At 67.2% G+C, this 55,320-nt stretch carries 50 protein-coding genes and 3 pseudogenes; 16 read left to right on the forward strand and 37 right to left on the reverse strand.

Features of this window, described 5'->3' with window-relative positions:
• Nucleotides 1-522 precede the first annotated feature (522 nt).
• Nucleotides 523-3,375 carry an AAA family ATPase gene (locus tag ABZ656_RS21845; protein ID WP_360269901.1) on the forward strand — a complete coding sequence of 951 codons (2,853 nt, stop codon included), beginning with the start codon at nucleotides 523-525 and terminating at the stop codon, nucleotides 3,373-3,375.
• 253 nt (nucleotides 3,376-3,628) lie between these two features.
• Here ABZ656_RS21845 and ABZ656_RS21850 read toward each other — a convergent pair whose 3' ends face one another.
• The 4 genes from ABZ656_RS21850 to ABZ656_RS21865 form a co-directional block, all read right to left on the reverse strand.
• On the reverse strand, nucleotides 3,629-4,201 hold the full coding sequence (locus ABZ656_RS21850) for a DUF1003 domain-containing protein (protein ID WP_360269903.1): 573 nt from the start codon (nucleotides 4,199-4,201) through the stop codon (nucleotides 3,629-3,631).
• 224 nt (nucleotides 4,202-4,425) lie between these two features.
• The gene (locus ABZ656_RS21855) at nucleotides 4,426-5,631 is read right to left on the reverse strand and encodes an acyl-CoA dehydrogenase family protein (protein WP_101401098.1); all 1,206 of its coding nucleotides are present in this window, start codon (nucleotides 5,629-5,631) and stop codon (nucleotides 4,426-4,428) included.
• Between the two features lie 504 nt (nucleotides 5,632-6,135).
• Nucleotides 6,136-6,759, reverse strand: coding sequence for a DUF5134 domain-containing protein (locus ABZ656_RS21860; protein WP_101401099.1), 624 nt, complete (start codon nucleotides 6,757-6,759; stop codon nucleotides 6,136-6,138).
• 94 nt (nucleotides 6,760-6,853) lie between these two features.
• Nucleotides 6,854-7,225, reverse strand: coding sequence for a cupin domain-containing protein (locus tag ABZ656_RS21865; RefSeq protein WP_360269955.1), 372 nt, complete (start codon nucleotides 7,223-7,225; stop codon nucleotides 6,854-6,856).
• A gap of 365 nt (nucleotides 7,226-7,590) precedes the next feature.
• On the opposite strand from ABZ656_RS21865, the gene ABZ656_RS21870 reads away from it, so the two are divergent.
• Nucleotides 7,591-8,373, forward strand: coding sequence for an NAD(P)H-binding protein (locus ABZ656_RS21870; protein ID WP_360269905.1), 783 nt, complete (start codon nucleotides 7,591-7,593; stop codon nucleotides 8,371-8,373).
• A 234-nt stretch (nucleotides 8,374-8,607) separates the two neighbouring features.
• Here the strand turns inward: ABZ656_RS21870 and ABZ656_RS21875 are convergent, their stop codons facing one another.
• From ABZ656_RS21875 to ABZ656_RS21900, 6 genes are all read right to left on the reverse strand, one after another.
• The gene (locus tag ABZ656_RS21875) at nucleotides 8,608-9,234 is read right to left on the reverse strand and encodes an HAD family phosphatase (RefSeq protein ID WP_360269907.1); all 627 of its coding nucleotides are present in this window, start codon (nucleotides 9,232-9,234) and stop codon (nucleotides 8,608-8,610) included.
• Nucleotides 9,235-10,086: 852 nt separating this feature from the next.
• Nucleotides 10,087-11,712, reverse strand: coding sequence for a cytochrome b N-terminal domain-containing protein (locus ABZ656_RS21880; RefSeq protein ID WP_360269909.1), 1,626 nt, complete (start codon nucleotides 11,710-11,712; stop codon nucleotides 10,087-10,089).
• Between the two features lie 396 nt (nucleotides 11,713-12,108).
• A complete protein-coding gene (locus tag ABZ656_RS21885; RefSeq protein ID WP_101401104.1) occupies nucleotides 12,109-12,387 on the reverse strand; it encodes a WhiB family transcriptional regulator in 279 nt (92 codons plus the stop codon).
• A gap of 489 nt (nucleotides 12,388-12,876) precedes the next feature.
• The gene (locus ABZ656_RS21890) at nucleotides 12,877-14,577 is read right to left on the reverse strand and encodes an FAD-binding oxidoreductase (protein ID WP_360269911.1); all 1,701 of its coding nucleotides are present in this window, start codon (nucleotides 14,575-14,577) and stop codon (nucleotides 12,877-12,879) included.
• Complete coding sequence (locus tag ABZ656_RS21895; RefSeq protein WP_360269913.1) at nucleotides 14,574-15,191, reverse strand: lysophospholipid acyltransferase family protein; 618 nt, start codon at nucleotides 15,189-15,191, stop codon at nucleotides 14,574-14,576. Before ABZ656_RS21895 ends, ABZ656_RS21890 begins: the two co-directional genes overlap by 4 nt.
• Nucleotides 15,192-15,335: 144 nt before the next feature.
• A complete protein-coding gene (locus tag ABZ656_RS21900) occupies nucleotides 15,336-16,142 on the reverse strand; it encodes an SDR family oxidoreductase (RefSeq protein WP_180362095.1) in 807 nt (268 codons plus the stop codon).
• A 583-nt stretch (nucleotides 16,143-16,725) separates the two neighbouring features.
• On the opposite strand from ABZ656_RS21900, the gene ABZ656_RS21905 reads away from it, so the two are divergent.
• The 3 genes from ABZ656_RS21905 to ABZ656_RS21915 are packed head-to-tail and all read left to right on the forward strand — an operon-like array spanning nucleotide 16,726 to nucleotide 20,659.
• Complete coding sequence (locus tag ABZ656_RS21905; RefSeq protein WP_101401107.1) at nucleotides 16,726-17,553, forward strand: hypothetical protein; 828 nt, start codon at nucleotides 16,726-16,728, stop codon at nucleotides 17,551-17,553.
• Nucleotides 17,550-19,865 carry an HAD-IB family phosphatase gene (locus tag ABZ656_RS21910; RefSeq protein WP_360269915.1) on the forward strand — a complete coding sequence of 772 codons (2,316 nt, stop codon included), beginning with the start codon at nucleotides 17,550-17,552 and terminating at the stop codon, nucleotides 19,863-19,865. The genes ABZ656_RS21905 and ABZ656_RS21910 overlap by 4 nt, the downstream gene beginning before the upstream one ends.
• Nucleotides 19,865-20,659, forward strand: coding sequence for a hypothetical protein (locus tag ABZ656_RS21915; RefSeq protein WP_101401109.1), 795 nt, complete (start codon nucleotides 19,865-19,867; stop codon nucleotides 20,657-20,659). Before ABZ656_RS21910 ends, ABZ656_RS21915 begins: the two co-directional genes overlap by 1 nt.
• A 93-nt stretch (nucleotides 20,660-20,752) precedes the next feature.
• Here the strand turns inward: ABZ656_RS21915 and ABZ656_RS21920 are convergent, their stop codons facing one another.
• From ABZ656_RS21920 to ABZ656_RS21960, 9 genes and pseudogenes are all read right to left on the reverse strand, one after another.
• Complete coding sequence (locus tag ABZ656_RS21920) at nucleotides 20,753-21,283, reverse strand: alpha/beta hydrolase (protein ID WP_360269917.1); 531 nt, start codon at nucleotides 21,281-21,283, stop codon at nucleotides 20,753-20,755.
• 143 nt (nucleotides 21,284-21,426) lie between these two features.
• The gene (locus tag ABZ656_RS21925) at nucleotides 21,427-21,639 is read right to left on the reverse strand and encodes a hypothetical protein (RefSeq protein ID WP_180362096.1); all 213 of its coding nucleotides are present in this window, start codon (nucleotides 21,637-21,639) and stop codon (nucleotides 21,427-21,429) included.
• 282 nt (nucleotides 21,640-21,921) lie between these two features.
• Nucleotides 21,922-22,227 (reverse strand): annotated as a pseudogene (locus tag ABZ656_RS21930) (IS5/IS1182 family transposase); the annotation flags it as partial.
• 88 nt (nucleotides 22,228-22,315) lie between these two features.
• Nucleotides 22,316-22,486 carry a hypothetical protein gene (locus tag ABZ656_RS21935; protein WP_180362097.1) on the reverse strand — a complete coding sequence of 57 codons (171 nt, stop codon included), beginning with the start codon at nucleotides 22,484-22,486 and terminating at the stop codon, nucleotides 22,316-22,318.
• 42 nt (nucleotides 22,487-22,528) lie between these two features.
• Entirely contained in the window at nucleotides 22,529-23,125 is a 597-nt protein-coding gene (locus ABZ656_RS21940; protein ID WP_360269920.1) for a YceI family protein, read from the reverse strand.
• Between the two features lie 126 nt (nucleotides 23,126-23,251).
• On the reverse strand, nucleotides 23,252-23,998 hold the full coding sequence (locus ABZ656_RS21945) for an SDR family oxidoreductase (RefSeq protein ID WP_101401112.1): 747 nt from the start codon (nucleotides 23,996-23,998) through the stop codon (nucleotides 23,252-23,254).
• A gap of 288 nt (nucleotides 23,999-24,286) precedes the next feature.
• Complete coding sequence (locus tag ABZ656_RS21950) at nucleotides 24,287-25,987, reverse strand: FAD-binding protein (RefSeq protein WP_180362367.1); 1,701 nt, start codon at nucleotides 25,985-25,987, stop codon at nucleotides 24,287-24,289.
• 824 nt (nucleotides 25,988-26,811) lie between these two features.
• Nucleotides 26,812-27,309: an Ohr family peroxiredoxin gene (locus tag ABZ656_RS21955; RefSeq protein WP_101401114.1), complete on the reverse strand. Its 498-nt coding sequence runs from the start codon at nucleotides 27,307-27,309 to the stop codon at nucleotides 26,812-26,814.
• On the reverse strand, nucleotides 27,306-27,485 hold the full coding sequence (locus ABZ656_RS21960) for a hypothetical protein (protein ID WP_360269922.1): 180 nt from the start codon (nucleotides 27,483-27,485) through the stop codon (nucleotides 27,306-27,308). Before ABZ656_RS21960 ends, ABZ656_RS21955 begins: the two co-directional genes overlap by 4 nt.
• 728 nt (nucleotides 27,486-28,213) lie before the next feature.
• Here ABZ656_RS21960 and ABZ656_RS21965 point away from each other — a divergent pair.
• Nucleotides 28,214-28,942 (forward strand): NAD(P)H-binding protein, encoded by a 729-nt coding sequence (locus ABZ656_RS21965; RefSeq protein WP_101401115.1) that lies wholly within the window; start codon nucleotides 28,214-28,216, stop codon nucleotides 28,940-28,942.
• Nucleotides 28,943-29,236: 294 nt separating this feature from the next.
• Here ABZ656_RS21965 and ABZ656_RS21970 read toward each other — a convergent pair whose 3' ends face one another.
• From ABZ656_RS21970 to ABZ656_RS21990, 5 genes are all read right to left on the reverse strand, one after another.
• Nucleotides 29,237-29,833, reverse strand: coding sequence for a DUF5134 domain-containing protein (locus ABZ656_RS21970; protein WP_360269924.1), 597 nt, complete (start codon nucleotides 29,831-29,833; stop codon nucleotides 29,237-29,239).
• A 93-nt stretch (nucleotides 29,834-29,926) separates the two neighbouring features.
• Nucleotides 29,927-30,328 (reverse strand): cupin domain-containing protein, encoded by a 402-nt coding sequence (locus ABZ656_RS21975; protein WP_360269926.1) that lies wholly within the window; start codon nucleotides 30,326-30,328, stop codon nucleotides 29,927-29,929.
• A gap of 606 nt (nucleotides 30,329-30,934) precedes the next feature.
• Entirely contained in the window at nucleotides 30,935-31,408 is a 474-nt protein-coding gene (locus tag ABZ656_RS21980; RefSeq protein WP_101401118.1) for a carboxymuconolactone decarboxylase family protein, read from the reverse strand.
• Between the two features lie 97 nt (nucleotides 31,409-31,505).
• On the reverse strand, nucleotides 31,506-31,874 hold the full coding sequence (locus ABZ656_RS21985; protein WP_360269928.1) for a hypothetical protein: 369 nt from the start codon (nucleotides 31,872-31,874) through the stop codon (nucleotides 31,506-31,508).
• 45 nt (nucleotides 31,875-31,919) lie between these two features.
• Nucleotides 31,920-32,207, reverse strand: a complete 288-nt coding sequence (locus ABZ656_RS21990) for a cupin domain-containing protein (protein ID WP_360269930.1) — start codon at nucleotides 32,205-32,207, stop codon at nucleotides 31,920-31,922.
• A gap of 326 nt (nucleotides 32,208-32,533) precedes the next feature.
• On the opposite strand from ABZ656_RS21990, the pseudogene ABZ656_RS21995 reads away from it, so the two are divergent.
• Nucleotides 32,534-32,770 (forward strand): annotated as a pseudogene (locus ABZ656_RS21995) (hypothetical protein); the annotation flags it as partial.
• A 528-nt stretch (nucleotides 32,771-33,298) separates the two neighbouring features.
• Here the strand turns inward: ABZ656_RS21995 and ABZ656_RS22000 are convergent.
• From ABZ656_RS22000 to ABZ656_RS22010, 3 genes are all read right to left on the reverse strand, one after another.
• Complete coding sequence (locus ABZ656_RS22000; RefSeq protein ID WP_101403804.1) at nucleotides 33,299-33,964, reverse strand: nitroreductase; 666 nt, start codon at nucleotides 33,962-33,964, stop codon at nucleotides 33,299-33,301.
• Between the two features lie 475 nt (nucleotides 33,965-34,439).
• On the reverse strand, nucleotides 34,440-34,838 hold the full coding sequence (locus ABZ656_RS22005) for a helix-turn-helix domain-containing protein (RefSeq protein ID WP_180362098.1): 399 nt from the start codon (nucleotides 34,836-34,838) through the stop codon (nucleotides 34,440-34,442).
• A gap of 366 nt (nucleotides 34,839-35,204) precedes the next feature.
• On the reverse strand, nucleotides 35,205-36,386 hold the full coding sequence (locus ABZ656_RS22010; protein ID WP_360269933.1) for an ABC transporter permease: 1,182 nt from the start codon (nucleotides 36,384-36,386) through the stop codon (nucleotides 35,205-35,207).
• Between the two features lie 185 nt (nucleotides 36,387-36,571).
• Between ABZ656_RS22010 and ABZ656_RS22015 the strand changes: the two genes are divergently transcribed.
• Complete coding sequence (locus ABZ656_RS22015; protein WP_360269935.1) at nucleotides 36,572-37,153, forward strand: TetR/AcrR family transcriptional regulator; 582 nt, start codon at nucleotides 36,572-36,574, stop codon at nucleotides 37,151-37,153.
• Nucleotides 37,154-37,271: 118 nt separating this feature from the next.
• Here ABZ656_RS22015 and ABZ656_RS22020 read toward each other — a convergent pair whose 3' ends face one another.
• The 4 genes from ABZ656_RS22020 to ABZ656_RS22035 form a co-directional block, all read right to left on the reverse strand.
• Nucleotides 37,272-37,649 (reverse strand): hypothetical protein, encoded by a 378-nt coding sequence (locus ABZ656_RS22020; protein ID WP_360269937.1) that lies wholly within the window; start codon nucleotides 37,647-37,649, stop codon nucleotides 37,272-37,274.
• Nucleotides 37,628-37,921 (reverse strand): hypothetical protein, encoded by a 294-nt coding sequence (locus ABZ656_RS22025; protein WP_360269958.1) that lies wholly within the window; start codon nucleotides 37,919-37,921, stop codon nucleotides 37,628-37,630. Before ABZ656_RS22025 ends, ABZ656_RS22020 begins: the two co-directional genes overlap by 22 nt.
• Complete coding sequence (locus tag ABZ656_RS22030; protein ID WP_360269939.1) at nucleotides 37,825-38,136, reverse strand: patatin-like phospholipase family protein; 312 nt, start codon at nucleotides 38,134-38,136, stop codon at nucleotides 37,825-37,827. The genes ABZ656_RS22025 and ABZ656_RS22030 overlap by 97 nt, the downstream gene beginning before the upstream one ends.
• Before the next feature lie 203 nt (nucleotides 38,137-38,339).
• Nucleotides 38,340-40,772: a SpoIIE family protein phosphatase gene (locus ABZ656_RS22035; protein WP_101403805.1), complete on the reverse strand. Its 2,433-nt coding sequence runs from the start codon at nucleotides 40,770-40,772 to the stop codon at nucleotides 38,340-38,342.
• A 218-nt stretch (nucleotides 40,773-40,990) separates the two neighbouring features.
• Here ABZ656_RS22035 and ABZ656_RS22040 point away from each other — a divergent pair, with 218 nt between their 5' ends.
• The gene (locus tag ABZ656_RS22040) at nucleotides 40,991-41,476 is read left to right on the forward strand and encodes a MarR family winged helix-turn-helix transcriptional regulator (protein WP_101401124.1); all 486 of its coding nucleotides are present in this window, start codon (nucleotides 40,991-40,993) and stop codon (nucleotides 41,474-41,476) included.
• Nucleotides 41,477-41,748: 272 nt separating this feature from the next.
• Here the strand turns inward: ABZ656_RS22040 and ABZ656_RS22045 are convergent, their stop codons facing one another.
• Both ABZ656_RS22045 and ABZ656_RS22050 read right to left on the reverse strand, forming a co-directional pair.
• A complete protein-coding gene (locus ABZ656_RS22045) occupies nucleotides 41,749-42,399 on the reverse strand; it encodes an NAD(P)H-dependent oxidoreductase (protein WP_101401125.1) in 651 nt (216 codons plus the stop codon).
• 225 nt (nucleotides 42,400-42,624) lie between these two features.
• Nucleotides 42,625-42,882: a DUF5133 domain-containing protein gene (locus ABZ656_RS22050; protein WP_360269942.1), complete on the reverse strand. Its 258-nt coding sequence runs from the start codon at nucleotides 42,880-42,882 to the stop codon at nucleotides 42,625-42,627.
• A 235-nt stretch (nucleotides 42,883-43,117) separates the two neighbouring features.
• Between ABZ656_RS22050 and ABZ656_RS22055 the strand changes: the two genes are divergently transcribed.
• The 4 genes from ABZ656_RS22055 (at nucleotide 43,118) to ABZ656_RS22070 (ending at nucleotide 46,834) form a co-directional block, all read left to right on the forward strand.
• Nucleotides 43,118-44,473: an FAD-dependent oxidoreductase gene (locus ABZ656_RS22055; RefSeq protein WP_360269944.1), complete on the forward strand. Its 1,356-nt coding sequence runs from the start codon at nucleotides 43,118-43,120 to the stop codon at nucleotides 44,471-44,473.
• Nucleotides 44,474-44,581: 108 nt separating this feature from the next.
• Nucleotides 44,582-45,496: an NAD(P)H-binding protein gene (locus ABZ656_RS22060; RefSeq protein WP_360269946.1), complete on the forward strand. Its 915-nt coding sequence runs from the start codon at nucleotides 44,582-44,584 to the stop codon at nucleotides 45,494-45,496.
• Nucleotides 45,483-45,821, forward strand: a complete 339-nt coding sequence (locus ABZ656_RS22065) for a hypothetical protein (RefSeq protein ID WP_101401129.1) — start codon at nucleotides 45,483-45,485, stop codon at nucleotides 45,819-45,821. The genes ABZ656_RS22060 and ABZ656_RS22065 overlap by 14 nt, the downstream gene beginning before the upstream one ends.
• Before the next feature lie 269 nt (nucleotides 45,822-46,090).
• A complete protein-coding gene (locus ABZ656_RS22070; protein WP_360269948.1) occupies nucleotides 46,091-46,834 on the forward strand; it encodes a tetratricopeptide repeat protein in 744 nt (247 codons plus the stop codon).
• 258 nt (nucleotides 46,835-47,092) lie between these two features.
• Here the strand turns inward: ABZ656_RS22070 and ABZ656_RS22075 are convergent, their stop codons facing one another.
• Entirely contained in the window at nucleotides 47,093-47,743 is a 651-nt protein-coding gene (locus ABZ656_RS22075; RefSeq protein WP_101401131.1) for a response regulator transcription factor, read from the reverse strand.
• Nucleotides 47,731-48,969: a sensor histidine kinase gene (locus tag ABZ656_RS22080; RefSeq protein ID WP_360269950.1), complete on the reverse strand. Its 1,239-nt coding sequence runs from the start codon at nucleotides 48,967-48,969 to the stop codon at nucleotides 47,731-47,733. The genes ABZ656_RS22075 and ABZ656_RS22080 overlap by 13 nt, the downstream gene beginning before the upstream one ends.
• Nucleotides 48,970-49,103: 134 nt before the next feature.
• On the opposite strand from ABZ656_RS22080, the gene ABZ656_RS22085 reads away from it, so the two are divergent.
• On the forward strand, nucleotides 49,104-49,592 hold the full coding sequence (locus tag ABZ656_RS22085; protein ID WP_360269952.1) for a hypothetical protein: 489 nt from the start codon (nucleotides 49,104-49,106) through the stop codon (nucleotides 49,590-49,592).
• A 56-nt stretch (nucleotides 49,593-49,648) separates the two neighbouring features.
• Nucleotides 49,649-50,311 carry a class I SAM-dependent methyltransferase gene (locus ABZ656_RS22090; RefSeq protein WP_101401134.1) on the forward strand — a complete coding sequence of 221 codons (663 nt, stop codon included), beginning with the start codon at nucleotides 49,649-49,651 and terminating at the stop codon, nucleotides 50,309-50,311.
• Here the strand turns inward: ABZ656_RS22090 and ABZ656_RS22095 are convergent.
• Together ABZ656_RS22095 and ABZ656_RS22100 are read right to left on the reverse strand one after the other, a co-directional pair.
• Complete coding sequence (locus ABZ656_RS22095; RefSeq protein WP_218977863.1) at nucleotides 50,263-51,339, reverse strand: site-specific integrase; 1,077 nt, start codon at nucleotides 51,337-51,339, stop codon at nucleotides 50,263-50,265. The genes ABZ656_RS22090 and ABZ656_RS22095 overlap by 49 nt on opposite strands.
• 550 nt (nucleotides 51,340-51,889) lie before the next feature.
• Nucleotides 51,890-52,684, reverse strand: a pseudogene (locus ABZ656_RS22100) (PP2C family protein-serine/threonine phosphatase); the annotation flags it as partial.
• 1,025 nt (nucleotides 52,685-53,709) lie between these two features.
• Here ABZ656_RS22100 and ABZ656_RS22105 point away from each other — a divergent pair.
• Entirely contained in the window at nucleotides 53,710-54,645 is a 936-nt protein-coding gene (locus ABZ656_RS22105) for an RNA polymerase subunit sigma (RefSeq protein ID WP_101401136.1), read from the forward strand.
• The last annotated feature ends 675 nt before the right edge of the window (nucleotides 54,646-55,320 follow it).

The raw sequence follows: 55,320 nt of genomic DNA on the forward strand, positions 1-55,320 counted from the left end.
GCGATCGCCGCCTCGAAGGAAGGCATCCACAAGGTGATGTGGATGTTCAACCCGAGCAAGATCACCGCATTCCTCGACTCCCGCTCCCGCCACGCAACCCGTTCCCGGTCTTAGGTCGGCTGAGGCGTGAGCCACGCGCCCCGGGTTCCTCAACCGGGCCCCGGCCGGATGGTCGTCGATGTGATCGACGACGGTGGCCTGGCTCAGAACCTGGAGGTGAAGGCGCTTGTGCGGCCACCTGATCGGTCTGGCCCTTCTGTGGCCTGCTCGGTCATGGTTCCGGATGGTGCCGAACTGCTGCTGCAGGTCGTGGGCCTCACGGAGATGCGCGAGGGCCGTCGGGACGGCGCCACCGCCTGCACGCCCGTCGTGCTCCTCTCCGGGGCAAGAGATCTGGACGGCTCGCAGTGTGCGTCGCGGCGAGGTGAGAGGACAGCGCGGAACCGATAGTCACCCGGGTGAAGCCGATCGCAGGGGGACCTGCGTTTGGGGGGCGCATGTGGCCTGCGGCATGCTTGCCCCATGCGCAGCACAAACCCCACGGGCGACCTGGATCCCGGGCGCGGGAACCAGGCTGGGACCAGGCTGCGCCTCAGGGGGCGGGACCGCGAGATCGCGGCTGTCCGGGAGACCCTGGATACGGTGCGTGGCGGACGAGGCGCCTGCGTCGTCGTGGAAGGCGTGCCCGGCGTCGGCAAGAGCCGGTTGCTCGCGGAGCTGAACGAGCGGGCGCAGCGGTGCGGGTTCGAGGTGGTCTCCGTACGGGCCGACGAGTTCGACCAGTACGCGGCAGGAGCCGCCTTGCAGTCCGCCCTGCAAGCCTCCGACCGTTCCGTCCGAGCCACCGCAACCGTGGACGACCAGCGGCTCTGGCTGCTGGACAGCATCACGGACGCTCTCGAGGACCGGGCCCAGCGCGCTCCGGTGCTCGTGCTCGTTGACGATGCGCAGTGGGCGGATCCCGCCACACTCTTCGTGCTGCGCACCCTGCCCGGAAGACTGGCTGCCTCGCCGATCCTATGGGTGCTGGCGGTGCGCTCGGAGACGGAGCGGCCGACTGTCGCCAGGGTGCGGGAGGACCTCGAACGCCTCGGAGCCCGATGGCTGACCCTCGGACCTCTGCCACAGCAGGAACTGGAGCACATCGCGGCCGACGTGCTCGGGGCGAAGCCGTCACCAGGCCTGGCCAGGATGCTGCGAGGCGTCGCGGGCAATCCGTTCCTGGCGATCGAACTGGTGCGCACCTTTGTCGACACGGATGCCGTCAAAGCGGAGGCGGGCGTGCCCAGCCGCCCGTACCACCACATCCCCGTCGGTTTCCGTCTGACTGTCGCCACACGTCTGGAGCGGCTCCCGGAGGACGCCAAGCGCCTGCTCCAGGTCGGCTCTGTCCTCGGCCGCGAATTCGACTTCGGCACGGCCGCCCACATGCTCGGCAGACAGGTCGGCAGCCTGCTGTCGGGCGCGGAGGCCGCCCTGAACGCCGGCCTGCTCTCGGCGGACGGCCCGCGATTCGCCTTCCGCCACGACCTCATGCGGCAGGCCGTCCACGAGAACCTGCCGCTGCCCGTACGGAGCGCTCTGCACCGGGAGGCGGCCGAGAGTCTGCGCGCCACCGGGGCACGATCGGCGGAGGTGGCCTGGCATGTCGTCATGGCGGGTGGCCCGGTCGACGATGACGCCGTGACCACGCTGCACACCGCCGTACGGGAACTGTCGTCGACGGCACCCGACGCGGCCGCGGACTTCGCTCAGCGGATCGCCCGCCTGCTGCCCCCGCGCGACCCGCGTCGTGTCAGCCTGCTGACCGACGCCGCCGAGTACCTCGGCCGGACCCGCGAGGTTCACGAGGCGCTCGATCTGGTCGACGTTGCCCTGTCGGACGGCCTTGAGCCGCTGCAGGAGGCACACCTGCGCCTGGTGGCCGCCGAGATCCACCAGGCCGCGGGCGACGACGCCGCCGCAATGACACACCTCCGGCAGGCCCTGGACCTCCCCGCGCTGCCGTCCCACCTGCGTGTCCTGCTGCTGAAGACCCAGGCGACGGGCCACGTGTACCTCGGGGACATCACCGCGGCCGAGCGGACGGACACCGGGCTGGTCGAGGCCTCCTACCGGAGCCACGATCCGGCCGTCGTCGTCAGCGTCATGGTGTTTCAGTCGCAGACGTTCTTCTACCGCGGGCGCCTGACCCGAGCCCTGGAGCTTGCCGAGGCAGCCACCGTACGCTCCTGTACCGAGCCCACCGTGCCCTACCTGCGGCCCCCGAGAATTCCGGCGCTATGGCTGGCCACGGTGCTGACCACCACTGACCGGCTCGCGGACACCGAGCGGATTCTGCGTGAGGGACAGCACCAAGCGGAGACGCTGGGCCTTGGCTGGTCACTTCCCCACTGGCATGCCCGCCGTGCCTGCGCCCTGCTCGAACAGGGCGCGCTGGACGACGCGGCCGTGGAGGCTGAGGCCAGTCTGGCGGTGGCGGACGAACTTGAGATCACCCAGTCGAATCCGCAGGCCCGCTCCGTGCTTGCACTGGTGCAGATCAGGCGCGGCGACCTCGCCAAGGCGAGGGTCCATCTCCGCGCCGCCGAAGCCGGCTCCGGCACGAACACGCCGCGGTACGGCTTGTGGGTATCGCTCGCGCGCGCGTGCCTGGCGGACGCGGAGGGCCGGGACGCGGCAGCAGCAGCGGCACTCATGGGCAGCTTCGAAGACGGCGAGCCGGCACGGTTGCTCGTCCTACCGCCGTCCCACTGGCCCGGAATCGTGCGTATCGCCCTGCGCGGCGAGGAGCCGTCGGTCGCGCAGGCCGTGTCCGGCGCACTGCGCACCCTGACCGCCCGGGACGACAGCCAGGAGATCATCGGGGCCGTCCGCGCCCACGTGGACGGCCTGCTCCACAGCGACCCCCGCGCACTCACGTCCGCCATCAACGGCTACCGGAGCACCGGCAGGCGACTGGTTCTGGCCGCGGCATACGAGGACCTCGGCGAACTCATGGCCACATCAGCCGATACGGCGCCGGCGATCCCGTACCTCGAAGAGGCGGGTCAGCTGGCGTCGGCCTCGGGAGCCCTGCGCGATCACGAACGGATCGAGCGGCGTCTACGGCAACTCGGCGTTCGCGCGGGGTCCCCAAGCCACGACACGATCAGCCCTCCGGGGTGGAGGAGCCTGACCGAATCCGAGCGGAAGCTGATCCCGCTCGTCGTGGACGGTCTCACCAACCGGGCCATCGCCGACCGACTCTACGTGTCCGTGCACACCGTCAACACCCACATGAGGCACATCTTCACCAAGCTCGGTATTAACACCCGCGTCGAACTGACCCGGCTGGCCGTTGAACGCGGCGATTTCGCCGACGGGGCCGAGTGAGCGGTGCCCCCGGCCTGGAAAGTACGGCGGAATGGGGTCTCTTGAACGGGGGATGCCGGCGTCGGCCGTACCCGTGATGCTGAAGGTCTGCAGGAAGAGAGGGAATCTCCGCGTGGCTGGCCTGTAACGCCGAAGGCGAAGCCGATGAGGATGGGCGGACGACGAGCACCGCCGGGTTGGACACCACGGCCGAAGCCGGGCCGGCGAGCGCGGTGAGGGGCAGACGGCATCACGCTTCGTTGCGACGACATGTTCACAGAGCCTCTGGGGCCACCGGTTGGACCCCGGACTCGGGGTCCATCGCGCTCCTGCTCTGCTGGATGATCTCCTGGACGTGCCACTCGACCTCCTCCGGATTCAGGCCGAGCGCCTTGCCCATGTGCACTGCCCAGACCTCCGCGCGAACGTTGGTCTCGAAAACCAGATTGGCCCGAACGTTCTCCCTTGCGGCTTGCCGATTCTGGCTCACCATCACGAACGTGGACAGGAAGATGGCCTCCAGACTCACGATCATGGTGAGAAGCCCGAACGGGTAAGGGTCGAAGACTGCTGCCGGGCCGAACAGACTGAGGTTGAGAGCGATCCATACCGTGAACCAGACGGCATGGACGTAGACGAACCTCATCGTGCCCGCGAACGCGGTGATCGCGTCTGCGAACCGGTCCTGAGACGTGCGCAGCCTGGCGAACACCAACTGCTCGTGGCGCGAGTGGGGGCCGCGGCGCTGGCTGCCGTCAGGAGCGGAACTCCGCCGGAAGCCAGGGGCACCAGGGCCACCAGGGTCTGCGATCATTCCCACTTGCTTCCTCACGCCGCCGCTGCGCACGCCACCAGCCTCAGTCGGCGCGGCATCCGGAGTTTGCCGTGATGCCGGCCTCGGCACTGGCGTTCCGGGGCTTGGTTCACTTGAGTGATCTTGGAACGGCTGCACCTTGTAGGCAGGCCGCCACTTCCTTGGGTCCGGCCGACTTTGTCGGTGCTACGCATCAACCCGACCGGCGGCGTTCGAGCAACACACACAGGGGTTTTCCTCGGATATCGCAGTACGACTCACACGAAGGCGCTCTGCCCGGTGATGGACTTGCCGACGATGAGGGTCTGCATCTGGCGGGTGCCCTCGTAGGAGTAGAGGGCCTCGGCGTCGGCGAAGAACCGTGCGATGTCGTAGTCGAGGACGATGCCGTTTCCGCCGAAGATCTCGCGGCTGAACGCGACGACCTCTCGCATCCGGGACGTGGTGAACCCCTTCGCCAGCGCCGAGTGGTCATCACGAAAGATCCCCTGGTCCTGCAGCCGCGCGAGCTGTACCAGCATGCCCCAGGAGGCTGTGATGTCGCCCAGGCTCTTCACCAGCAGGTCCTGCACCATCTGGAACCTGGCGATCGGACGGCCGAACTGCTGGCGCTCCTTGGCGTAGGCGAGTGCGAGCTCGTAGGCGCCGATCATGACACCCAAGGCTTGCCAGGCGACTCCGCTGCGGGTGAAGCGCAGGATCTCCGCGACGTCTCGGAAGGAGTTGATGTTCTGGAGGCGGTTCGCCTCCGGCACACGTACGTCGGTCAGGGTGATCTCGGCGTTCTGGACGATCCGCAGCGCGATCTTGCCCTCGATCTTCACCGGCACGAAGCCGGGGGTGCCCTTCTCGACGACGAAGCCCTTGACCTGGTTGTCGTCGACGTCCCGCGCCCACACCACGACGTGGTCGGCGAACGTGGCATTGCCTATCCACCTTTTCACGCCGTTGAGGACCCAAGTGCCGCCCTGGAGCTGGGCGGTGGTTCGCATACCACCGGAGACGTCGGAGCCACCCAGCGGCTCGGTCATGGCGAAGGCGCCGATCTTCTCCATCGAGGCCATGGCCGGCAGCCACCTCGCGCGCTGCTCCCGGTCGCCGCCGGTGTAGATGGAGTAGAAGCTGAGCCCGTTGTGGACGCCGAAGAAGGTGGCGACCGAGGCGTCAACGCGACTCATCTCCATCGCGAGCATGCCACCGAGCAGGTGACTGGCGGCAGGCAGGTGCTCACCGTAACCCTCGTAGGACAGAGCGGTCAGCCCGCTCCCGCGGAACTTCTCGATCAGCTCCACGGGGAACTCGTCCTTGTCCCAGTACCCGTTGACCATCGGCCTGACTTCGTCGCGCAGGAACGCGCGGGCCTTGAGAAGTATTTTGCGTTCGTCGTCCGGGAGCAGGGTCTCGTAGAGGTAGAAGTCGGCGCCAAGCAGGTCGTCCGGCGGTACAAGGGGGGTGGCGGTCATTTCAGTTCTCCTTTCGGTGGCGGACATGGCAGAGGTGGTCCATGGCGGACAGGTCGCCGAGGTGTCCGGTCGGCGCGGAGCTGGCCGGCATGATGTTTGTCGGCGTTCCCTGCCAGGCCATCCGCGCGTAAGGGCACAGCGCGTCGGCCTTCTTCAGGAGCGGGCCGGCGACGGCAGGATCGATGGCCGGTCAGTTGACCAGCAGGTCGATGCGCAGGAGGTAGCCGCTGTTTTCCAGGTCCCTGCCGACTTCATATTCTGTGTACCTTCGCGTCTTGGGGGATCTCGATTCCAGACCATCAGCTGACCGGTCAGCCACCCCGTTTGTGACGGCTGCAGACACACGGTTCGTCCGGCCGAGAGGGGCTTCATACGTCATGGCCACGACGGTCGGCATCGCGTCGGAGGCCACTACTGAGCAGCGTGGCTGTTCCCGTTCGGTCGCCCGCTGAAGGAGCCCGTGAAGGCTTTCGCGACGCCCTGCAGTGCCGACTCCGGCGAGGGTCAATGGGGCATCAGGAGCATGACGACTGTTCCCAGGGCCATCGCTCCGTCCCAGAAGCTGTTGCAAGCACCCTTGAGGCTGGTGGAATTGTTGGTCGTATCGGCGGCTCCGCGCAGTATGGGCATGTCACGGGTCAGCGAGCGAACGGAACATGTGAGGAGGTACAGCGCCAACACTCCTGTGACGACGCTGTCGGCCTTCGACTCACCCATGGAGTGGCCGAGATGCGTGGCCTGCTGTGCTGTCGGAACGCCCTCGGCCATGGTCTGGTGCGAATGGCCCGCCGCGCGGTACGACATCCAGGCCATCGTCGCTATGCCGACCGAGTAGGGCAGTCTCCTCACGATTGCCGACAGCTGTCGCTCCTGGCCGCTCTTGACGGCGGTCAGCGGGAACCACAGCGCGGCGCCGACGAAGAACACTGATTGCGGCAGCTGCGGCAGGGCGCTGCCCCAGCTCCACGGCATCACCGCCATGGCCAGGGCCATGGCGGAGTGCAGCAGATGGTCGATGCGGCTGCGGCAACCACGAGTCCGTGCCAGGACGCCCTGCCAGAGCGCGCGGACGGCGGCCGTGGCGAAAAGGGCGGTCAGCATGTAGTGGACGACTTCACCGGCGCTCATGCCGAATCGCACCCTCCCACGGAGCGGTCAGGATCCGTGTCGGAACTGCATCGTGTGAGTGAGTGAGTGAGTGAGTGAGTGAGTGAGTGGTTGGTCAGTCGGTGGGTCGTGGGGCGCGCAGATGGGCCCGTTCGGCCAGTTCCTTCTCACCGACCAGTTCGATCATGGGCTTGCCCGGCGCGCACATCATGGTCACGACGAACCGGGTACGCGCATCTGCCAGCGCGTTGCCGTCCTGGTAATGGATCGCATCGCCACCCGGCTCCCAGAACGTCCCGCCGGCCTTGACCACGCGCTCCGGCTCGCCCTCCAGCTCGAAACGGACCGCGCCCTCGATGACGTACCCGAAGGCCGGTCCTGAGTGGCGGTGCGGCGGCGTTCCCGGGTCTCCGGGCTCCCACTCGACATGAATGGTCATCGCCGACGCGCCCTCGGGAACGGTGAGCGGTGCGGCGTCCTGGAGCATCGTCGCCGCCGTCTTCCACCCTTCCGACGGGGGCTGCTCAGCATTGCCGTGCACTGCGTCCTTGTCCGACATCGTGTTGCACCTCCATAGATCCACCGAGCCTTGAGCCAGACGTACCTCGCGACCGGCATATGTCGTGACAGACAGACAGACCGTTGGTCGGCCGCGTGTTCCCACGCCCTGGGCCCATGCATGTTTCCCAGTGATGACCAAGCGCACAGCGAATCTGTGACATGAGGGGCTGCGTCCGTTCTTCGGGGATCCCGTTCGGAGCAAGCGCGTCGTAGCGCGATGTCACAACATCGGCGCGAAAGCTGTCCTGAGTGTGGTCCGTGGACTGACGTCATCGTCACGCCTACGGAGGCATGACTGGGGCCATAGCTCCCTCCCGACGGGAAGAACACCGGATGAGAGCCGTTGTTGCAGGAGCCACTGGTCTGATCGGTTCCAAGACGGACGCGAGGCTTCGGGACCACGGAGTGGAGGTTGCGCTCGTATCACGCAGCGAGGGCGTCGATGTCACGACGGGGCAGAGGCTTCCCGAGGCCCTGCGCGGCGCGGATGTGGTGGTGGACGTCACCGATGCGCCCTCTCGTGCGGAGACCGTGAGCGGTGAGTTCTTCCGCACCGCCACGAGCAATCTGCTGGAGGCCGCCAGGTCAGCCGGTGCCGAACGCTGTGTGGTTCTGTCCGTCGTGGGGGCAGACCGGCTGCGAGCAGGGTACTTCCGTGCGAAGGCGGAGCAGGAGGAGCGGGTGCGGCGCTCGCCGATCCCCCACTCCATCGTGCGTGCCACACCGTTCTTCGAGTCGGTGGAGGACGTGTCACGCTCGGTGTCGTACAAGGACAGCGTCCACGTCGCACCCGTCCTGACACGGTCCGTAGCGACGGACGATGTCGCCGCCGCGGTCGCCCATGTGTCCGTCGGCGTGCCGCTGTTCGGAGTACTTGAGGTCGCCGGCCCGGACGAGGGCCGCCTCGACGAACTCACCGCGAAGCTGCTTGCCGCACAGGGTGACACGCGTGCGGTGATCGCCGACGCACACGCCCCGTTCTTCGGCGTGGAACTCCAGGAGGGGACTCTGCTGCCCGAGGCGGGCGCCGACCTCGGGCACCGGACTTTCACCGAGTGGCTCGCGCGACGCTGACCGTCGCCATGTGATGCCCATGGTGACCACGTGCACCCTCTTAGGGAGGCTGCCTGGGACACCGGCCAGGCTGAGGAGCCGCGGACCCGAAGCAAGGGCACCTTTCACCGCACGCATCAAGGAGAGCGGAGGCGGCGTCGCCTGTTTCGACGGCTGTGATGGGTGACCCGGCACTGTCTCATGCGGTGAGTGGCCCGCGGCGTCGCCGCGTCCTCCTTGAGGAAGTCTCCAGGCTTACGGACTCGGCCTGAGGGCGACGCCCAGCAGTTCCTCGAGCCGCGTCGTGGAGTGCTCTGCGCTGCGGTGCAGCACAGTGGCCATTCCCAGTGCCTCGGCGGGTGGCAGGTTCTCCGCGTTGTCGTCGACGAAGACGCATTCGTCGCCGGGCACTTCGAGCATCTTGAGGATGAGCTCGTACACAGCCGGCTCCGGTTTGCGCAGTCCGTGTTGCGCGGAAACGAGCGCCGCGTCGAAGGCCGCGTCGATGTCGAGGCCTCGATACATGTTCCACGGCGCCAGGCCCATGCTGTTGGACAACAGGCCGGCCTTCAGTCCGGCGGCGCGAGCCCGAGCCACCACCGACGTCATGGATTCATCGAGGCGGGTATCCGCGAAGATCCGGCCCAGAAGGTTGGTGCCGGCGGTGCCCAGCGCCCGGCCCAAGCGACGGTTCCAATCGGCCTGGCTGGACCTGCCGCGTTCGAGGTCGTGAGTGAGTTCGACCATCGCCGGGTCCCGATACCAGGTCTGCTCCACTGCTCCTTCGGAAAGGCCTTCACGGGCTTCGAAGCCACGCACCGCATCGTCGAGCGATGTCGTGAGCACACCGCCGAAGTCGACTATGAGACATGTTCTCGGCACGGTCTTTCGAACCTCTTTCCTGGACCACCTGGTTGACGCATGTTGTTGGATAGACCGTGAAGAGGCGCAGGGCGTGACACGCTCAGCCGCATGTCTGCCCGACGACCGGTAGCACTGTCACACATGTGTCGCATGGTCTGTCTCGCTGGATATGCGCCCTTCCCTGTCAAATACGCCCGTTGATTCCCTCGAACGAGAGCCGCAGGGCGCCCACCTCGTGACGGTGTCCTGGATGTCGGTGCCGGAATCGGCCGTGTCACGCTGACGAGCGTCGCCGAGTCGCAGGTACCCGTAGATGCTGTCGAGCCGTCAGGTGCCATGCGTCGCCGCTGGTGTCGCGGCTCGCGTCACTGCCCGCCGACCTGAGGGTGCCGGTCACCGTGCATCCTCACCGGCTTGAGGGGACCGGTCTTCGCGAGATGGCCGACTTGGCCGTACGCCACAACACGATCGCCTGCTTTCCGCCCGACCGCCCGGTATGCACCGTGGTTGGCCATCGCCGACGCCCTCGTACCTGGACGCACCCTGCTTCTCCAGCTCCCGCCGACCCGTCCTCCCCTTCGCGACACCACATATGACTTGCCGGCCCAGCGATCGGCGAGCACGAGCACGAGTACGGGGACGCAACCGGTACGGCGAAGGCGGATGTCATGTCGGCCCTGGGCGCGCCGCTTTGACCGTCCTGATGTACAACCAGACCGTGCAGCGACTCCCGTCGCGAACCCTGCCCTCACGGCACGGCAGGCCGCGGCCCCTCGCGTGACTCCGCTGGTCAGCTGATCACCTGCTTCCGCCCGACCGGGACTTGGAACCTGGCCGGGCGGGCCCCATGGGGACGGGGGGCCGCTCTGTTCAGCGCAGGTGCTTGTCGGCGATCTCCCGGTACTCGTGTGCGGTCGGCTTGGGGATCTGCGAGCCTTCGCCGTAGAAGGCGCGGCTGAACCTGACGCGCAGGCGCCGAGCAGGGCCGGTGCCTGAGCCCGGGCCCTCCGCGTCGCCGTTCGAGCCGGGCGCGATCGGCGTGTACTGCTCATGCTGTGCAAGAAGGTGGAGTTCCGCCTGTCCGAGAGGCTCGTGCACCTCGACGAACTCGCCGTGCGGCAACCGCTTGATGACACCGGTCTCGCGGCCGTGCAGCACCTTGTCGCGATCTCTGCGCTGCAGACCGAGGGCCCACCGCTTCGCCACGGTGTAGGCCGCGAGCGGCACGACGAAGAGGCCGATGCGGACCGCCCACGTCACAGATTCGACCGAGACATGGAACCGGGTGGCGATGATGTCGTTCGCGGCGCCGATGAGCGACAGCAGATAGAAGCTGATCCAGGCGACACCGAGTGCCGTTCGCACGGGGCGGTTGCGCGGTCTGTCAAGAAGATGCTGCTCACGACAGTCCCCGGTCACCCAGGACTCGATGAACGGATATGCGCCCATGGCCAGGAAGAGGCCGACGCCTACTGCCAGTGGAATCAGGTTGTCCAGTGCCAGGGTGTGGCCCCAGAAGTCGATTTCCCAGCCGGGCATGACTCGAAGCAGTCCGTCCGCCACACCCATGTACCAGTCAGGCTGCGATCCGGCCGAGACCTGGTCGACACGGTAGGGGCCGTACAGCCAGACGGGATTGATCTGCGCGAGTGCGGCGATGGCGAAGATGGCGCCGGCGACCAGCAAGAAGAGGCCCGCGGACTTCACCGCCCGCACCTTGAGCGGTAGGCCCACGACATTCTTGTTGCTCCGCCCCGGGCCTGGATACTGCGTGTGTTTGTGGTGGAGCAGCAGGAGCAGATGGACCAGGAGCAGTCCCACCATGATGGCGGGGATGATCAGAACATGGATCGTGTTGAAGCGCGCCACCAGTTCGCTGCCCGGGAACTCGCCTCCGAAGAGAAACATCGAGAGGTAGGTTCCGACGATCGGTATGGAAAGGATCGTTCCGTTCACGACGGCGAGCCCGGTTCCGGAGAGAAGGTCATCCGGAAGGTCGTATCCGGTCAGCCCTCCGAACATTCCGAGGACCAGCAGGAGGAATCCGAACAGCCACTGGAATTCACGGGGCTTGCGGAAGGCGCCGGTGAAGAATACGCGCAGCATATGGACGAGCATGGCCCCGATGAACACCAGGGCCGCCCAGTGATGGGCCTGTCGGATCAACAGGCCGCCCCGGACGTCGAAGGAAAGGTGCAGGGTCGAGTCGAACGCCTCCGACACCGTCTGCCCCCGCAACGGCAGGTAGCTGCCGTTGTACTGCATCTCTTTCATCGACGGATGGAAATACAGGCTCAGATAGATCCCTGTCACGATGATCACGATGAAACTGTAGAGGCAGATCTCTCCCAACAAGAAGGACCAGTGGTCCGGGAAAGCCTTACGCGCCTTGGCCCGGATCAGGCTGTACGGGCCCAGGCGCCCGTCTGCCCAGCGGGCAATCCTCTCCCCACTGCCTCCTTCGCCTGCTTCTTTTTTCTGACTCTGATCATCCATGCCCTGCAACCATTCCTCGTCCGGCCCGAAAGGGACACTCTCGGCCTTACGGATTCCATGTCTCCCGGCTTGATGTCATGAACCTGTTTTGACGCCTGGCAGGGAATGGAATATCGTGGGCAGAATTGAGAAAGGCGGGGCATCAAGTCTGTTTCCATCCGTGTTCTGCATGCGTGTGGGTAAAACTGAAACGTCAGCCTTCCTGGCGTACTACGCACCGCCCGGAAGTCCTGCGGATCCGCACCGACCCAGGCCCTGCGCCGACTCCGGGATCAAGGACGGTCTTCATGGTGGCTGCACTCCTTGGGCGAGCAGGCTCATGACTGCTTCCACCCATATGACCGGGCATGACGTATGGGTGTGACACGCATGGCGGCAAGGTGGGGCTCAGCGCTGTCAGGCCGCCCTTGTGACCGCCTCCTCGGCCCCGTGGGTCATCAGGCGGCGTTCGCTCTCCGTCTTTCCACCCCAGATGCCCTCCACCTGCCCGGCCCGCATGGCCCAGTCGAGACACTGCTCCGTGACCGGGCAACGGCGGCAGACGGCTTTGGCGTCGGCAATTTGAACGTGCGTCAGGCTGCCGCTTCCTATGGGGAAGAACAGGTCGGGGTCGACGCGCACACAAGCTCCCTGTTCGCGCCAGTACGTTGAGTGGTCGCCTTTTTCTGCAGCCATGGCAAAGAGAACTCCAGGATTCGTCGCTCGACACGAGGACCTGGAATGCGGTGACGGTCTTACTCGTCGCCGTGAGGGATTCCAGGGACTGTCGAGTGAGACCGGGCACTTGGCAGATGTGTGACACACGACTGGGCTCCGCATCGCTCTCGACATCCGAAGTCGCTCGGCATACAGGAAACCGGTGTCACGAGATCCGCGCGTATCGGGTCTGACGGTTGAGGAGGGGAGCGTCAAGGAGGCGTGCCATGATCATGAACTCTTCCGGCGGCTGCCGCGGTCCCTCTGGCTGACACGGCACCGCCGGCGCTGAGTTCCCCTCCTCGCCGCCCCGGCGCCAGGAGCTCTCGCCGAATGTCCGACGGCAGGGCACCGGGCCGGCTGGCGGAAACGGATCACACGCCGGCGTGCGCGATCCGCCCGGCCGGCGAAGTGGCCGCGCCGATGACCGCGAACCGGCCACGCGCGCGGGCCCATGGACCGCCGCGCTCAGACCACGATCTTGCGCGGGTTGAAGTTGCCGCCCGGGTCGGTGGCGTCGAAGAGGCCCGACATGATCGCGACACCCTGCGTCGAGATGTCCTCCTCCAGCCAGGGGGCGTGCTCCAGGCCCACCCCGTGATGGTGCGAGATCGTGCCGCCGGCGTCGACGAACGCCTGCTGGACTGCGCGCTTGACGGTGTCGTACTCGCCGAGCGGGTCATCACCGAACGCGAAGGCGAAAGTGAAGTAGAGGCACGCTCCAGAGTGGTATGAGTGCGACATGTGCGACATCGTCCAGCCTCTGTGGCCGATCTTCTCGTAGGCGCGGTCGGCCGCCTCGTAGACCGCCGCGTGGATGCCACGAAGCTTCGACCACGGACCGGCGGTCTCGCTCACGTCGCCGGCGGCACCGCGGTCGAGCAGGAAGTCGCGGATGTACGGCGTGTCGAACTTCTTCTGGTCGTAGAGCGCACCGGGCCCCTTGCCGACGCCGATGCCGTGATGCTTGCGCACGATCCGGTCGATGAGTGACTTCTGCCGTTTCGTGTGCGCCTCGCCGCCCTCGAAGCCGATGAAGGAGAGGCACATCTCGTCGAGGTTCCAGCCACGCCTCTTGAGATACGCCATGAGGCCGGCCTGCGCCTTCTTCTGAATCCCCTTCGACTCCTTGCTCGTCGCCAGGGAGAAGGCCGTCTCGTGCGCGTCCGAGATACGGGTGACCGAGGGCGAGACGTCACTCTCGGCGATCTCCTGCACCGCGGCGAGGCCGTGGTCGAGGCTCTTGAAGAAGTAGGCGTGGATAGCACGCTTCTCGGGGAATCGGTGCACCTGCACCGTGACCTCGGTGATGACGCCGAGCCGCCCCTCCGAGCCCACCACCATCTCCCGCACGCTCGGCCCGGTCGACGCGCTCGGAACAGCACGGATCACGAGGACCCCGTCGGCCCGTACGACTCGCAGTCCCTTGACGATGTCCGCGATGTCGCCGTACTTGTCCGACTGCATGCCGGACGAGCGCGTGGCGACCCATCCGCCGAGCGTCGAGTGGGTGAACGAGTCGGGGAAGTGCCCCATCGTCCAGCCGTCCCGATTGAGTTGAGCCTCAAGATCGGGGCCCAGCGCCCCGGCCTGGATGCGCGCCAGGCCGGATTCGGCGTCGATCTCCAGTACCCGGCTGAGGCGACCGAGGTCGAGTGAGACGACCACCCGTGACTCGTCCGGGTGCGGCTCCAGGCTGCCCGCGATATTGCTGCCTCCGCCGAAGGGGATGATCACAGCGTCCGCCTCGACGGCCGCGTCGACGACGCGTTGCACCTCCGCCTCGTCGGCCGGGTAGACGATCACATCGGGACTGCGCGCGATCTCACCGGCTCGGATGCGGACCAGGTCACGCAGGCTCTTGCCGTACGTGTGGACGACCCGGGACAGATCGTCGACGACGGTGTTCCCGGCTCCGACGATGCCGCTCAGAACCGCGACGAACTCCTCCGGAGCCGTCGAGGTCGGCACCTTCAGCTGCGAGAAGTCGGGCCGTTCGGTGTGTTCGCCCGCCCAGAGATCGAGACCGATGGCCTTCTGTACGAACGGTGCGAAACCAGGTTTGTCCTCGTGATGAAAGCCGACACCTTCCACGCCCCAGCCCCACCACTTCATGTGTTTCACATCACCGGTGTGCATCGGGTCGGTGCGGCTGGTGGATTCGGTCACGAACGGTCTCCTTCAAGTGTGCGACGTGAGGTGGTACTCACGCCGAGGACGCGGTCGGAGTTCTCCTCGGCCAGGGCGACGATCGCCGAGCGGATGCGTTCGGTGAACTCGCTCCTCAATTCCCCGGGAAGGGCGGTGAGCGGTTCACCGAAGACAACTCCGACCGGCAGGCGGCCCGGTTTGGGCCAGTTCGATCCGCGAGGATGCGCCGCATGCGCGCCGATGACCGCGACGGGGACCACCGGCACCTCGGTCGACGAGGCGAGCGCCGCCGCCCCCGGCTTGAACGCCCCGAGGGATCCGTCGCGCGAGCGGGTCCCCTCGGGAAAGATCAGGAGCGGCACTCCCCGGTTCAGCAAGGCCTTGGCGCTCACTCCGCGCGCGTGCACTCCGGTGCGGTCGACCGGGAAGGCGTTGAAGAAGAGAGCCGTGAGGCCGCGCCGCTGCCACACGTCGAAGAAGTAGTCGGCGGCGGCTCCCACCGCGAGGTAGCGCGCCAGTCGGCGAGGCAGCGCGCCCATGATGAGTGGCGTGTCGAGGTGCGAGGTGTGATTCGCGACGACAACATACGCGTCCTCGACGTTCGCCAAGCGTTCGCGCCCAAGTACCGTCACACTGGTCACGCTCCATACGACGGGCTTCAGCAGCCCCCGTTGCGCGATGAAACGCGCCGCAGCGTGAGAGCGTGACGTGAAACGGTCGCGTATCGCCGCAGGCATCCGCTTCCTTCCCGTGCGGGCCCGCCCGCACTGATTCTTTCAGTGAATGAGACTGTCATTGCGGCCGGACGAGATCCGTCGCGAGATCCACCGCACCGTGTGGGGTGGAAGATGACGTGTGATCCAGATGAGCAACCGGTACCGGAAGCTCGGTATGGAGATCACCCGTCCGCGGCGCACGTCGCGCAGACTCGTCTCGACGACTCGCTGGGCGTCGAGCCAGAGGAAGTTCGGAATGCTCGACGAACGGATTCCGGCCCGTGTGTGGAATTCCGTGCGGACCCAGCCCGGACAAAGTGCCGTCACGGTGACGCCCGTTCCATGGAGCTCGTTCGCCAGTCCCTCGGTGAGCGAGGTCACGAAGGCCTTGACGGCCGAATAGCTCCCCATGGTGACGAACCCAGCCGTGCTCGAAACATTGACGATCGCACCGTGCCCGCGCTCGCGCATGGCCCGCCCGGCGGCGCCGGCGAGCACCAGCACCGCGCGGCCCATGACCTCGATCGCCCGGTCGTGCGGAGCGGTGTCGGCCGAGGTCATCGGTGCGTGCACGCCGAAACCGGCGTTGTTCACGAGCATGTCCACCGGACGGACGGGGGCCTCCAGTCGGGCGGCGACACGCTCGACGTCGGCACGATCGCACAGGTCGGCGGGCAGCACCTCGACAGCACGGCCCCGGGATTCGAGCTCGACCGCCATCCGACCGAGCCGCTCCCTGCTGCGCGCCACCAGGACAAGGTCCCATCCGCGGTCTGCCAGAGCGCGCGCGAACGCTGCTCCGATACCCGACGTGGCGCCGGTGACAAGTGCGACCCGTGTACCGCTCAGCACAGTTTCATGTGCCATCTACTCGACATCCGAGCTCTCGCTCGTAGTTGTTGCGTGGGGTGGTGAGCGGCGCCGTCGGTCCCGACACCGGCCCTCCGAGCCACCCGACCCAGGTTTATCGCCACGGTCGTGCGGCAGCTGATGCCTGAGTCCTCGCACATGTCACACCTTTCGTTTCTCGGATCGTTCCGTTAGACCGGGCACGCATCCGTCTTGTGACACGAGCTTCCGCACATGCTCATGCGGACTCGGAAATCGAGACGAGGCCGCGCAGCCGGGATGCACGGCAAGGTCCGGCGCACGTCGGCTGCGCCGAGACATCGAGACACCGCACCGATACCGCGGGCTCTGACGGCACCTGGCAGTCGACTGGATCCACCTGCGCTGTATCAGGCAACGCCCGGGTTGCAGGACGGCCGTCATGATCGGTAGGTCTGCTCCGGATCATCCCTTCAACCGCACCGTTGGCCGCTATGCCGAACCAAGTCATGTGTCACACATGCGCCGGTTGCCCGGTCTCACGTGACGGCCCCCGGCGGCTCTTCGCACGCTCCGGGGCCTCTGCAGGATTACCCCCGCTCCCGCCCCAGAAGGTCCGTGCATGAACTCAAACAGCGAGACGACGACCGCGCCGCCCGAGACAGCGGGCTTCGACATGCGTGAGTTCGCCCGTACGGCACACGGCAACCACCGCGGAACCCTCGCCCTCGGGTCGCTCGCCCAACAGCCGCTCGACGCCGAATCCGTCCGGCTCGTTCGCGCGCTGCGCGACATGGAACGTGCGACGCTGCACCGTGTGCGCGACCTCCTCGTCACGGCGACACACAAGGACGCCCGGGTCACCGCGTTCCTCACCACGTGGATGTTCGAGAGGTTCTGGATCGCCGACGCCCTCGACGCCGTCCTGGATGCTTCTCCCGCCGCCCGCGATCTCCCGTCGAGCGCCGGTCCGGCACGGTGGGTACTGGCGGAGCGCCGTGAACGCCGTGGCCCGGTCGCTCGCTCCCTCATCGCCAACATCACCGGTACGCAGATCGTCGCCGAACACGTGACGACAGGCCTCGTGGACGAATGGATCATGCAGGCGGCCTACCGGCGTCTGGCCGGCGTGTCCTCCGCCATGGCGTCGATCATCAATCCCGTGGTGGAGATCAAGCATCGCCACATCCGCTTCCTCGCCGAGGAGGCGGAGCGGCGACTGCGGTGCTCGGCCCGCGCCCAGCGCATCACCCGTCGCGCTCTCCGGCGCACCGCCTGGCCGCTCGGTTCGGTCGATCGCTCCGAGCACGAGCGCACCTTCTTCGAACGCTATGTCTTCGGCGACCGGAGCGGACGAGCCGAGGCACGCCGTATCCGCGCGATGGTCGCCGCGCTCCCCGGCATCCGTCCCGGTGTCGCATCCATCGTGGAATCGAGGCTCCTTCCGTGATAGCGCACAACGCGAGGACTGAACTCGGCAACGCACACGTCCTGCTGACCGGCGCGACCGGCTTCGTCGGGCAGGCCGTGCTGGAGCGGCTTCTCACCGATCACCCCAGCACCCGCATCTGGCTCCTCGTGCGTGGGAAGGGCAGCCAGACCGGGCAGGACCGGCTCCGGCAGCTTCTGCGCAAACCCGTGTTCGCGCGCTGGCGGGACGCTGTGGGCGCCGAAGACGCCGAGCACATCGTCCGTGAGCGGGTCACGGTGCTCGACGGCAGCATGACCAGCATTCCTGAGCTGCCCTCCCACCTTGACGTCGTCATCCACTCGGCGTCGACCGTCTCGTTCGACCCGCCCATCCACGAGGCGTTCGACACCAACGTCAACGGCGCCGTAAGCCTCTACGAGGCACTCCTCGCGTCCGGATCCGACCCGCACGTCGTCCACGTGTCGACCTGCTACGTCGGGGGACTTCGTCGGGGTGTGGTGCCCGAGGCCAAGCTCGAACACGACGTCGACTGGCACACCGAGTGGACCTTGGCGGCGCAGGCCCACGAGCGCACCGAACTCATCTCGCGGGAGCCGGCGATGCTCGAGCCGTTCATGGCCCGCGCCCGCGGCAACCACGGCAAGGAGGGCCCGATCGCGGCGGCCCGCGCGAGCGAGAACGCGCGGCGCGAGTGGGTGCGTTCCCAACTCGTCGCTGCCGGTCGGCGGCGCGCGCAGAGTCTGGGCTGGACCGACGTCTACACGCTGACGAAGGCACTCGCCGAACGCGCCGCGGAAGACCTCTGGGGCGAGGCCGGACACCGGCTTTCGGTGGTCCGGCCCGCGATCATCGAGAGCGCCCTCCAGCATCCGTTCCCCGGATGGATCGACGGCTTCAAGGTCGCCGATCCGCTGATCTTCGCCTACGGCCGTGGCCAGCTACCGGACTTCCCGGGTCTGCCCGACTCGATCCTCGATGTCATCCCCGTCGACTTCGTCGTCAACGCCATCCTGGCCGTGGCGGCCACCCCGACCCCCGTCGACGAGCCGAAGTACTTCCACGTCGCCTCGGGCGCGTCGAATCCGTTGCCTTTCCACCGCATGTACGAGAACGTACGCGACTATTACACGCAGCACCCGATACCCAAGGACGAGGGATTCGTCGAAGTACCGACCTGGAAGTTCTCGGGCGAGCGCAAGTTCAACCGAGGCCTTGTGCTGGCGAAGAGAAAGGCCGACCTGTGGGACGCCGCCCTGCGGCTGATGCCGAACGACGAGCGTAAGCGTGCTCTGGCGACCGAGAACGCCAAGCTGCGCGCCGGCATCGCCACCCTCGGCAACTTCATCGACCTCTACCGCGCGTATGCGCAGACCGAGATCATCTTCGACGACCACAACACCCGCGCACTGAACAACGCCCTTCCGGCCGAGGTGCGCGAGGACCGTGGCTTCGATGTGGAGCGGATCGACTGGGAGGAGTACCTGCAGAAGGTGCACCTGCCCGCCATCAGCGAGCTGACGGCGGCCTACCGTCGCCGGAAGGCCGCGGCCGCCCGGCCGGCGAACCCCCGCCCGAAACCCGAACTGCCGCGGCGTACCGACGTGCTCGCTGTCTTCGACCTCGAACGGACGGTCGTCGACTCCAACATCGTCGAGCAGTACCTCTGGGTGCGCACCGCAGGCTTCCGCAAGGCTGCCTGGCCGAAGGAGGCGGCGGACCTGCTCGCCTCGCTGCCCGGCTACCTCCGCGCCGAGAGGCGTGACCGCGGCGAGTTCATCCGCGCGTTCCTGCGCCGCTACCGCGGCATGCCCATCGCCCGTCTCGAGGAGGTCGTGCGACGCGGCTACGCCGACACGATGCTGCGGCACACGAGCGCGGACGCCCTGGCGCGCATCCGCGAGCACCGTGCGGCAGGTCACCGCACCGTCCTGGTCACCGGCTCCATCGGCCTTCTCGCCGCTCCGCTCTCCGACCTGTTCGACGAGGTCGTCGGGAGCTCCATGCACGTGCGGGACGGTGTGCTAACCGGCTACCTCGGGAAGCCGCCGCTCGTCGACGAGGCGAGGGCCGCATGGCTCCAGCGGTACGCCGAGGAGGGCGGCTACGACCTCGCGGCCTCCTACGGCTACGGCGACAGCCACTCCGACCTGCCGTGGCTGTCGCTGCTGGGCAAGCCCTCGGCGATCAACCCCGACGCCGAACTGGCACGCGAGTCCCACAAGAGGAACTGGAACATCTACCGCTGGAAGAGCGGCGGTTCGGGTGTGCGCCGCGACGTCATCGCGGCACGGGCGACGATTCCGACGCGCACCGACGAGACGAGCGACTGATGGCCTTCGACATAGACAAATACACGAAGAACTCCACCGGCGTGCAGTGGGCCGACCTCGACTTCGACGAGTTCGAGCGCAACCCGCTGCCCGAGGAGACGCTGCGCACGCTGCGCTACATGTGCGACATCGAATACCACACGGTCTGCTACCTGCGTGATCTGCTGACGACCCCGTCTCACGACGAGCCGGCGGTGGGCGCCTTCATGACGATGTGGAACCGCGAGGAGTTCTGGCACGGCGAAGCGCTCGCGGCCGTGCTGGAGCGCCACGGTCTCCGAGTCGACTTCGACGAACTCAAGGCGACCCGCCTGAAGCTCGGTTGGAAGGACCGCTTGGGGACGGTGAAGCAGACGGTGATCGGCCGGCTGGTCGGAAATGACTTCGTCGCCGTGCACATGGCATGGGGCGCGGCGAACGAGTGGTCGGCGACAGCGGCGTACCACCGGCTTGCCGCGCTGGAGAGCCACCCGGTACTGGTACCGCTGCTGAGGCGGATCGCGCAGCAGGAGACGAAGCACGTCGCGTTCTACGCCTCGCAGGCGCGTGACCGGCTCGCGGCAAGCAAGAAGGCCCGCGTCATCGCCCGGCTGGCACTCGAAAACGCCTGGGGCCCGGTCGGCTCGGGCATCATGCCCGAGGTCGAGGTCACGCACGTCATGACTCACCTCTTCGCGGGCTCCGAGGGCCGCAAACTCATCCGCGACATCGACTCGCACATCGCGAAGCTGCCGGGCATGGACGGGCTGCGGATAGTCGAGGACGCCATGGACAAGCGCGGCATCGCTTCCTGACCCTGTTGTCACTGCGGCTTTGGACCGTGTCCTCCTACATGGCCAGGCGGACGATGGCCGAGCGCTGGGAGCGTGCGGTGGGGACGGATCGCGTCAGATGGGCTGTGCGAGATCGGCAGCCCCTTGCCGCCGCCAGCGCGAATACGGCCGTAGGTCGGCGGCGATCTCTCGTGCGGACTGCCCCTTCGCGGGTATGAAGGCGTCAATGCACACGAGCGCCTTGACGTTGGTGTTGCCGAGGGCGGCGTTCGTGATGACCATGCCGCCGTACGAGTGGCCGACCAGTACGATCGGGCCCTTGATCGTCTTGAGGCAGTCGGCCCGATAAGCGGCATCGCCGCTCACACCGCGCAGCGGGTTCGGTGGGGCAACGACGTGGTGGCCCTGGCACCTCAGACGGGTGATGACGCCGTTCCAGCTCGATCCGTCGGCCCAGGCGCCGTGCACGAGTACCACAGTCGACTTGCTCGCAGCGCCGGACTGGCCGGACAAGGTGGCCCAGGTCGGCGAGGCTGATGCGCTCGCCGGATCGACCGCGGTGACGAAGAGAGCCGCTCCGACGCTCGCCGTAGCCAGTACGGCGAGGGGAGTGCGGGTGCGTTGGTAAAGAGAACGACAGTTCATGAAGGGCCCTTTCGGGGCGCAGGTTGAATTTGAGCCTTTTCCGGAAAGCCGGAACGGCATGTGTTGCGACAGCGCGCTGTCGCAACACATGGGAAGGCGGACCGTGGAAGACGAGCCAGCGAAGCCGAGAACGGCTCCAGCTCCTATCGCAGGGCGGACGGAGCGTTGACGAACTGGTTGAACGCCTGGGCGCGGGCTTTGAGCGCGGAGTCCTGCGCCAACCGGAGCACACGCCCCGCTTCCACTTGCCCGTCGTCGCGCTTCGGCAGCGCCCGTGCGATGCCGGACAGCGCGGCCCGGGCGGCAGCCTCGGCGTCGACGGCGTCGGTCCTGCGGTAGGAGCCGGTGCACTCCACCCGAGAAGGTGGCGGTAGCCGGCCGCGGCGGCTGGGAACTCCCTGCGGCCCACGGCCTCGACAGCATGGGCAGCAGGAAAGACAGCAGGCATGCCGAGGGCAGTCAGGGTGCTCCTGCGCGACAACGTACCGATAGTCAGCGTCGGTCGGTGGAGCGGTCAGGGCCGTGACGGTGCCATCGAGGCCAAGGCGCTCCTATCGGGACACGCACAAGGCACAAACGGCCAGTGAGAGTACGAGCCGAACCGTGGCCGGAACGACACGACCACCATCCTCACAGCGGGAGCAGTCGGCCCGTCCGTCACCGATCCGGCCGCACTCGGCGAGGGCGCTGTCCAGCAGGACATGATCCGAATCGGCCTCGTGCAGGGCACGCAGCAGGCTGGGCGCACGGTTGACGAGCAGGTGGATGACCGAGGCCGTACAGGCGCGGGCAGTGCCGACGGAGATCTGGGCGGAGGTGTCGTGCCGGCGCAGGTACGCCGGTGCGACCAGGGCACGCTGGTGTGGTGGGACCTTGCAACGGCGGTCACCCTCACGGGTGACGACGAGTATGGTGACCCACTCGACCAAGGCGTGCGGCAGGATGGGAAACCAACGAGGCTTCCGCGCCGGACAACGACTCGATGCCCGGCTGGGTCGGGCGAGTGCCGATGACTTCGGTCTGCTCGGCCGCTCAACGGGAGGGGAGCCGCTGCGGAGCGGCGGAGATGGCTTTCATCCGCTCGTTGAGCGCCACGAGTTCTTGGCGTAGCACGTTGATACGCGTTTGAAGTTCGGTGGCTTCGGCGGCCAGTGCCACGACTGTGGCCGCCATGTCGATGCCGTTCTCGGTGGCTTGCGTCATCGTCTGTCCTTCTGCCGGACACGCCGGCAGCCGTCTCTCGGCCTATGCGCCTTCCACCTGGTTCAGCCGCACAGCACGGATGTCGAGAATCAGCTTCACCTTGTCGCTGATCAGAACTCCGCCCGCCGCCAGGGCCTTGTTACCGTCAAGCCCCCAGCCGGAACGCTGCAGGGTGGCCGTGCCCGCGAAGCCGACACGGTTCTGAAGGTGAGCGTCACGGCTCGCTCCGCCGAACCCGAGGTCGATGTGAACGGGCTGCTCGACGTCCTTGACCATGAGGTGTCCCGCCAGGCGGAAGTGGCCGTCACCGGCATGGAGGACTCCGCTCGAGCGGAAGCTTATGAGAGGGAACGTCGCTGCATCGAGGAAATCCGCGCCGGTGACATGCACGTCCCGCTCCGGATAACCCGTGTCAAAACTGCCGGTCTGGACACTGAGGTAGGCCTCGGACCGAGTGGGACGTGACCCGTCAAGCTTGAGAATCCCCTCGAAGGCAGTGAATTTTCCGCGTACGTTGGTGACCATGCCGTATCGAACGGAAAAACCGATCGTGCTGTGGACCGGATCGATGGCGTAGATGCCGGTCAGTCCTGCGTAGGGGACGGTACGAAAAATAGTCTTATTCGTGCACTTGAACATGGCGAGCCGGTTCCTTGGTGCGTGGATCTCAGATGGGCGCGCATTCCGGCTGCAGCCGCCTTGCGCGTAGAGGTGAATCCACGGCCGGGGTGGCCCCTGACTGCCGCCAGGGGCCACTCGCAGGGCCTACTGCTGCCGCACAAGCCAGTCCGCGAAACGAGTCTCGGCGATCTGCGCGTCAGGACTCGGCACGAGCGTGGACTCCTTCAGTTCGGCACCGGAGTATGGGGCGCTCGGGTCCGTGACGACCGTGCGGGCGTCGTCCTTGTCGGCGAGCAGCTGACGGATGAGTTCGTCGAGCTGGAACACGTCGGGGCCGGCGACCTCCAGCGTGCCGTTGACCGGGGCGCCGACCGCGGTGCGGCCGAGGGCCGCGGCCACGTCGTCGGAGTAGATGGGCTGGAACTTGACGGGAGCCAGACGCACGGTGTCGCCCTCGGTCGAGATGTCCGCGATCCCGTTCACGAACTCGAAGAACTGAGTGGCGTGGACGATGGAGTACGCGATTTCGGAGGCCTTGATCAGCTCTTCCTGCGCCTGCTTGGCACGGAAGTAACCGCTCTCCTGAAGGCGGTCGGTACCGACCACGGACAGCGCCACGTGGTGCGTCACGCCAGCGTCCGCCTCGGCCTTCAGGAGATTGGTGGTCGAGGTCCGGAAGAAGTTCATGACGTCTTCGTCGACCCACGAGGGGGAATTGGACACGTCGACCACGACCGACGCGCCCTGCAGTGCCTCGGCCAGCCCTTCGCCGGTCAGAGTGTTGACGCCGGTGTTGGGCGAGGCCGCGACCGCCTCGTGCCCGTAGTCGTTGAGCTTGCCGACCAGCTTCGAGCCGATGAGCCCGGTTCCACCGATCACTACGACCTTCATAGTGGTGTCCTTCCGTAAGTTTTCATGGTGTGGTGCGTAGCTGCGACGAGTTCTTCGTCGGCGCCGAAAGAATTTCTGTCTGCACCAGGAGAGACCGGACAGCAGATCTACCTGTGACAGGGTTTCGTAAGGATCGAGACGATTTCCGGATTGGCCCTCGAAGAACTTGGACTGCGCGCGGGAGTGCGGCTGTCCACCGGTCGCGTCACGGCTCCGCAGGCGGTTGGTCGGTGTGCTCGAAGGAGTAGCCGTGTGCCGCCATTGCGTGCTTCGCAGCGTTGTACGAGGCTATTCGGCGAGCTTTCCATCGGTCGAGACCTCTGTCATCAGGGGAGAAATCTCGTCGGGGACGGCCGGAATGCTCTCGCGGGTGATACCAGTCGTGGGCGACCATACGAGGTTGACCTGCTGAGCGGGGTCCAGGTCGGGGTAGTCGCTGCGGTTGTGGCAGCCGCGGGTCTCTCGACGCTCAAGTGCAGCTTCGAGGGTGGCCCGAGCCGACAGGGCCGCGGACTTGAGATCAAAGGCGTGCGCGAGATCCTGGAAGCCGGCGATGTCCGGGTGCACGCCGACGTCCTCCATCCTCTTCTCGATCGCCGCGAGCTCTGTGAGTCCGGCGCGCAGGCCTTGTTCGTCGCGTACGACTCCGGCGTGCTCTGTCATGGTGTTGCGGATGGCGCGCTGCAGGGCGCGGACGTTCTCCGGTCCGTCGGCCTCGAGGAGATCGTCGATCTCCGAGCGGGCCTGTGCGACAGCTGACGCCGACCGCGGCTGGGCGGTCAGAGACTGCGAGTAGGCGGCGGCCGCCTGGCCCGTGATGCGGCCGAAGACCAGCAGTTCGATAAGACTGTTCCCTCCGAGGCGATTGGCGCCGTGCAGGCCGCTCGACGCCTCACCGATGGCGTACAGGCCGCGCACGTCGGTGCTGTGGTCCTCGGGGCGTACCCACACCCCGCCCATCGAATAGTGCGCGGTGGGCGCGATCTCGATCGGATCGCGGGTGATGTCCAGCATCTGCAGATCGAGCAGGGTCTGGTAGACGCGGGGGAGACGCGTCATGATCGTCTGCCGTGGCAGATGGGAGACATCGAGCCACACGCCGCCCTTGGGCGTCCCGCGCCCTTCCTTGATCTCCGTGTAGGAGGCCAAGGCCACGCGGTCACGGGTGGACAACTCCATGCGCGCAGGGTCGTAGCGGTTCATGAACCGCTCGCCGAGCGCGTTGCGCAGGATGCCGCCCTCACCGCGCGCGGCCTCGCTGACGAGGGTGCCGGCCGCGTTCTCGGGCTCGATGATCCCGGAGGGATGGAACTGCACCAGTTCGGGGTCGCGCAGGCGGGCGCCGGCTTCCACGGCCAGACGGAACGAATCGCCGGTGTTCTCGTCGCGCCGAGAGGACGTTCGCCGCCAGATGCGGGTGTGGCCACCAGCGGCGAGAATGACGGCGTCGGCGTGGATCAAGTACCGCTTTCCGTGGGTGAGATCGAAGCCGTAGGCACCGAAGACGGCGCCGTCGTGGACCAGGAGCCGGGTGATGTAGACGCCGTCGAGCACCGGGATGTTCAGCTGCTCCGCGCGCCGGATCAGCGTGCGCTGGATCTCCAGACCGGTGTAGTCGCCGGCGAACGCGGTCCGCCGGAACTTGTGTGCGCCGAAGAAGCGCTGGGAGATCCGGCCGTCCTCCTCCCGGGCGAAGGCCATACCGTAGCGTTCCAGGTCGCCGATGCCCCGAGCGGCGCCCTGGGTGACGATCTCCACAGTGCGGGGATCGGCGAGCAGATAACTCTCCTTCAGCGTGTCGGCTGCGTGCTGCTGCCAGCTGTCCTCGGGATCCATGGTGCCGAGGGCAGCGTTGATTCCTCCGGCAGCAAGTGCCGTATGGGCGTCCTCCTTGGGGCGCTTGCCGACCGCGAGGACGTCGATACCGGCCTCTGCCAGTTCGATCGACGCTCGCAGCCCGGCACCTCCGGTTCCGATCACCAGCACCATGGTGGAAAGATGTTGTTCGGTGATAGCCACGATCTACTCCGATCGCCGAGGGATTGTCACTCAGTAGGACCGGCATGTCCCGGAATCTGTGACATCTTTCGTGGCCACTCCCGGGGCGGGTGGCGTCCACTGGTCGACACGCGTTCCTGCCGGCACGTGATTCCTCGTCAGCGGGCCGCTGTGACCGTGCTCCCAGTGCGTCGGCAGCGGGCGGGTCACGTTGGCGGAGGCACCCATTGGCCCGCTCAGCCCCTTATTCCGTGACAAGCTCAGCGCCGACCTGGCAGGGTCACGCGCCGACCTGGCAGGGTCACGCGCCGACCTGGCAGGGTCACGTGCCGACGGTCACAACCTCGTGGGCTTCATGGTCGTACCTTCAGTCGAACACTGCCTTCGCGAGCCGACTGACCATTGATCACTTCCGTCGGGCGGAGGAATGGAAGGCGCCGTACGTCATTGCACAGCCTTGCGTCGACATCGAGGACGGAGGTTGCACTCATCGGGTGCCCGGTGAACTGCGAATGTGGCGCAAGCCGGGCAGTCGCTTTACATTACGCTTCCGAGTGCGTGGACGTATTGCGGTGGCTGCCGGTCAGGATGACCGGCAGCCACGTGCCGTTTCCGTCGATGATCAGACAGCGTTCGTGGCTTACTCTCCCCGGTCGACCGGCGACAGGCCGGCTGGTCTCCCCTTCCTTGAGTCTTTTTATGATGGAGCACCGGTGGGCGGCTTTATGTCGTACGAAGAGCCGTCGTGTGCCGACATGAGGCATACGACGGCTACAGAAACGGCATACGGTTGGACCGGCTGCCGATGCCGTCGGCTAAGAGGCGAGCCTGATGCTTGTCGGCGTTCCCCGTAGGGCCATCTTCGTGTAGGGGCACAGCGAATCGGCCTTCTCCACGAGCGGGGCGGCGACGGCAGGGTCGATGGCCGGCCACTTGACCTCGAGGTCGACGTGCAGCAAGTAGCCGCCGTCTTCAGGGTCCCGTCCGAAAGCCACGGTTGCCTCCACGGAGATTGCTGCGGGGTCGAGTGCGGCCTGCCGTGCGACGAGACTCAGCGCCCCGTGGAAACAGGCGGCAAAACCGGCGGCGAACAGCTGCTCGGGATTCGTCCCCTGGCCGTCTCCGCCCAGTTCTGTGGGCATGCGCAGGTTGAGATCCAGGACTCCGTCGCCCGAGCGTGCCCTTCCCGAGGCCCGCCCATGACTCGCCGTCCCCCCGCTCACCGTCACGGTCGTGGTGTAGATCGGGGCGAAGACCTCTCCGTCGTAGTCTTTGTCGGTGGGCAGATCGGGCAACTTGGTCCACTCGGTCACGGCATGACTCCGTCGGCGTCGCAGTGCACGGCCGGGCGCTGAGCCGAAATCGACGCGGGAAAGCTCGTGCCCGTCGGCCCTTTTAGGTCACGCGGCTTCTTTGTGCCGAGCCGCCATGCGATACCGGACTCCGGGCCATGGGCAGAGCCCAATAGAATGGTGATGTCGAATGCCATATTTGGTGCACCTTCGCGTATGGAGGGTTTCCAGATGCGGACAGTTAGTTGACCGACACGTCCTCGCTGTTGTGACAGCCGTCGGTACGCAGCCCGCTCGGCCGGCACCTCGGCCCTGGCCGGGCGAGCGGGACCGTGCCGGGCGGTCTTCGAAAGTGTCGATGTTCGCGTCATTGGTTCTGGCCGCGAGTGCGTGAATCACCAGCTCAGGTCGCGACAGGATGCGGGTGAAGCGCTTCGGGCTGACAGAGGTCCTTGAGGTACCCCCGGCGGTCGCACTCCGGAGTCCGACCGTCCCTGTCCGTCCAGGATGACGGCCCCGCGCCATCAGGCATCCCCTGCTGCGGTGGTGGTTCCGCCGCGGAGACCTGGCACCCCCAGGCGTGATCCTCTTCTGCGGTATGTCGATCGGGTTCTAGGAGGTCACGGTGAACGAACCCGTACGGGACGGGCGTCACTCGACGAGACGGTTATGTTCGCCGGAAACGGCGGGCCGCGCCGGCGGACCTCCGTGGAGGTGAACGCCCGGCCGGGGCCGTCGACCGTTTCGGCCGCGGTGATCGAGGCGGATGCGCGGGCGAGTACGGGCACCGGCTCGCCCTTGCCCTGGACCGAGTACACGAACCCGGCCCCGGGAGCCGGAAGGATGTGGCCAGGACGAACGTACAATGCGCGGATATCGTGGCCTATGTCGCACTTCGGACGTACTACCGGCGAAAGGGCATGTCATGAAGTTCGCGGTCATCGGCGGTACGGGACTGATCGGGTCGCAGGTCGTCAAGAACCTGAACGCCGCCGGACACGAGGCGGTACCGCACTCGAAGTCCACCGGCATCGACGTCATCAGCGGTCAGGGGCTGGACGAGGCGGTGGCGGGAGCCGACGTCGTCGTCAACCTGACGAACTCGCCCACCTTCGACGAAGCCTCCCCGGCCTTCTTCCAGACCTCGATGGACAACCTTCTGGCCGCGGCCCGGAAGGCCGGCGTCGGCCACTTCGTCATTCTCTCGATCGTCGGCACGGACCAGGTGCCGGAGCTGGACTACTACCAGGCCAAGACGCTCCAGGAGCACATCCTCGCGGCCGGGCCGATCCCCTACTCGATCGTCCGGGCGACGCAGTTCATGGAGTTCATGGATGCCACCATGTCCTGGACCTCCGACGCCGACACCGTCCGGCTGCCCGCCACGCCCATCCAGCCCATCGCCGCCAAGGACGTGGCCGCCGCGGTGGCCGAGGTCGCCGCGGGCGCCCCGCTCAACGGCATCCGCAACATCGCCGGCCCCGACATCTTCACCCTGGACGAGGTGGGCCGGATCACCCTGTCCCGCAAGGGCGACAGCCGCACCGTCGTCACCGACCCCACCGCCGGCATGTTCGCCGTGGTCAAGGGCGACGTCCTCACGGACAAGGACGCCCACCTCGCGCCCACCCGCTACACAGACTGGCTCTCCTGACGGGCTCTGGGGCACAGGCCAGGTGCCCGATCGGTCGTTCCTGGCGAGGTGTCGACGGCCGTGCCGTCGTCGACGCCGTGCTGTTCGAGCTGTTCCATGGCGCGTGCCCTGTCCGCATCCGTGGTCGAGGATCGCGGCGTGCCTGCTGATCCCGTCGCGTCATGGCAGTCGGAGCGGGGGTGAACGTCTTCGCGGCCGCAGCCGCGCCCTCCCACGGACGAGGGAGGCGAAGTGGGTCCGCTGCCGAACCCGACGCCGGCCGCATCCGGCGTGGGGCCCGGGCGTTGGCGGCGGTCAGGGGCGTATGAGCAGCATGATGACCGTCCCCAAAGCCATCGAGCCGTCCCAGAAGTAGCCGTAGGGCTCTCTTGCGCTGGTGGAGATGGCTGCGGGATCCGGAACGTTGCGTAGCGTGGGCATGCCGCGGACCAGTGACCAAAGACCGTACCCGAGCAGGTACAGCGCCAGCACTCCGGTGACCAAGGCGCCGGCCTTCGACTCCCCCGCGGAGTGACTGAGGTGCACGGCCCGGTGCTCCGAGGGGAGACCTTCGGCCAGGGGCTCGTGTGATGGGCCCATCATGGAGAGCGTCATCCCAGCCGTCGCTGCCATGCCGGCCGGGTACGGCAGCCTCCGTGCGGTTGCGGTCAGTCTCGACCGCTGATGGCGGCCGGCGGTGGTCAGCGGGAACCGCAAGGCAGCGGCTGCGAAGAAGGCCGTCTGCGGCAGCTCCGGCAGCCCGCGAGCGCAGTTCCACGGCATCACCGCCATGGCCAGGGCCATGGCGGTGTGCAGGAGATGGTCGACTCGGCTGCGCCATCCAAGACTCCGTGACACGAGGGCATGCCGCAGTGCACGGACGGCTGCGGCCGCGAACAGCGCTGTCGGCACGCAGTACACACATCAGTGGCGCTCATGCCTTACCGCGTCCTCCCACGGAGCGAACGGGCTCCGTTCGGAACCGGCCGGTGCGCGGGCGGCAGGTCAGCCGGTGGGCCGCGGGGCGCGCAGATGGGCGCGCTTCTCCAGTTCCTCGTCGTCGACCATCGTGAGCATCGGCTGGCCCGGCGCGCACATCATGAACACGATGTACTTGGCCGGGACGTCCGACGAGGCGTTGCCGTTCTGATAGTGGATCACTTCACCGCCCGGCTCCCAGAACGTCTCACCGGCTTTGATCACGTGCTCCGGCTCACCCTCGAGCTCCCACCGGACCGCTCCCTCGAGTACGTAGCCGAAACACGGCCCCGAGTGGCGGTGCGGGGGAGTGCCAGGGTCACCGGGAGCCCACTCGACAAGCACAGTCATTCCCGAAGCGCCCTCGGGAATGAAAGGCGGCTTGACGTCTGCCAGCATCTTGGGGCCGAAGCCGTCCTCTGAGTGCATTTCATGCATTAGTGCTACACCTCCGTAGACCTGCCCGGAACAGGCGATCTCGCGTCGGAAATTCCGGGCTCACAACAACTTGCTTTACAGTGAAGACAAAACATGGCCCGTATCTGTGACACGCCATGCGCCTCCTGCCTTACACATAGCGAATCCCCATGTCACCCTCCCCCCTGTCGGCGGTCTCCACAATTCGGCCGGCTGCAGAATCGAGAGCGCAGCGCACTGTGGTAATCGCGGCCAGACGTTGTCACGGCGCCGACCTTGACGGCATCACCGGGGAGGGCGTCAGCAGGCGTGCACGCCGGGCCATGAACGGGCTGACAGCCCGCACGGGTATTACGGTGGGCCCTTGCTGACCAAGGGGGGCATGCACCCGACCTCGACGGCAGCCTCCGGCGAGAACACGGTCGATCCCCGGGGGAAACCGTCCTGCAGGCCTTCGGAAGTCCGCCCGAAGGGGGCGCAGTGCCGGGCCGCGAAGAATTCGGCCCGGCCGACCGCGTGGTTGAGCGCAATCGGCTGGCGCTCGAAGTCCGTTTCCCCGCGAAGGCAGCGGTGGCGCGGAGAAGGACCGTCCGCGTCCGGCTGGGCCGGACCCTGGCTCTAGCCGAACATGCCGACCTTGTAGCCGCCGGCCGGCTGCCGGGTGATGATGTTGATGCGGTTGTAGGCGTTGATGATGGCGATGAGGGTCGTCAGCGCGGCGAGCTGGTCCTCATCGAAGTGCTTGGCGGCGTTCGCCCAGGCCTCGTCGGTGACGCCACCGGACGCGTCCGCGACGCGGGTGCCCTGCTCGGCCAGCTCCAGCGCGGCGCGCTCGGCCTCGGTGAAGTCCGTCGCCTCCCGCCAGGCGGCGATCAGGTTGAGCCGCACCGAGGTCTCCCCGGCGTGGGCGGCCTCTTTGGTGTGCATGTCGGTGCAGAAGCCGCAGCCGTTGATCTGGCTGGCGCGGACCTCGACCAGATGCTGGATGGTGGCCGGCAGCGTCGAGTCCGACAGCGCCTTGCTGGCCGAGAAGAGGTGCTTCAGCACCTTGCCCGCGAGGGGATTGCCGTAGTAGTTGAGACGTGCATCCATTGGCGCTCCTAGCGAAATTGCTGGTACGCACTAGTGACCGGACAGCCCGGCAAGGTGTGACACCAAGGGCTGTGTGATGTGGGTCTCAGTGATCGTGCTATCGCCGTACGGCCCCGGCTGCGGGTCGTGCCCGGAAGGATTTCAGCGATCTCGGGGTGCGGATCGAGTAGGTGTGATCGAACGCCTCACGCAACACGTACGCGGCGCGTTCAGTGGGGGGCGGCTTCTCCAGCACCAACAGCAGTGCCAGTTCGAGGGCTCCTGAGTGCTGTGCGCCCACCTTCGGATCCGAGCTGGTGCCGACGGGCTCCGGCAGCCAGGGGCCGATGTAGGTATCCCGGCGCACACGCGCCGATCGCGTGACGTCGATCGCCGAACGAGCCGGGGCGCTCGCTAGGAAGGTGACGGGGCTGACCAGCGTGGAGCGGTCAGTTCTCGGTCGGCGCAGCCACACCTCGCCGTTCACATCACCGAGACCGCCTGGCAATCAGGGCAAGAAGACGCGAAAGCTTCAGTGGCACTCGTGTCTTGTTGCGCCCACGCCACTACCCGACTTCCAGCACGTCCCGCCGGCCTTCACCATGCGCTCCGGGTCACCCTCGCCCTCGAAGCGCACCGCACCCTCGATGGCATATCCGAACGACGGGCCCGAGTGTCGGTGCGGAGGAGTTCCCGGGGCGCCTGGCGCGCACTCCACGTGAATGGTCACCGTCTGGCGTTGCGGTGCAGCTTCACAGGTGTGCTGTCCATGGGGCAGCCACACCGTCCGCCGAAGTGTTTTCCCACGTGCGGGGATCACATTTTCCTACTGCCGGCTGAGTGCGCAGCGGGTCTGTGACACGAGTGACTGCATCCGCCCTTCAGGACAACCTACGGGCGCGCAGGAGCGGTTGGGGATGGGCACACGGTGAATGGCCTGTGCACCCGGAGCGCGCTTTCGACTCGCGGCAGGACACACAGTGCTGAGGATCGTCACAAAGGTGGCATGTGCGCGGTCCTAGGTGTTGTGAACCGCTGGCTCCACCCCACCATCACCTACGCACCCCTCTGGCCCGTCGACACCGGAAGCACCTCCGTGTCGGCAGTCGGTCTCTCCTTTGATCACGCTGTGACAGAAAGGCTGCCATGAGTGATCCGTCCCGGCCCACTGAGTTCTCTGCAACGAGTGAGCTCGACCAACTACCCGACCGGGATACCGAGGAAACCGCCGAATGGCAGGTATCACTCGACGCTGTCGTGAGGAACGCGGGGCCGGATCGGGCGGTGTACCTGCTGCGACGGGTGCACGAGTACGCGGCCAGGTCCGGGATCGCCCTGCCGGGGCTCTTGTCCTCGGACTACATCAACACGATCCCGACGTCGGAGTTCGACAAGCGGATCCGGGCCGGCTGTGACAGCGCGAGACTTGCGGTGCCCGCATGATGAACGCACGCCCATCGGCGCGGGTTCGGTCCACCCGCGGTGGACGACCAAAGAGGTAGGTGCTGTTCGGGCTGATCGCCCACAACTGCCTCGTACTGCTCGGCGCGCGCGGCGGGCGCCTGACGAAGGATCCACAGCCCTTCCGGCCCGAGCACAAGACGTGTCGCTGCTGCCCGCCGGATGGGACCTCCCGACCGCGTCGGCCGTTCAGATCGGCGACGCGGACGCCGCCGGATGCCCTGCCCTCCTGACGGGCTGTCTGCACTCGGGGTGGACCCGGGTGTTGCCTCGCGGCACCCTCACCGGCCTCAACTGCGATGTAGCGCCGTCGCCGGGGGCAAGCCGTGCCTGCCGGGCCGTGAGGATGGAGCAGAGTTGATCGCCTCGCGAAGCCCTCGGCCTGAGAAGCTGAGCCGCGGTGTCTGCCACACCACCCGCCCGCCGTTGACGGGCAACGAGTACCGCCAACTAACCATCGACGAACGTGACCGTCTCGTCGAGCGGTGCTCGGCCTGTACGGGTGTACGACACTGCGGCGTCTTCGAATCCGATCGACATGCCGCAGAAGAGGATGAGGTCGTCCGGGGGTGACAGGACCTCCGCGACGGTCTTGCGATACACCGACCACGCCATCTGCGGGCAACTGTGCAGGCCTTCGGCGCGCAGCAGCAGCATCACGGTCTGGAGAAACATGCCTACGTCGGACCACTGGGGTCGGCCCAGACCGCGGTCGATGTAGCAGAACAGGGCGGCGGGCGCGCCGAAGCAGCTCCAGTTCGCGGTAGCGGCTCTCTGGCGCGCCGCCCAGTCCTCGCGCGCGATGCCGAGCGCGCTGTAGCGCTCCGCACCGAAGGCGGATCGGCGCTCGCGGTACGGGGACTTCAGTGCGGCCGGGTACATCTCGTATTCCCGCTCGTCCCAGGGATCGCATGCGGTCACGCGCCCGTCGGCGAGCTCCTTCAGTTCGGCCAGCGGTCGGCCAGTCAGCACATAAACGCGCCAGGGCTGGAGGTTCGACCCGGACGGTGCCCAAGCCGCAGCGGACAGCACCCGCTCCAGTACCACCCTCGGGACGGGCCGGTCGATGAATCCACGCACGGCCCGTCGGCTCGTGACTGCCTCGTAGACGTCCAAGATCACCAGTCTCCCTCGTATGCCCCTACATGCCTATCCCTTGACAATCGATGGACTACAAAATGGGATAATATGCGCTAAATGGCGTAGGTGGCAGTAGTGCCGGGAGGCGCCCCGCACGGCCGACCACGCCGGATCGCATCGCTCGGCGATGCGATCATCGCCATCACCGTGGCACCGGGAGATCCACGGGCGCCGACGGCCGGACGGGCCCCCTCGTGCTCCATGGCGACGGCCTCATCGAACGTCGACGCGCAGGCACCGGCATCGCCCGGCCTGTCGACTGCCTGCGCCCGTGAACCCAGCCCACCGCTTCCGCGTGCTCGGTCGGATCCCGCCGACGACAGAGCAGCCACCGGCGTTCCTCGCCTTGCGGCAGTCGACAGCGGCGCTCCCCCGCATACGGGTGTCGGCCGATCGTCCGCCGAAGGCATGTGTCCAGCTCGCGTTCCGCCCGACGACGCGGAAAGGGAGGTCAGTGGCCTGGCCCTGCCGGATCCGATGCCGGCGAGCCGCTCGCTGGAAGATGGTCCTCCGCCCACAGGAACAAGATGGCCAGGGGGACGAGGAAGGCTTTGCCGTGCGGAGACAGTGCGTAACGGGTTCGCGACGACAGCCCGGGCCGGGCGTCCTGGGCGACGAGGTCGATCGCGGTCAGTTCCTGGAGGCACCGCGCGAGCATGCGGTCGCTGATCCCGGGGACGCGCTCGCGAATCTGTACGAAGTCGGCCGGCCCTTTGGCCAGAGCCATGAGGATCAGGCCGTTCCAACGTCTGCTGAGCAGGGCGAAGGCCCGAGTGATGGCCGGAGAGGTGCCGGTCGCCTGCGGATGTTCGGACCGGTGTGCCGGCTGGGAGTGTTGTGGGGTGGTCATGGTGTGTGTCCGCTCCGGTACGGCGCCGGGCATCGCGGTTCAACACCTCGCGCAGTACTCCGTGGTTGTGGTCGTGATCGTGTCGGGAGTCGGCCCGTGTGTCTGCCGGGCAGCACCGTTGGGTGGCGGCGCGGCCTCGTGGAGGGGGCACGCCTTCGTGATGTCGGCTCATACGGACGGCCGTGCCCCCGATGTGCTGCTTGCGCGCGTTGACAGCCAGGACCGCGATCCATTCCCCGGCCGGGACCATGGCGCCCGAGGCGACGAAGGCCAGGGAGCAGCTGTGCGTCAGCGCTTCGTTCGCCTTCGGCACAGGGCCGAAATCCTTGGCGGCCAGGGCCTGTCGCCCGCATGAGGCGCTCGGCATCAGCCGTCACTGTCATCGCGGCGGGCGTGGGCGTGCGCGTGACGCCGAACCGGCAAGGCGGCGCCGGACCCCGGCAAGGCGGCGCCGGACCCCGGCAAGGCCGGGAGCAACTCCCCGGAAGCCGTTGCACTGGTCTTCGTGCCGCGGGCTTCCCCGGTGACCCAGTGGCCGAACATGACTGCTGTGAGACCGCAGACGCTCCACAGAACAAGGACGGCAAGGTGGCCGGCGCCGGCGCTGCCGTCGAAGTAGGTGGTATCGCGAAGCAGGCTGGCTCCCGCGCCGGGGGGCAGCCACTGGCCCACGTAGTCCGCGCCCTTGGGGAGCATCTCCGGGGCTGAGGTGGCGCCGGAGAAGGCGTTCCCGACGAAGACCATGAGCGCGGCGCTGAGCCCAAGACCTCCCGGCCCGAGGAGCCGGATCACGCCGGCAGCGGTGGCGCTGATGGAGAGCAGGTCGAGCGACAGGATCGCCCACGTGGCCACGTGTCTGTGGGGCAGCGCCCCGAGGAAGCCCTGGGCCACGAGATAGATGCCCAGGGCCGCGACGGCGCATGCGACGAGAAGTGTCAGCACTCGGTGCCGCGGGCGTGCCAGGCCGCGAGCCATCGTGACGAACGCCCCGATCAGGATGCCGCAGATCGTGAGCGGGAACACCGATGAGCTGAACACCACACCCCGGGGGTCCTCTGTGGCGACGGGCACCACGTCGACTGTTTTCACGAGGATCTTCACCGAGGAGTCGGCGCCGGCGGCTCCCTGCTGGGCGGCCGTCTGCTTGTGGGCCTTCGCCGGGGGATGTGCACCGGTGGCCTTCTGCTGGGCGGCCTTTTGCCGGGTGATCTGCTGGGTGGCCTTGTCGGCCAGCTGTTGTCCGATATCGGTCAGAACCTGGGCCACGGAGGGACTGGCGGCGGTGGCCTTCAGCACGGTGATGCCGTGGCCGGAGATGGCGAAGGCGCCGTAGACATCCCGGCTCTTGATCGCCGACCGTGCGTCCTGCTGGTCGGGATAGAGGTGGAAGTCGAACGCGCCGGGCTTCGCCCGGGTCAGTCCCTCCACCGCGTGCTGGCTGGCCGGCCCGGTGCCCACGATCCCGACCGGGACGTCACGCGGCGAGATCCGCCCCGCCGGCCAGGCGAACGCCATCACCGCCAGAGTGATCACTATGGGCAGCGCCACGGCGGCAATGGCTACTTCCCGCAATGCCCGGTGTCCTGACAAGGGGTTCCTCACAACCCGGCCTCTCATAAAAAGGAATGATCGTTTTATTAAGCCTCAGTCTGGCCTGCCGGATTGGCAAACGTCAATACGAATGTTCGTTTTTTTGTTAGACTGGCCTCATGCCCAAGGTCACCCAGCAGCACATGGACGCCCGCCGCAAGCAGATCCTCGACGCGGCGCGCCGCTGTTTCCTCCGTGACGGATTCCACTCCACGTCCATGCAGGACCTGTTCGCCGAGGCGCAGATGTCCGCGGGCGCGGTGTACCGGCACTTCACCAGCAAGGACGAGATGATCCTCGCGATCGCCGAGGAGAACATGCGCGATGTCCTCGACATCACACTGGCTGTCGCCGCCAACCGGCAGGGTCAATCCATGGGGGCTGTCATGGCCGAACTGCTCGACGTGATCCGGGCCAAGTCCGCCGAGGAGGACGTGGCCGGCCTCGCGGTTCTGGTCTGGGGAGAGGCCATGCGCAACCACTCGTTGGCGCGCAAGCTCGACCATCTCATGGGCCGCATTCGAGTCAATCTGGTCACCTTGGTCCGCGACCGCCAGGAAAACGGCGGTTTGCCCGTGAACGTGACGGCCGAGGCGATCGCTTCGACGATGCTCTCCATCCTCCCCGGTTACATCCTCCAAGTGGCTCTGCTCGATCCGGCTGTTGTGGCCGAGGTGCCTGACGCGGTGCGGGCGTTGTGGCCGGGGCCAGCCGGTGAGCACTGAGGGGCTTCGCCACTTTAGGGCCGTACGCGCCGCTTACAGGTGGGACATCCGCGGGCCAAGGTGTGGCGAGGAACCCCTGATACGGAAGAAATGGACGCCTCACCCGGACTGCCGGGTGTCACGGAGGGCCGTCGACCCGATACAGGCCCGGACCGCCGATGCGTAGCCCGTCGAGAAAGCGCCCCGCCGTGCGGGACGCGGTGCTGATGAGGCGTTCGGCCTGGCGGAAGTCCCACGGAGCGGGCCAGGCCTCGATCCCGGTCGGCAGCACGACGGTCGGGATGTACTTGGGCACCTCGTGCAGGTCACGCTCGATCTGATGGTGCATCAACAGTGTCCCGGCCCGGGCGGCGATGGCACTGGCACGTCGGCGTGGGGTGGTGGGGCGCAACGGTGAGCTCTCCGGCCCGGTCGACAGAACCACCACGCTTGCCGCCCCGGCCTGCAGGGCCGCCAGTACCGGGACGTAGGCGATCACCCCGCCGTCGACGAGCATCCGCCCCCCCGGACCACCGGGGGCAGCATCCCGGGAATGGCCGCGCTGGCCAGCAGCGCCGACTCGAGGTCTCCGTGGTCGAGCAGCACCGAATTGCCGGTGGCCAGGTCAATGGCCACCGCAGTGAACGGGACCGACAACTGCTCGATCCGCGACGGCAGTCCGGCCCGGGTGATCAGCCGACGCAGGCCGCGATCGGTGAAGATGCTGGCCCGTGAGAACAGGTGATGGCCGAGCGGATAGACCTCGCGGCGAGGCAACCGGGTCCACACGTGATCCAGCCACGGCGCGGCCCTGTCGAGGTGGGCGGCCGCGCGGCCCCGTTGAGAGCGCCCACAGACGTTCCGATGATCATGTCCGGGACGAATCCACGGTGTTCCAGCGCGTACCCGATACCGACATGGGCCGCTCCGAGTAGGCCACCGGCGCACACCACCACGGCCACGGGACGGGGAAGGGAGCGCAAGCCTGTCGACGGCGGGTCCACAGACGGGCGGTTCGATGAAGTTGGGCTTTCCGACAAGTAAATCCTCCGTCTTTCTCACCATGGCGCCGGATCGGACTGGATTCCCGACTAGGACCGGGCGGCCACCCGGTCCGTGACACCGACCCCGCCGACGCGGCGCCGGGCCATGGTGCGGGCGTGCGGACGGTGATTCAGAGATTGCGACACCAAAAGGAAGCGACCTGTCAGAAAGAGGACGCTGTCCGTGACGATCGAACCAGGGCTTGTTCGGCCCAGATGGCCTTGCCCACGGAGGTGTAGCGGGTGCCCCAGCGCTGAGTGAGCTCGGCAACGAGGAACAGTCCCCGGCCGCCCTCGTCGCTGTCCCGGGCCCGGCGCAGGTGAGGGGCGGTGCTGCTGCTGTCGGAGACCTCGCAGATGAGGGATCGCTCCTTGATCAGCCGCAGGCGGATCGGTTCGGTGCCGTACCGGATCGCGTTGGTGACCAGCTCGCTGACCACCAGTTCCGTGGTGAACGCGGCCTCCTCCAGCCCCCACGCGGTGAGCCGCTCGTCCACCTGCTTGCGTGTCTCCGCCACAGCTGCCGGGTCCGCAGGGACGTCCCACTCGGCGACGTGTTCCTTGCCGAGGACCCTGGTGCGGGCGACGAGCAGGGCGATGTCGTCGGTCCGCGTCTCGGAATGCAAGGACTCCAGGACTGTGTCGCACAGTTCTTCCAGCGAGGGCGCGGACCGGGTCAGAGCCTCGCGCAACTCGTCGATGCGTTCGTCGATGTCGTGGCCGCGGGTTTCGACGAGTCCGTCGGTGAACAAAACCAGCAGGCTGCCCTCGGGAATGGTCAACTCCGCCGCCTCGAACGGCAGGCTGCCCAGCCCGAGCGGAGGCCCGGCTGGCACGTCGACGACCTGCGCGGTGCCGTCCGGGCGCACCAGAACCGGGGGCGGGTGACCAGCCCGGGCCAGCGTGCAGGTACCGGACACGGGGTCGTAGACGGCGTACAGACAGCTGGCGCCGATGTCGCCCGGGATCGCGTCGTATCCGACGACACCGGCACCGGACTCGTCGCCCGTCTCTTCCGCCGGGTGGGTCACCATGTCGTCGAGGTGGGTGAGGAGCTCGTCGGGCTGCAGGTCGATGTCCGCGAGGGTACGTACCGCCGTCCGTAGCCGGCCCATGGTGACCGAGGCGCCGATACCGTGGCCGACGACGTCGCCGACGACCAGGCCGACGCGAGTGCAGGGCAGGGGAATCACGTCGAACCAGTCCCCACCCGCCTCGGTGGCACGGTCGGCGGGCAGGTAACGGGCAGCGGTCTCCGCGCCCGGATGCATGATCGGGCCACGCGGCAGCAGGGTGCTCTGCAGCAAGAGCGCGATGCCTCGTTCGCGGGTGAACCGGCGGGCATTGTCCAGGCAGATCGCAGCACGGGCGACCAGGTCCTCGGCGACGGTCAGGTCGACGGCGGTGAAAGACTCACGGGAGGCGCTGTGGCGGAGGAAAGCGGCGGCCCCGAGAGTAGTGCCGCGGGCTCGGATGGGCACCGTGATCAGCGAGTGCGCTCCGGAGGCGCGCAGCTCTGCCGCCGTCGTGGGGTCGTCGGCGAACCAACGGGTCATCTGTGGATCGGTGAAGTCGTACAGTTCCGCCCGCCCGGTCGCCACACACCGGCTGACCGGTGAGGAAGGCGGGTGCCACCGCGTCTCGCCGGTGGCGGGACACGCCCCTGCCGCGAAGAACTCCGGCCGTTGCGCGGCTCGGCGCAGCAGAACGGGGCCGGAGGCGACAAACGTAGGCAGCTCACCGCCGAAGACCGCCTCGAACAGGTCGACGCTGGCGACGTCCGCGAAACGGGGCACGAGGAGTTCCGCGAGCTCGTCAGCCGTCCCCTCCAGTTCCAGGCTGGCGCCGATGCGGGTGCGGGCCTCGCCGAGCAGGGCCAGCCGCTCCCGTGACTCGTACTGCTGGGAATAGTCGTAGGCTGTCATGCCCACTGCGCGCACCCGGCCGATCGGGTCCTTGAGCGGGAAGTAGTCCACGGTCCAGGCGTGCGCCTTCGGTTCACCGGGGACCTTGAGGAAAGCCTCTCTCTGCGCCGGGTCGCCCGTCGCGGCCACCCGCCGGATCCATCGTTCGTTCTCGATGAGCGAGGCATCCGGGATCAGGTCGCTGACGCGCCGGTCGCGGAGTTCCTCCTCGCGCAGACCGGTCGCCCGGGCCATCGTCCGGTTCTGCTTCAGGCCCCGGGCCTCGCAGTCGAATATCCCGAGGTGAGCCGGATGCTGCTCGAACACCCACCGCATCAACGCCTCGTCCCCGGGCTGCTGTGCACCCGGCCGAGCCTCTGCGGCCCCCTGGGGCTCCGCGGTCAGGAGAAACCCGCCCGGCCGTTCGGACGCCACCAACGGCGACACACGGACCCGCGCCTCGACAGAGCGGCCGTCACGATGCAACAGCGCCGCCCCGTCGGTGGTGAAGAGACCGGTGAGGGACTTGCCGATCACCTCTTCGGGAGCGTAACCCCACAGCGCCTGTGCGGCGCTGCTCCAGAGGATTATCCGGCCGGAAGGGTCCGAGACGGCGATGGCCGCGGCTGCGTCGGCGTGGAACCGTGCCGATCCTGGAGGCAGCGGACCGGACCATGCGTGGGAGTGCGCCATGGTGCCTACCTGGTGTGCCGTGCCGGATGACCGCCGGATCGCCTTTGCCATCGGCTCTATTCACGATCGTTCCACGGCTGCCCGCCGTCAAGACGAGCGTTCAGCACCCCGGTGCGATCGCACACTGGCGTTGTCCGGGCGCAGCCGAGGCGGGCGCAGCCACATTTTGTTTCAAACGATACCGTATTGGATGAACGGACAGCTGGTAACCTGGAGCTGTGACTGCCGACACTCCTCATCCAACCGTTGCCTCGCGTGCGACCGACCGTCCCGGGGACACCTCGCCCTTCGCTCTCGGCCTGCTGTTGCGGCGGGCGCACTGGCGTGCGGCGGCGGTGATGACGGAGGCGCTTCGTCCGCTCGGCATCGAGTTGCGGCATTTCGCGGTGCTGTTGGTGCTGGTCGACCGCGGGCCCACGGTGCAGCGGGACCTGGCGGCGGCGACGGGGTCGGACAAGGCGGGAATCATGCGGGTCGTGGACGACCTGGAACGCATGGGGCTGGCCGTGCGCAAGAACGTTCCGGGGGACCGGCGGGTGCGGGCGGTGGAGATCACACCTGAGGGCGTCGGGCTTTTCGATGCGGCGCATGTGGCGGCGGAGCCGCTGGCCGAGCGCCTGGTGGCCGGACTGGGGCCCGGTGAGGCCGAGCGGTTGACGGGGCTGCTGACCCGGTTCGCCCATCCCGCGGAGGGTGAAGCGTAGGCGCGTCCGCGCGGCGACTGGCCGATGCGTGGACGGGTTCCGCGCCGTACGGCTTTCACGGCGGACCTCGCCTTGGCGAACGCGCCCCTCGTCGCCACACACCAGCGGGCCAGGCCGCGGGCAGGACTTCGTCGCCATCGTCCAGATGCGCGGCCCGTCGGCGGGCCGAACACCCGGACCACCCCCACTGTCTGGGGCAGAGGCGGGCAACACGGTCACCGTGTGACGACGTCCTGCGTCGATGCATCACACGGTGTCCGATGCGGGAAGGGCTACGCGGCGAGGAGTTCCGCGAGTTCCTTGGCCTTGGCGGCTGCGTCCTCCTGGGCACGATTGCGGGAGGCCTCGTAGAGGGGGACCAGTTCCGACATGGCCGGGTTGCGGGGGGCCATGGTGAGTTCCGGGACGATGAAGTGGAGGTCCAGGCCGAGGGTCCCCTTGAGGACGGCCTCCAGGTAGTTCTGTACGAAGTCGTAGCCCTCGCGCGGGGTGCCGGGTGCGTAGGAGCCGCCGCGGCTGGCGACCACCACGGTCGGGGTGCCCTGGGCTGATGGGGTCTCGCCCGCGGTGCGGCCCATGAGGAGCACGTTGTCCAGCCACGCCTTGAGGGTCGAGGGGATCGAGAAGTTGTACATGGGGGCGCCGATCAGGACGGCGTCCGCCTGCTCCAGTTCCTCGATGAGCTTCACGCGCGCGGCGAACGCGGCGGACTGCTCCGGGGTGCGCTCGGCGGGGGCGGTGTAACCGGCGGACCAGGCGGCGGCGGTGATGTGCGGGACAGGGTCGGCGGCGAGGTCACGGTAGATCACCGTGCCCTCCGGATGCCGCTCCTCCCAGACCTTGCGGAAGGTCGCCGTGACCGGACGGGACGAGGAGACCTCGCCGGGAAACACGGACGAGTCGATGTGCAGCAATGTGGCCATGGGCTTTCTCCCGAGAGAGGGTTGATGCTCAACCATAGTCAAACACGAGATGGTATTGAACGAGACTATCACGAGTGAAATGGATGGCCCGGCCGGGCGAAGAAGGCAGGCGATTCAAGGACCTTCATGGGGTGGACGCGGGGTCCGTCCAGGGCGCGGCGCAGCCAGATGGGACCGCCGGCCAGCTCCTCCTCGCCGAACAGGCGTAGCCGTCCCGGTAGGGCCTCAGACGCGTACCGGCAAACCGCCCTCGCCGTCCGGCTCCTGGACCCTGCCCCGCCTGGCCGCGGCCACCAGCAGCGTGTCCGCTGCCGCTATGGCCTCGTGCACGTTCCGGGTTCCCATCGTGATGCACAGCGTGTAACTCACGTCCTCAAGCTCGCGTGACTTCTCCCGCCCCTCGCTTTCGGTGAGCGCGATCCGCAGGGACGCGTACCGGGTCAGCAGCCTTCTGACGACCTTCGGATCCGGAACAACGAGCACAGCCAGGCCCTCCCTCTCGACGTTCGAGTCACCACCGCACCTCATGCCAACATCACGCTTGGCGACGACAGCGTTCGCTTGCCCTAGCCAGTGGCCCACAGCGCTGCCTTGAGTGAAGACCGGAAGTCCCCGACTTCTGTGACGAGATTGGCTCCATCGCTTTATCGCCGCAGCCGTGTCACACCGTCCTGGCCCGTCTGGTCTATCTGGTGTCAGACAACAAACAGAGGGACCGATGCGCGAGATTCTGATTGTCGGTGGGGGCTACGCGGGCTTCTACACTGCGTGGCGCCTTGAGAAAAAGCTGCGCAAGGGCGAGGCGCGGGTCACGGTTGTCGACCCGCGTCCGTACATGACGTACCAACCCTTCCTGCCGGAGGTGACGGCGGGCTCGGTCGAGGCGCGTCACGCTGCCGTCTCGTTGCGGCGACACCTGCGCAGCACCCGGTTGATCGCGGGGAGCGTGACCGAGATCCGCCACGCGGACCGGACGGTGTCCGTGCGCTCTACGAGCGGAGCAGACTACGAAGTTCAGTACGACACCCTTGTGGTCACCGCCGGTGCCGTGACCCGCACCTTCCCGGTACCCGGAGTGGCGGAGCAGGCGATAGGCCTGAAGCACGTGGAGGAGGCCGTGGCCATTCGCGACCGGCTGATGACTGCGTTCGATCAGGCGGCGTCACTGCCGCCCGGCCCCGAGCGGCAAAGGCTGCTCACCGTCACGTTCGTAGGCGGCGGGTTCTCCGGCGTCGAGGGGTTCGGTGAACTGCTCTCGCTGGCGACAGCGATGGTCAAGTTCTACCCGGAACTGAGCATCGACGATGTGTCGTTCCACCTGGTCGAGGCCCGGGGCCGAATCCTGCCCGAGGTGGGAGACAAGCCTGGCGCCTGGGTCGTGCGCTCTTTGGAAGACCGTGGCGCGCAAGTCCACCTGACCACACAGTTGCTCTCCGCCGAAGACGGCCACGTCGTGCTGTCCAACGGAAAGGAATTCGATTCCGCGCTGATCGTCTGGGCCGCTGGAAACGCTTCGAATCCTGTCGTGCACAACCACACGGACCTGCCCGTCGACGAGCGGGGCCTGATCGTAGTACGGCCTGATCTGCGCGTGGGATCCGACAGCGAACTCGTGCCGGACGCCTGGGCGGCCGGAGACGATGCGGCCGTTCCGGACCTCGCTTCTCCCGTACCGGGCGCGCATACGGTGCCGAACGCCCAGCATGCCGTGCGGCAGGGCAAGCGCCTCGCAAAGAACATCGCGGCAAGCCTTCGGGGGCGCGAGACCCGGGACTATCGCCACAGCAGTCTGGGAGTGGTGGCGACGCTGGGCCTCGGACGAGGCATCTTCCAGTACAAGAGCATCGTTATCAAGGGACTTCCCGCCTGGCTGATGCACCGGGGCTATCACGTCCTGGCTGTGCCCAGCTGGGAGCGCAAGGTCCGCATTCTCGCCGTCTGGCTCACCGCCGCACTATGGGGCAGGGATTTTGTCTCCCTTGCCTCCGTTCAGCATCCACGGGAGGCGTTCGTCTCGAACGCCAATCCGAACCGGCCCAGTGGGAGCCCGGCGGGCGACCACACGGCCGCATGAGCATGCCGTAAACGCTCAGCAGGACGCCCTGGAGCGCGAGCCGGTGAGTGCGACAAACATGCAGACCGCCCGGTCCATTTGATCTGAAGACTCACGAAAAAGGTTGCCGTGGATGACGTCTTGGTTGCATCCCAGGGCGGTCTCTGTGTGAAGGGAAGGCTTCTCTCTATGAAGGTCGTTGTCATCGACGCCGGTGGATCCACAGGGGCGGAGATTGTTGCCAGAGTCAATGAGCACGGGAATGAGGCCGATCTGCTCTCCGCTTCAAGCGGCGTCAACATCCTTACTGGAGAAGGCCTGCCCGAGGCCCTTGAGAACTGCTCCGTAGTGGTCGACCTGTCTGGGCCGCCCTCACTTGATGACGGGGTCCTCACTGAGGATTTCGGCCTCGTGATCGATGAGGAGGCAGTCATGCAGACGTTGTGCCGCTCCACGACGAACATGGTTTCGGCGGCGGCCGCCGCCGGCGTAAAACACTATGTCGCCTTGTCCGTGGTCGGCGTGGATCGGTTGAGGGAGAGTGGCTACTTCCGAGCCCTGTACGCCAAGGAGGCCCTGATCAGGCAGTCTCGGATTCCTTACTCGATTATCCGTACGACCCAGCTGTTCGAGTCCGCCGGTGACATCGCCGAAGCTGCCACAGAGGACTGGAGCATCTGGGTGGCGCCCGTCCAGATCCGGCCGGTGTCCTGCGCGGACGTCGCCACACTCGTGGCTCACACTGCTTCTTTCAGGCCTCTCCTCGGTGTTCGTGAGATTGCCGGCCCCGACGAGTTCGGGCTCGATACGTTCGTTCGTGCCGCCCTCACCGACATCGGGGAGTACCGCCGTCTGCTCCCCGACGACCGCAGTCCTTACTTCGGCGCCAGACTCCGACGTCATGACCTCCTTCCCGGTGCCGATGCCTACACCGCGCCCACTCACTACGGTGACTGGCTCGACAACCGGCTCACTCCTGGTTCCCGGGACCGTCACAACTGGCCTTCCCGCCTTCCCGCTGGAGGACAGCATGGACGCGAGTAGGGAGGCCGAACGCGGCCTCACCGACATCGAGATGTACCTCTACCGGGAGGGCCATCTGCAAGCAGCACGTCAGCGTGTGGCAGCTTTCACCGCGCGGGCCCCAGGGCTGACCCAGGACCAGAAGACGGACATCGAGCGGTGGTATCTCGACGAGCAGAAGTACGTCGCCCGTATGGTCACGGAGCACATCTCGGACCGCATCAGCCTGGTGGAAAAGCGGCACCACGTGCGCCTCAGACACTGGCTGCGCGGAACGGCGACCGCGATGGCTCTGATCACCGCTGTGATGCTGTGTGTCGCTGTGATGCTGGGGACGATGAACTGAGCTACCGAGGCTCACTCCGCTCATGCTTGATTCGGTCCCAGGCCGCCGGTGACGGAACGGGGCTATCCAGGAAGGTCCCGACGCTGCAGTCACTCCTGCCACAAGAAGATCATGGCATCGTGTCCAGCGAGCCATGGGGGCGGGCCGACAGACGGCCGTCGGGCGTCGGGCGTCGGGGATACCCTCGGACGATGTCGAATCGGGCGGTAGCAGCTGGAGTAGGTCTCGCACAGGTGTTGGCGCACTGCGGGGGCAGTCCAGCAGCAGCCGTGCACTATCTGGCGGGTGCCATCGCCTCCGCACCTGAGGACTCCGAGCCCTATACGGTCCTTGCCGAATTGTGGAGGGACAGGCCGTCGGAACTGGCCGAGGTCGTTCAGGGTGCCGACTCCTTGAGGACGGTACTGGCGCAGTCGTACATCAGCTTCCTTGAGGGGGACATGGACGGTGCGGCGCAGGCGATCGGATCGGTCACGGGTGTGCAACCCGACATCGCATGGGCCAAAGCCCCCTGGTTCAGCGATGCACGATTTCTCGGTGTGGTGAGTGCCGACGCGTTGGCCGAGGCCGCAATGCGAACGATGGACTATGGCCATGGTCTGGACACCGAAAGCATGCGGGAACGGTTCCGGCCCTGGTTCCGAGCCATCGACGCGGTCGCTGCCCGCCAGCCGTCGCCGGAGGCGTTGGCCAAGATGGCGATCTTGCTGCGGACATGCGGTCTCACCGATGCGTCATTTGCCCTCTGCGACCAGGCGGACTCCGTGGAGCGGATCATGCTGACGGAAGTCGTGCGAGCGGGCACGTGGCGCAAGCTGGGTGATCCTGAACAGACTGCGGCGGCGTTCGAGCGCGCTCTTGCCCTGGACCCGGCCAACTGGTCGCTCTATCTCGACCTGGCCGACATACACGCCGAGCAGGGCGACTTCACCGCCGCGGTCCGGCTGATCGATCAGGGAATAGAACACGAGTCGACTGAGCTCACACTCCGAGCGGCCGGGGCCGCCAGGTGATCCGAAACCGCTGCCGCGGGAACTGGGTTTGTGGCGGATCGTGAGCCATCTCCGCATTTCAGAGGAACACCCGCGCTGTTCTGCCGGCGGCAGAACGGCGGCCTGTTCTCGACAGGGTGTTTCGGAGCCACCGGGGCAATGAGAATGAGAGCCACCCGCGGGACCGCTTTCCACGTGGCTCGGTGTCCGCGAGACGTCGTTTGTTGGCTTGCCGGTCTGTTGGGCCGAACGGCGGTAGGGGTGCGGGCGGCGGGTCGGTTAGGTCGGGGAAGCGCCGAGGAATCTCAGGACGGCGAGAACGCGCCGGTGGTCGGCGTCGGCTGCGGGCAGGTCGAGCTTGGCGAGGATGTTGTTGATGTGCTTGGCCACTGCGCTGTCGCTGACGACCAGGGCCTCGGCGATCCCGGTGTTGGAGCGTCCCTCGGCCATCAGGGCGAGTACCTCCCGTTCGCGTGGCGTCAGCCGATCGAGCGGGTCACTGCGGCGGCGCACGAGCAGCTGGGCGACCACCTGTGGATCCAGTGCCGTGCCCCCGGCTGCAACCCGCCGAACGGAAGCCACGAACTCCTCCACGTCGGCGACGCGTTGCTTGAGCAGGTAGCCGACGCCGCTGGTGTTGGCCGTCAGCAGGTCGGCCGCATACCGCTCCTCGACGTACTGTGAGAGCAGTACCACCGCGGTCTGTGGCCATTGCTTACGGATCACCAGCGCGGCGCGCACGCCTTCGTCGGTGAAGCCGGGTGGCATGCGGACATCGACCAGGGCCAGCCCGGGCCGGTGTTCCTCGACGGCCGCAAGCAGGGCTTCGGCGTCGCCGACTTCGGCGGCGATCTCGAAGCCGGCCATTTCCAGGACCTTGACGAGCCCGACGCGCAGCAGCAGTGAGTCCTCGGCGATCACGGCTCGCATGGCAGCTCCACGGCGATGGTGGTCGGGCCCCCGACCGGGCTGCTGATGTGGAAGGTGCCGTCGACGGAACCGACCCGTTTGGCCAGCCCGCTCAGTCCGCTGCCGGTGGAGGTGTCGGCGCCGCCGATCCCGTCGTCGGTGATGTTCACGCGCAGCATTCTCCCGATCTGTTTGACAGTGACGTCCACGCGGGTGGCGCGGGCGTGCTTGGTGACGTTGGTGAGCGCCTCGGAGACCACGAAGTAGGCGACTGACTCCACGGTGGGCGCCGCTCGCTCCTCGAGGTCGACTCGCAGCCGTACCGGGATCGGTACCCGGGCGGCCAGCCCGGACAGCGCCGCGTCCAGCCCGCGGTCTTCGAGGACGGCCGGGTGCAGGCCGCGCACCAGGTCGTTGAGTTCGGCGATGGCCTCCTTCGCCTCGCGGTGCGCCTCGTCGATCACGGTGCGGGCCTCGTCCGGCAGGTCGGTGAGGGTGGCCTTGGCCAGGCCCAGGTTGACCGCGAGGGAGACCAGGCGCTGCTGGGTGCCGTCGTGCAGGTCGCGTTCGATGCGGCGGCGTTCGGTATCGACGGCGTCGATCAGGTCGGTGCGGCTCTCGGACAGGTGCTCGACACGTTGCTGAAGCTGCTGGGAGCGGCTGGTCCCGAGCAGCGCGAGCGCGATCCGGGTCTCGGCGCGGGTCACCGGCCCGGTCAGCCAGGGTGCGGCGCACAGCAGCAGCACGCCGGCCGCGGTGTAGTACACCGCTTGGGTCGCGTAGTCGACATGGTCCAGGCGAACCTGCACAGGCAACATCCAGGCCCACCCGTTGACGGTGACGCCAGCAAGGCCCGCGACCCACGCAGCGAGCACCCCCAGCTCCACCACAGCCAGGAGCGGACCGACAAGCAGGTGGTATCCGGCCTGCCGCCAGGTCTGGGCCACGGATAGCCACCGCAGAGCGCGCCTCAGCCACCCTTGCTCGCGCGCGGCCGGCAGCCGGAGGATCCCCACTCCCAGCAGCACCCGGTAACGGCGTCGCTGCACAGCGGTGAGCACAAGCACACCGAGCAAGATCAGCACAAACGGGAGCGGGAGCACCGGCCACGCCCTCGACTTCGGGATACTCGCCATCCAGCTCCACAACGGCACCAGCGCAAGGTGCAGCGGAATCCCGGTCGCCAAGAAACCGGTGTCCCGCCGGACCCGAACAACTCTGCGCCGCAGCGTCCGGGGAATCGTCATGGCTCGACGGTAAAACGCCAGGCGAGGGCTATGCCATGCACCGTGCATCCGGATCGATGGTGAAGCTGGCACCACCCTGAGAACGGCACCCGGCATTACTGACTGTGATCGCTGTGCGGCTCAGGCTGAAGGGCGTGCAGGAAATCATCGAACTGTTCCCGGAGCCGGACGCCGAGCGCGGCGTACGCAGGCCGCACGGCCCGCGCACGGGATCGCTCCCCAGCCCGCAGCGCCGTCGTCCGGACCGCCTTCCGGGCCGACGGCGGGGTCTTGTCCTGGCCGGCTGCGGGGTGGCGCTGCTGCCGTGGCTCGTCGTGTTGGCCACCAGCCTGCCGACCACCTTCCGTGCCTCGCACTGGTCCGCCGCCTGGGTGGGTCTGGACGCGCTGGAGGCGGTCGGCCTGATCACCACAGGTCTGCTGGCCACCCGCGGGGATCGGCGACTGGCACCGGCCGCCGCCGCGACGGCCGCCCTGCTCACCGTCGACGCCTGGTTCGACACGATGACCGCGGCCAGCGGGAGCGAACTGCGCGCGGCGCTGGTCATGGCGTTGTTCGCAGAACTTCCGCTCGCAGCGGTATGCGTCCGCCTGGCGGTTCGAGCGCTGCCCCGCACCCCATGAAACCCGCCACACCGACCCGGGCTGCAACCACGGATACCACAGAACTGGAGAACACCATGGGCTCTGCTGTCCTGACCGCACCGCGCCTGCGCTGGGCCTGCGCCCTCAGTGCCGCTGCCGCCGCAGGCGCCTGGTGGTTCGGCGACAAGGCGCCGTACCCCTACGCCCAACGCAGCCTGCTGGAACTGCCGTTGCCGTTCCTCACATCCGCCCGGCTCGACGCGGTGCTCACCCCGAGCCCGGGCGAGCGGATCCTCGAAGTGGGGCCCGGCACCGGACTGCAGTCGCTGCACATCGCACCGCAACTCGGGCCCGACGGGCAGCTCGACATCCTCGACATCCAACCCGAGATGCTCCGCCACGTGATGCACCGCGCGAGGCAGCGCGCAGTACCCAACATCGTGCCCACCCATGCGGATGCCCGCGAGCTGCCCTTCGACGACGACACCTTCGACGCCATGTATCTGGTGACCGCACTGGGCGAGATCCCGGAACCGCAACGGGTGCTCGATGAGGCAGTACGGGTACTCACCCCCGCAGGACGGCTGGTCGTGGGCGAGTTCTTCGACCGGCACTGGATCCCCTTCGGCCCTCTGCACCGTCTCGCCGACGCGTCCGGCCTGCATCTGAGCACCAGGAGCGGCTCGACCCTCGCCTATCTGGCACGGTTTCAACCCTGCGCCCGATCGCAGCGCTCACTTCGAGGACCTGAGAGCTGATCGGTAGCCCAGCCCAGGTGTTCCGCCTCGGCGGAATCATCCCGTGCCCGGCAGCCGCAGCCGATGCGAACCCACAGCCAGTACAGCACCGCGCGTAGGGCCTCGTAGTTCATGGACTGGTAGGCCAGCCCCTCACCGTGATCCCGGCGGCGCAGGGTCCACCACAGCGGGGCCTGGGGATCGGTCGGCGGTCCCTCGGCGAGGCAGAGGCGAGTCCAGACGAACGCCTCCGGGATGGCCGGCAGCCACTGCTCGGCCAAGGTGCCCTTGCGCACGACCCGCATGAGCTGGTCGCCCCAGTCGAGGTCGACTCCGCGGACACCCAGCAGCTCGGACGCCCGGGCGCCGTTGCTGACCGCCAGCGCCAGGATCGCCCGGTCCCGGTTCGAGCGCAGGGCCCCGAACAGCTCGTTCCACCGCTCATCCGGCATCTGCCGGGGCTTACGCCGGGGCACCTTCGGGTTGTAGCGCAGCCGTCCCTCGCCCCGTCGGAAAGGCTCCAGCGGGTTGTGGTGGGCATGCGGCCGGCGCCGGTCGGATCGCGCCAGCGGCACCGGGTTGACGAGCGGGCCGCCGCCCGACTCGATCCAGAAGTCGTAGAAGCTGCGCAGCACCGCGTTGCTGTGCCGAATCGTCCGCGGCTTGTAGCGGTCGTCCAGGTACGTCTTCTTCGTGATCGGATTCGTGGTACCCGCGGTCGACGCGGAATGTGTACGCGCCGACCTGCGCGGCTTCGTCGCGGCCCTGAGCCACAGCACGAAGTCCCGCACCTCCGCCGAGGTCGCGCGGTTCCACTCGACATCGATCACCCGCAGCCACCGCCACCAGCGCAGCAGGTCGTAGGCGCAGCTGCGCACGCTGCCGGTCCGGTTGTCCCGGGCGCTGAAGTCGATCAGGAACCTGCGGACCGGCTGCACGGCCTTCCCCTCCTCATCGAAGACCAGCCAGGGCACGACACCTGAGTCCGTAGCCACCCGCCCCCACTGCGGAAGCTGGATGGCGCGGACGTCACGGGATTGCTCGTTCAACTCCGTTGCGCTCCTTCGTCGTCGGGATGCGCAACGTCTACCGACCAGACCAAGCGGGGGATGCGTACTCGTCCGGCGTGTCCTTCCGTAGTCCGGTCAACGACTCGGAGCCACCCCCCAGCGCAGGGATCCAGCTGCTGCTGTCGGAGATCAGTTACGGGACAAGTCTTAGCTTGATCTTTAAGTGCGCCATGAGCGCGGAGAGTGAGGTTGATGTAGGTAGACCCACTTGATGCTGTGCTGTGCAGATGATGAAGGTTTATGGCCCTTCGGCGTCGCCCTGCGGGGGGAGGCGCCAAACCGCCTCAAGCTGCGTTGGCTGAAGACCGTCGTGGTGAGCGTCGGCGAAAAGGCGTCCAAGAGGCGTCCAAGAGGCGTCAGGTGGGGACCGGAAAGGCTAGTGAAAGCGAACCACTGACGAAGTGTCGAAACAAGTAGCTGACATCAAAACCGGGGCGGTTAAAGGGCGCCGGCGAGTCTGGCGGGGTCCCGCCTATTGGCCAGGCGGTGTCCGGCATCGAGGCGGCGAACGGCATACCGACACGGGCGGTCAATTCCCCGCGTTCCAGCCCAGATGAAGAACTGCCACGTCGTCCGCCAGGCCCCCGAAGGGCGCCGCCCTGGACGCAGCACCGTGGACCAGGGCGTCGATGAACTCCTGCCCCGGCAGGTGTCCGTGCCGCAGCGCCAGCCGCAGCAGGCCCTCCTCGCCAAGTCTTGTGGAGGGGCCAGTCCTTCCCTCGAACAGTCCGTCCGTGAAGAGAACCACGCTGTCGCGCGGGGAAAGCGAGACATCGGTCTGAGTCCAGTCCTGGCATCCCGGGAGCAGGCCCAGGGCAATGCCGGTCCGAGGCTCGACCCAGCGGACTTCCCCGTGGCTGCGTAGGAGAACCCCCGGGTGCCCTGCGCTCATCATTTTCATGGACAATCCCCCTGGAGGGAACACCAGCGACACAACAGTGGCGTAGGTGTCGTCGTCCGTTCTCTGATCGATCAGGACCTTTTCCAGGATACGCAGTTGCTCGAACTGGGTCTTGCCGCAATGAACGGCAGTCCGCCAAGCCACGCGCAGGTGAACTGCTAGAGCAGCCTCAGCTGCCCCATGTCCGGAGACATCTCCCAAGACCACGTGTACGGTCGAATCCTCGGTTTGCACAATGTCGTAGAAGTCACCGCACAACAGTGCGTGGGGCCGTCCTGGAATGTAACACGAAGCGGCCGAGAAGTTGTCTTCGCGCAGTGCCGGTGCAGGAAGCAGACCCCGTTCCAGGGATGCATTTTCCTGGGCGATCAGTGCGTTGAAATCTATCGCAGCTCTGAGTGTCTCCAGATGTTCTCGCCACACGGTCTGCCGGGACGCGGGGGCAAACCCAACAGTTTTGGCTGCACAAGGAATTGGTGTGCTGCTCCACGTTCGATTCATGTGTGTTGACACCTCCCGATATCAGACAGGAGAGGAACTGGATCTGTGACAAGAGAGGAGTACGAAGGACTCCTTTAGGTCTTCCTGCCGCCCCTGTCCGGGAGCACGTCACGTGTGTGGATTCCCTGATGCGCGGGTGACGAGGGCGGACCCCGCGTATGGATTCATGCGGCCGGCATCGGCGAACCGCTGGCGGCCGTCTCCGACCTCGGGGAGGCTCAAGATCACCTCAGCGCCGGGGGTGGCCTGCCGGCAGGCGCGGTCGCGGCATCGAAGCCGCCGGACCTGTTACTCGATCAGCACGTGACGCCGGCCGACTGCGGCGTCGGCGAGCCGGCGTACGTACCGACTGCGCCCTCGGCCCGATGCCGTCCCGCGAGCAGGACACACGGCCCGTGCTGCTCAGGTGCGGGCCTGCACGACCACCAACTCGCCGTCGACCGCCACGTTTTCGACCACAACGCCTTCGACCTGGTGGAACCACAGGTCCTGGAGAAGTGCATCTTCCGTCACCATTCATGTTCGCGTCTGTGGTGCCCCTGCGTGGCTTCGGTGCTGATCGCGATTCTGAACCAGCGTTCCGTCGTCGTGGTGGCGATGTGGCCCCGCCTGACCAGCCCATTTCATCCCCACGGCACAGGATGGAAGAGGTTCTGTGAAACGCACAGCGGGGCGCTGTGCGCGTCGGTCAGCAAGTGGGAGCGCGCGGGACAGCTGATGTCACAAGACGTGTGCATGCCCGGTCAAAGGATTGAGCCGAGGAACGAAGGATGTGTGTCGTGTGCGAGGACTCAGCCATCGGTGGCTGGAGTCTCTTTGCCGGGCGCAGGAGCTGCCGGTGGCGCCCTGCCATCGGCACGCAGAATTCTCTGAGGCCCTCATGAAGGTTGAAGGGATCATCGTGTGCGGCCGTGTTGTGCTGTGCCTCGTGAGGGGGAGGACGCCGTATGGGTCATGCTGACGTGGTGCCAGTCGCGGAGTTGCTTGATGAGCGTCGGCACCTGCTGGAAGTCACCTACTGGATGCTGGGCAACTCCCGGGACGCGGAGAGTGTCGTCGGTGAGACCTACCGTCGGTGGTACGGGCTGTCCGACGCGGAGCGTGGGCGGATCACAGCTCCCCGATACTGGCTCGCGAAGACCGCGGGCGGGATCTGTCTGGGCCTGCTCGCTCACCCCCGGGGTGCGGCCGACCAGAGGGATCAGAGAGAGGAGCACCATACGAAGAACGGAGACGCCGAGGGGGCGCAGGCGAGCCTGGCGGAGGAGGTCAGCCGGGTTCTGCTGAACGCGCTGGACTCTCTGTCGCCGGCCGAGCGGGCGGCGTTTGTGCTTAATGACGTGTTCGGGATGGCCTCCGATTCGGTGGCCGACATCGTGGGACGCCCAGAGTCTGAGTGCGTCGAGCTTGCCGACCGGGCTCGCCACAGTCTTCGGAGGCAGCGCTCACGCCCCACCCCGCCGGGCGATTACGATCACCTCGCCCGCGCTGTCCGCCAGGCCTGCGTGGACGAGGATGCCGAACGGCTCGAGTCGCTGCTGTGCCCGGACGCCACGGCGTTCTTCGACGGCGGCGGCAAGGTCCGCGCATTGAGCAGGCCCGTACACGGCAGCCGTCAGGTCGCCCACAGCCTGCTGACACTCCTCGCCCGCCACCCCCGCACCACCCTGACCACCCACTCCGTCAACGGGCGCACCGGCCTCATAGCCCGCTACGGCCACCGCGTCGCCGCCGTCATCAGCCTCGACATCGCCGACCACCATGTTGCGCAGGTCTGGGTTGTCCTCAATCCCGACAAGCTACGCTCCTGGAACCAGCCCGCCACCCCCGGCGATCCCGGCTCGCACCAGGGCCCGTCACAGCAGGGCGACGGCTGGCTCTGATCGTTTCTGGGCGCTGCTGCGGCCCTCCCACGGAACCTGCGATCGCCGCTCGTTGCGATCGGCTCTCTCTTGCACATGGTGCTCCTGGACGATCACCGCGAGCCACTGCCCGCCACGCTGGGCACGCCCACTGGGCGACCGCCTGGACACTGTCCTGCCGTGCCCTACGGCTGCTTCCACCGCCGTCACCCGCCGTGGGCCTCATTCGGACTCAGCCCGGGGCAAGGCGGGTGGTCGCGGTCTCTAGGAGGCCCTTCCTGTCGGCCCCCACGCCGGGCGCGGGAAGGCTCCGTCCGGTGTCCTCGGGCCGGTCTCTTTGGATGCATGAGGTGTTTACCCGCCGCACGGGTTCCGCGCAGAAGTGTGCCGGGTCGGTGAGTGTCCGTTTCGCACCTGCCGCCGTCCGTGCCCTGTCTGGAAGGCCGGCTGCATCAGCGCCTCTGCGTGACCCGGATGCACTGGCTCGCACCGGCCGCCATCGACGCGACGCGGACACTGTCGGGTCCTGCGTTGACCGTACGACGAGCGCCACGTCACGCCTGGCGCAGTCGCACATCACCGGGCACAGGGCGGAGTCGCCGCGTGGCGGGAGCGGGAGTCGAGGAATGCGGTGATCTTGCTCGGGTTGAACATCCACATCACCTTGTGGATGCCTTCCTTCGAGGCGGCGATCGC

The sequence above is a fragment of the Streptomyces sp. NPDC007095 genome, assembly GCF_040634475.1.
Lineage (GTDB): Bacteria > Actinomycetota > Actinomycetes > Streptomycetales > Streptomycetaceae > Streptomyces.

Coding starts and splice junctions, on each gene's coding strand:
- ABZ656_RS21845 (WP_360269901.1), top strand. CDS start 523: ATGCGCAGCACAAACCCCACGGGCGACCTGGATCCCGGGCGCGGGAAC.
- ABZ656_RS21855 (WP_101401098.1), bottom strand. CDS start 5,631: ATGACCGCCACCCCCCTTGTACCGCCGGACGACCTGCTTGGCGCCGAC.
- ABZ656_RS21860 (WP_101401099.1), bottom strand. CDS start 6,759: ATGAGCGCCGGTGAAGTCGTCCACTACATGCTGACCGCCCTTTTCGCC.
- ABZ656_RS21865 (WP_360269955.1), bottom strand. CDS start 7,225: ATGCTCCAGGACGCCGCACCGCTCACCGTTCCCGAGGGCGCGTCGGCG.
- ABZ656_RS21870 (WP_360269905.1), top strand. CDS start 7,591: ATGACTGGGGCCATAGCTCCCTCCCGACGGGAAGAACACCGGATGAGA.
- ABZ656_RS21880 (WP_360269909.1), bottom strand. CDS start 11,712: ATGGATGATCAGAGTCAGAAAAAAGAAGCAGGCGAAGGAGGCAGTGGG.
- ABZ656_RS21885 (WP_101401104.1), bottom strand. CDS start 12,387: ATGGCTGCAGAAAAAGGCGACCACTCAACGTACTGGCGCGAACAGGGA.
- ABZ656_RS21900 (WP_180362095.1), bottom strand. CDS start 16,142: ATGGCACATGAAACTGTGCTGAGCGGTACACGGGTCGCACTTGTCACC.
- ABZ656_RS21905 (WP_101401107.1), top strand. CDS start 16,726: ATGAACTCAAACAGCGAGACGACGACCGCGCCGCCCGAGACAGCGGGC.
- ABZ656_RS21915 (WP_101401109.1), top strand. CDS start 19,865: ATGGCCTTCGACATAGACAAATACACGAAGAACTCCACCGGCGTGCAG.
- ABZ656_RS21920 (WP_360269917.1), bottom strand. CDS start 21,283: ATGAACTGTCGTTCTCTTTACCAACGCACCCGCACTCCCCTCGCCGTA.
- ABZ656_RS21935 (WP_180362097.1), bottom strand. CDS start 22,486: ATGACGCAAGCCACCGAGAACGGCATCGACATGGCGGCCACAGTCGTG.
- ABZ656_RS21940 (WP_360269920.1), bottom strand. CDS start 23,125: ATGTTCAAGTGCACGAATAAGACTATTTTTCGTACCGTCCCCTACGCA.
- ABZ656_RS21945 (WP_101401112.1), bottom strand. CDS start 23,998: ATGAAGGTCGTAGTGATCGGTGGAACCGGGCTCATCGGCTCGAAGCTG.
- ABZ656_RS21950 (WP_180362367.1), bottom strand. CDS start 25,987: ATGGTGCTGGTGATCGGAACCGGAGGTGCCGGGCTGCGAGCGTCGATC.
- ABZ656_RS21960 (WP_360269922.1), bottom strand. CDS start 27,485: ATGGCATTCGACATCACCATTCTATTGGGCTCTGCCCATGGCCCGGAG.
- ABZ656_RS21965 (WP_101401115.1), top strand. CDS start 28,214: ATGAAGTTCGCGGTCATCGGCGGTACGGGACTGATCGGGTCGCAGGTC.
- ABZ656_RS21975 (WP_360269926.1), bottom strand. CDS start 30,328: ATGCACTCAGAGGACGGCTTCGGCCCCAAGATGCTGGCAGACGTCAAG.
- ABZ656_RS21980 (WP_101401118.1), bottom strand. CDS start 31,408: ATGGATGCACGTCTCAACTACTACGGCAATCCCCTCGCGGGCAAGGTG.
- ABZ656_RS22005 (WP_180362098.1), bottom strand. CDS start 34,838: ATGACCACCCCACAACACTCCCAGCCGGCACACCGGTCCGAACATCCG.
- ABZ656_RS22015 (WP_360269935.1), top strand. CDS start 36,572: ATGGACGCCCGCCGCAAGCAGATCCTCGACGCGGCGCGCCGCTGTTTC.
- ABZ656_RS22020 (WP_360269937.1), bottom strand. CDS start 37,649: ATGCTCGTCGACGGCGGGGTGATCGCCTACGTCCCGGTACTGGCGGCC.
- ABZ656_RS22035 (WP_101403805.1), bottom strand. CDS start 40,772: ATGGCGCACTCCCACGCATGGTCCGGTCCGCTGCCTCCAGGATCGGCA.
- ABZ656_RS22045 (WP_101401125.1), bottom strand. CDS start 42,399: ATGGCCACATTGCTGCACATCGACTCGTCCGTGTTTCCCGGCGAGGTC.
- ABZ656_RS22055 (WP_360269944.1), top strand. CDS start 43,118: ATGCGCGAGATTCTGATTGTCGGTGGGGGCTACGCGGGCTTCTACACT.
- ABZ656_RS22065 (WP_101401129.1), top strand. CDS start 45,483: ATGGACGCGAGTAGGGAGGCCGAACGCGGCCTCACCGACATCGAGATG.
- ABZ656_RS22075 (WP_101401131.1), bottom strand. CDS start 47,743: ATGCGAGCCGTGATCGCCGAGGACTCACTGCTGCTGCGCGTCGGGCTC.
- ABZ656_RS22080 (WP_360269950.1), bottom strand. CDS start 48,969: ATGACGATTCCCCGGACGCTGCGGCGCAGAGTTGTTCGGGTCCGGCGG.
- ABZ656_RS22090 (WP_101401134.1), top strand. CDS start 49,649: ATGGGCTCTGCTGTCCTGACCGCACCGCGCCTGCGCTGGGCCTGCGCC.
- ABZ656_RS22105 (WP_101401136.1), top strand. CDS start 53,710: ATGGGTCATGCTGACGTGGTGCCAGTCGCGGAGTTGCTTGATGAGCGT.